The sequence below is a fragment of the Peribacillus butanolivorans genome, from assembly GCF_001273755.1.
Taxonomy (GTDB): Bacteria; Bacillota; Bacilli; order Bacillales; family DSM-1321; genus Peribacillus; species Peribacillus butanolivorans.
Genome location: NZ_LGYA01000001.1, coordinates 2,220,234 through 2,277,904 on the forward strand (window position 1 = coordinate 2,220,234; position 57,671 = coordinate 2,277,904).

The 57,671-nt window shown below is 37.2% G+C and carries 49 protein-coding genes and 8 pseudogenes (1 of these 57 only partly in view); 37 read left to right on the plus strand and 20 right to left on the minus strand.

The genetic code is table 11. The annotated features are described in order from the left end of the window. Window positions 1-128: 128 nt before the first annotated feature. The 3 genes and pseudogenes from AKG34_RS29815 to AKG34_RS10350 all read right to left on the minus strand — a co-directional run. Window positions 129-399, minus strand: a pseudogene (locus AKG34_RS29815) (alpha/beta fold hydrolase); the annotation flags it as partial. An 8-nt stretch (window positions 400-407) separates the two neighbouring features. Further along, window positions 408-906, minus strand: a pseudogene (locus tag AKG34_RS28760) (alpha/beta fold hydrolase); the annotation flags it as partial. A gap of 1,041 nt (window positions 907-1,947) precedes the next feature. Beyond that, complete coding sequence (locus tag AKG34_RS10350; RefSeq protein WP_236694922.1) at window positions 1,948-2,736, minus strand: alpha/beta fold hydrolase; 789 nt, start codon at window positions 2,734-2,736, stop codon at window positions 1,948-1,950. 534 nt (window positions 2,737-3,270) lie between these two features. Between AKG34_RS10350 and phaQ the strand changes: the two genes are divergently transcribed. The 10 genes from phaQ (at window position 3,271) to AKG34_RS10405 (ending at window position 13,845) form a co-directional block, all read left to right on the plus strand. Then, window positions 3,271-3,711, plus strand: coding sequence for a poly-beta-hydroxybutyrate-responsive repressor (gene phaQ / locus AKG34_RS10355; protein ID WP_053346010.1), 441 nt, complete (start codon window positions 3,271-3,273; stop codon window positions 3,709-3,711). Further along, the gene (locus AKG34_RS10360; RefSeq protein WP_053346011.1) at window positions 3,692-4,243 is read left to right on the plus strand and encodes a polyhydroxyalkanoic acid inclusion protein PhaP; all 552 of its coding nucleotides are present in this window, start codon (window positions 3,692-3,694) and stop codon (window positions 4,241-4,243) included. Before phaQ ends, AKG34_RS10360 begins: the two co-directional genes overlap by 20 nt. 364 nt (window positions 4,244-4,607) lie before the next feature. Beyond that, window positions 4,608-6,038, plus strand: coding sequence for a sigma-54 interaction domain-containing protein (locus tag AKG34_RS10370; RefSeq protein WP_053346013.1), 1,431 nt, complete (start codon window positions 4,608-4,610; stop codon window positions 6,036-6,038). A 303-nt stretch (window positions 6,039-6,341) separates the two neighbouring features. Then, complete coding sequence (locus AKG34_RS10375) at window positions 6,342-7,106, plus strand: SDR family NAD(P)-dependent oxidoreductase (protein ID WP_053346014.1); 765 nt, start codon at window positions 6,342-6,344, stop codon at window positions 7,104-7,106. Between the two features lie 24 nt (window positions 7,107-7,130). Beyond that, window positions 7,131-8,720 carry a class I adenylate-forming enzyme family protein gene (locus AKG34_RS10380; RefSeq protein ID WP_053346015.1) on the plus strand — a complete coding sequence of 530 codons (1,590 nt, stop codon included), beginning with the start codon at window positions 7,131-7,133 and terminating at the stop codon, window positions 8,718-8,720. An 85-nt stretch (window positions 8,721-8,805) separates the two neighbouring features. Beyond that, window positions 8,806-10,131 (plus strand): MFS transporter, encoded by a 1,326-nt coding sequence (locus tag AKG34_RS10385; protein WP_053346016.1) that lies wholly within the window; start codon window positions 8,806-8,808, stop codon window positions 10,129-10,131. 117 nt (window positions 10,132-10,248) lie between these two features. After that, window positions 10,249-10,878 (plus strand): hypothetical protein, encoded by a 630-nt coding sequence (locus AKG34_RS10390; protein ID WP_053346017.1) that lies wholly within the window; start codon window positions 10,249-10,251, stop codon window positions 10,876-10,878. Next, on the plus strand, window positions 10,856-11,428 hold the full coding sequence (locus AKG34_RS10395; RefSeq protein WP_053346018.1) for a polyhydroxyalkanoate biosynthesis repressor PhaR: 573 nt from the start codon (window positions 10,856-10,858) through the stop codon (window positions 11,426-11,428). The genes AKG34_RS10390 and AKG34_RS10395 overlap by 23 nt, the downstream gene beginning before the upstream one ends. Window positions 11,429-11,446: 18 nt before the next feature. Beyond that, window positions 11,447-12,511, plus strand: a complete 1,065-nt coding sequence (locus tag AKG34_RS10400) for an alpha/beta fold hydrolase (RefSeq protein WP_236694923.1) — start codon at window positions 11,447-11,449, stop codon at window positions 12,509-12,511. A gap of 152 nt (window positions 12,512-12,663) precedes the next feature. Beyond that, window positions 12,664-13,845, plus strand: coding sequence for a M20 family metallopeptidase (locus AKG34_RS10405; protein WP_053346019.1), 1,182 nt, complete (start codon window positions 12,664-12,666; stop codon window positions 13,843-13,845). 565 nt (window positions 13,846-14,410) lie between these two features. Here AKG34_RS10405 and AKG34_RS10410 read toward each other — a convergent pair. Then, entirely contained in the window at window positions 14,411-15,457 is a 1,047-nt protein-coding gene (locus AKG34_RS10410; RefSeq protein WP_083450747.1) for a phosphotransferase family protein, read from the minus strand. Further along, the gene (locus AKG34_RS10415; protein WP_053346020.1) at window positions 15,417-16,643 is read right to left on the minus strand and encodes an acyl-CoA dehydrogenase family protein; all 1,227 of its coding nucleotides are present in this window, start codon (window positions 16,641-16,643) and stop codon (window positions 15,417-15,419) included. The genes AKG34_RS10410 and AKG34_RS10415 overlap by 41 nt, the downstream gene beginning before the upstream one ends. A gap of 1,173 nt (window positions 16,644-17,816) precedes the next feature. Here AKG34_RS10415 and AKG34_RS28770 point away from each other — a divergent pair. The 4 genes and pseudogenes from AKG34_RS28770 to AKG34_RS10430 form a co-directional block, all read left to right on the plus strand. Further along, window positions 17,817-18,236, plus strand: a pseudogene (locus AKG34_RS28770) (GntP family permease); the annotation flags it as partial. 371 nt (window positions 18,237-18,607) lie between these two features. After that, entirely contained in the window at window positions 18,608-19,003 is a 396-nt protein-coding gene (locus AKG34_RS10420) for a class I adenylate-forming enzyme family protein (protein WP_236694924.1), read from the plus strand. 184 nt (window positions 19,004-19,187) lie between these two features. After that, window positions 19,188-19,931, plus strand: a complete 744-nt coding sequence (locus tag AKG34_RS10425) for a type II toxin-antitoxin system SpoIISA family toxin (RefSeq protein ID WP_053346022.1) — start codon at window positions 19,188-19,190, stop codon at window positions 19,929-19,931. After that, complete coding sequence (locus AKG34_RS10430; RefSeq protein ID WP_053346023.1) at window positions 19,932-20,111, plus strand: hypothetical protein; 180 nt, start codon at window positions 19,932-19,934, stop codon at window positions 20,109-20,111. A gap of 290 nt (window positions 20,112-20,401) precedes the next feature. Here the strand turns inward: AKG34_RS10430 and AKG34_RS10435 are convergent, their stop codons facing one another. Beyond that, a complete protein-coding gene (locus AKG34_RS10435) occupies window positions 20,402-21,358 on the minus strand; it encodes a sensor domain-containing diguanylate cyclase (RefSeq protein ID WP_053346024.1) in 957 nt (318 codons plus the stop codon). Window positions 21,359-21,979: 621 nt separating this feature from the next. On the opposite strand from AKG34_RS10435, the gene AKG34_RS10440 reads away from it, so the two are divergent. Then, window positions 21,980-24,550, plus strand: a complete 2,571-nt coding sequence (locus AKG34_RS10440; protein ID WP_053346025.1) for a helicase-related protein — start codon at window positions 21,980-21,982, stop codon at window positions 24,548-24,550. Window positions 24,551-24,951: 401 nt separating this feature from the next. Here the strand turns inward: AKG34_RS10440 and AKG34_RS29820 are convergent. Together AKG34_RS29820 and AKG34_RS10445 are read right to left on the minus strand one after the other, a co-directional pair. Beyond that, a pseudogene (locus AKG34_RS29820) lies at window positions 24,952-25,113 on the minus strand (IS110 family transposase); the annotation flags it as partial. 242 nt (window positions 25,114-25,355) lie between these two features. Further along, the gene (locus tag AKG34_RS10445) at window positions 25,356-26,396 is read right to left on the minus strand and encodes a YeiH family protein (RefSeq protein WP_083450748.1); all 1,041 of its coding nucleotides are present in this window, start codon (window positions 26,394-26,396) and stop codon (window positions 25,356-25,358) included. Window positions 26,397-26,515: 119 nt separating this feature from the next. Between AKG34_RS10445 and AKG34_RS10450 the strand changes: the two genes are divergently transcribed. From AKG34_RS10450 to AKG34_RS10475, 6 genes are all read left to right on the plus strand, one after another. After that, window positions 26,516-27,412, plus strand: coding sequence for a LysR family transcriptional regulator (locus AKG34_RS10450; protein WP_053346026.1), 897 nt, complete (start codon window positions 26,516-26,518; stop codon window positions 27,410-27,412). A gap of 274 nt (window positions 27,413-27,686) precedes the next feature. Continuing rightward, window positions 27,687-29,207, plus strand: a complete 1,521-nt coding sequence (locus AKG34_RS10455) for a long-chain-fatty-acid--CoA ligase (protein WP_053346027.1) — start codon at window positions 27,687-27,689, stop codon at window positions 29,205-29,207. 33 nt (window positions 29,208-29,240) lie between these two features. Continuing rightward, window positions 29,241-30,296, plus strand: coding sequence for a TauD/TfdA family dioxygenase (locus AKG34_RS10460; RefSeq protein WP_053346028.1), 1,056 nt, complete (start codon window positions 29,241-29,243; stop codon window positions 30,294-30,296). Window positions 30,297-30,390: 94 nt separating this feature from the next. Continuing rightward, complete coding sequence (locus tag AKG34_RS10465; protein WP_053346029.1) at window positions 30,391-31,683, plus strand: MFS transporter; 1,293 nt, start codon at window positions 30,391-30,393, stop codon at window positions 31,681-31,683. Window positions 31,684-31,852: 169 nt separating this feature from the next. Next, window positions 31,853-32,851 carry a TauD/TfdA family dioxygenase gene (locus tag AKG34_RS10470; protein WP_053346030.1) on the plus strand — a complete coding sequence of 333 codons (999 nt, stop codon included), beginning with the start codon at window positions 31,853-31,855 and terminating at the stop codon, window positions 32,849-32,851. 184 nt (window positions 32,852-33,035) lie between these two features. Then, window positions 33,036-33,983 carry a LipP1 family hormone-sensitive lipase gene (locus AKG34_RS10475; protein ID WP_053346031.1) on the plus strand — a complete coding sequence of 316 codons (948 nt, stop codon included), beginning with the start codon at window positions 33,036-33,038 and terminating at the stop codon, window positions 33,981-33,983. A 127-nt stretch (window positions 33,984-34,110) separates the two neighbouring features. Here AKG34_RS10475 and AKG34_RS10480 read toward each other — a convergent pair whose 3' ends face one another. Next, a complete protein-coding gene (locus AKG34_RS10480) occupies window positions 34,111-34,884 on the minus strand; it encodes an SDR family NAD(P)-dependent oxidoreductase (RefSeq protein ID WP_053346032.1) in 774 nt (257 codons plus the stop codon). A 470-nt stretch (window positions 34,885-35,354) separates the two neighbouring features. Between AKG34_RS10480 and AKG34_RS10485 the strand changes: the two genes are divergently transcribed. From AKG34_RS10485 to AKG34_RS10500, 4 genes and pseudogenes are all read left to right on the plus strand, one after another. Beyond that, window positions 35,355-36,410, plus strand: coding sequence for a TauD/TfdA family dioxygenase (locus AKG34_RS10485; RefSeq protein WP_053346033.1), 1,056 nt, complete (start codon window positions 35,355-35,357; stop codon window positions 36,408-36,410). A 115-nt stretch (window positions 36,411-36,525) separates the two neighbouring features. Further along, the gene (locus AKG34_RS10490; RefSeq protein ID WP_053346034.1) at window positions 36,526-37,815 is read left to right on the plus strand and encodes an MFS transporter; all 1,290 of its coding nucleotides are present in this window, start codon (window positions 36,526-36,528) and stop codon (window positions 37,813-37,815) included. 565 nt (window positions 37,816-38,380) lie between these two features. Next, window positions 38,381-38,542 (plus strand): hypothetical protein, encoded by a 162-nt coding sequence (locus tag AKG34_RS27945; protein ID WP_161804920.1) that lies wholly within the window; start codon window positions 38,381-38,383, stop codon window positions 38,540-38,542. A gap of 80 nt (window positions 38,543-38,622) precedes the next feature. Beyond that, window positions 38,623-39,169 (plus strand): annotated as a pseudogene (locus AKG34_RS10500) (CoA transferase subunit A); the annotation flags it as partial. Window positions 39,170-39,262: 93 nt separating this feature from the next. Here AKG34_RS10500 and AKG34_RS10505 read toward each other — a convergent pair. Next, window positions 39,263-40,168 (minus strand): LysR family transcriptional regulator, encoded by a 906-nt coding sequence (locus tag AKG34_RS10505; RefSeq protein WP_053346035.1) that lies wholly within the window; start codon window positions 40,166-40,168, stop codon window positions 39,263-39,265. 143 nt (window positions 40,169-40,311) lie between these two features. Here AKG34_RS10505 and AKG34_RS10510 point away from each other — a divergent pair, with 143 nt between their 5' ends. The 9 genes and pseudogenes from AKG34_RS10510 to AKG34_RS29615 all read left to right on the plus strand — a co-directional run. After that, complete coding sequence (locus AKG34_RS10510; protein WP_053346036.1) at window positions 40,312-41,100, plus strand: SDR family NAD(P)-dependent oxidoreductase; 789 nt, start codon at window positions 40,312-40,314, stop codon at window positions 41,098-41,100. A 187-nt stretch (window positions 41,101-41,287) separates the two neighbouring features. Further along, complete coding sequence (locus AKG34_RS10515; RefSeq protein ID WP_053346037.1) at window positions 41,288-41,764, plus strand: 2,4'-dihydroxyacetophenone dioxygenase family protein; 477 nt, start codon at window positions 41,288-41,290, stop codon at window positions 41,762-41,764. Between the two features lie 223 nt (window positions 41,765-41,987). Further along, window positions 41,988-42,770 carry an SDR family NAD(P)-dependent oxidoreductase gene (locus AKG34_RS10520; RefSeq protein WP_053346038.1) on the plus strand — a complete coding sequence of 261 codons (783 nt, stop codon included), beginning with the start codon at window positions 41,988-41,990 and terminating at the stop codon, window positions 42,768-42,770. 139 nt (window positions 42,771-42,909) lie between these two features. Then, window positions 42,910-44,053, plus strand: a pseudogene (locus tag AKG34_RS10525) (acyl-CoA dehydrogenase). 58 nt (window positions 44,054-44,111) lie between these two features. Further along, window positions 44,112-44,297 carry a hypothetical protein gene (locus tag AKG34_RS10530; protein WP_152952272.1) on the plus strand — a complete coding sequence of 62 codons (186 nt, stop codon included), beginning with the start codon at window positions 44,112-44,114 and terminating at the stop codon, window positions 44,295-44,297. A 3-nt stretch (window positions 44,298-44,300) separates the two neighbouring features. Next, the gene (locus tag AKG34_RS10535; RefSeq protein WP_053346040.1) at window positions 44,301-45,485 is read left to right on the plus strand and encodes an acetyl-CoA C-acetyltransferase; all 1,185 of its coding nucleotides are present in this window, start codon (window positions 44,301-44,303) and stop codon (window positions 45,483-45,485) included. Window positions 45,486-46,200: 715 nt separating this feature from the next. After that, window positions 46,201-46,452: a histidine kinase dimerization/phospho-acceptor domain-containing protein gene (locus tag AKG34_RS28780; protein WP_236694926.1), complete on the plus strand. Its 252-nt coding sequence runs from the start codon at window positions 46,201-46,203 to the stop codon at window positions 46,450-46,452. A 151-nt stretch (window positions 46,453-46,603) separates the two neighbouring features. Next, a complete protein-coding gene (locus AKG34_RS28785) occupies window positions 46,604-46,723 on the plus strand; it encodes a hypothetical protein (protein WP_236694927.1) in 120 nt (39 codons plus the stop codon). Between the two features lie 432 nt (window positions 46,724-47,155). Next, window positions 47,156-47,277, plus strand: a pseudogene (locus tag AKG34_RS29615) (hypothetical protein); the annotation flags it as partial. A 369-nt stretch (window positions 47,278-47,646) separates the two neighbouring features. On the opposite strand, the gene AKG34_RS29620 reads toward AKG34_RS29615, so the two are convergent. The 10 genes and pseudogenes from AKG34_RS29620 to AKG34_RS27950 form a co-directional block, all read right to left on the minus strand. Then, window positions 47,647-47,835 carry a sigma 54-interacting transcriptional regulator gene (locus tag AKG34_RS29620; RefSeq protein ID WP_082527356.1) on the minus strand — a complete coding sequence of 63 codons (189 nt, stop codon included), beginning with the start codon at window positions 47,833-47,835 and terminating at the stop codon, window positions 47,647-47,649. Then, the gene (locus AKG34_RS27485) at window positions 47,836-48,234 is read right to left on the minus strand and encodes a transcriptional regulator (protein WP_053346041.1); all 399 of its coding nucleotides are present in this window, start codon (window positions 48,232-48,234) and stop codon (window positions 47,836-47,838) included. A gap of 546 nt (window positions 48,235-48,780) precedes the next feature. Next, a complete protein-coding gene (locus tag AKG34_RS10545) occupies window positions 48,781-49,098 on the minus strand; it encodes a hypothetical protein (RefSeq protein ID WP_053346042.1) in 318 nt (105 codons plus the stop codon). A 794-nt stretch (window positions 49,099-49,892) separates the two neighbouring features. Further along, a complete protein-coding gene (locus AKG34_RS10550; RefSeq protein WP_053346043.1) occupies window positions 49,893-50,078 on the minus strand; it encodes a hypothetical protein in 186 nt (61 codons plus the stop codon). Window positions 50,079-50,197: 119 nt separating this feature from the next. Next, complete coding sequence (locus tag AKG34_RS10555; RefSeq protein WP_053346044.1) at window positions 50,198-51,079, minus strand: IS3 family transposase; 882 nt, start codon at window positions 51,077-51,079, stop codon at window positions 50,198-50,200. An 8-nt stretch (window positions 51,080-51,087) separates the two neighbouring features. After that, window positions 51,088-51,384: a transposase gene (locus tag AKG34_RS10560; protein WP_053346045.1), complete on the minus strand. Its 297-nt coding sequence runs from the start codon at window positions 51,382-51,384 to the stop codon at window positions 51,088-51,090. A 285-nt stretch (window positions 51,385-51,669) separates the two neighbouring features. Next, a complete protein-coding gene (locus tag AKG34_RS10565) occupies window positions 51,670-52,164 on the minus strand; it encodes a DinB family protein (protein WP_053346046.1) in 495 nt (164 codons plus the stop codon). 153 nt (window positions 52,165-52,317) lie between these two features. Continuing rightward, window positions 52,318-53,316: pseudogene (locus tag AKG34_RS10570) on the minus strand (IS1595 family transposase). Window positions 53,317-53,531: 215 nt separating this feature from the next. Further along, complete coding sequence (locus AKG34_RS10575; protein WP_053346047.1) at window positions 53,532-53,735, minus strand: hypothetical protein; 204 nt, start codon at window positions 53,733-53,735, stop codon at window positions 53,532-53,534. Between the two features lie 59 nt (window positions 53,736-53,794). Then, window positions 53,795-53,956 carry a hypothetical protein gene (locus tag AKG34_RS27950; protein ID WP_157444319.1) on the minus strand — a complete coding sequence of 54 codons (162 nt, stop codon included), beginning with the start codon at window positions 53,954-53,956 and terminating at the stop codon, window positions 53,795-53,797. A 387-nt stretch (window positions 53,957-54,343) separates the two neighbouring features. On the opposite strand from AKG34_RS27950, the gene AKG34_RS27955 reads away from it, so the two are divergent. From AKG34_RS27955 to AKG34_RS10585, 3 genes are all read left to right on the plus strand, one after another. Further along, complete coding sequence (locus AKG34_RS27955; RefSeq protein ID WP_161804921.1) at window positions 54,344-54,496, plus strand: hypothetical protein; 153 nt, start codon at window positions 54,344-54,346, stop codon at window positions 54,494-54,496. 88 nt (window positions 54,497-54,584) lie between these two features. Next, window positions 54,585-55,010, plus strand: coding sequence for a sugar phosphate isomerase/epimerase family protein (locus AKG34_RS28800; RefSeq protein WP_053346048.1), 426 nt, complete (start codon window positions 54,585-54,587; stop codon window positions 55,008-55,010). 668 nt (window positions 55,011-55,678) lie between these two features. Then, window positions 55,679-57,671 carry the 5' portion of an ATP-dependent Clp protease ATP-binding subunit gene (locus AKG34_RS10585; RefSeq protein ID WP_053346049.1) on the plus strand. Its footprint extends 137 nt past the window's final position, so only the first 1,993 of its 2,130 coding nucleotides appear in the window; its start codon is at window positions 55,679-55,681; the stop codon falls past the right edge of the window.

The window sequence follows — 57,671 nt, forward strand, 5'->3', positions numbered from 1 at the left end:
CAAAGGAAAGGAAACAATTAAAGAATGTAGAGGGAAGGATGAACTCCTTCCCATTTATCCAGCTTTTTCAGTCAGTCCGTTTTCATTTAAAAAGTGACGCAATGTATGATTGAATTTTTACTTCAAGNCAAGTAAGGACAAAATATCCTTCGCGAAATTTTTAATCGTTATTCCGTCCATTCTTGGATTATTGCCATGTCCTCTTAAATCAGGAACAATCAGGTCATACTGATCTGCTAATTCAAACTGTTTCTCCCAACCTTCCTTTATTTCACCAAGTCCATGAATGAGAACTAAAGGTTCGCCATTGCCAGTACGCAAATAGGGCATTTCGTCTTCACTAACAGCTGTCGTTTTCACATTCAAAACCTCCTTAACTTGTTTTAATAGAGTTTCCATAATTAGANATAAACAAGTTTTGGCAGCCATTAATTTTTGCTCCTCGGAAGACAACAAGAGTGCTCGTGCCTTTCGAACAGGGAAAAACATTGTTCTTAATTGAACTGGAGCATGATAAAACGTACTGACTAGAATTAAGGATAGGCATCTCTCTGATGCTTGCCGATAAATTTCCTGTACTACAATACCCCCCATTGACATTCCACAAATGTGTGCACTTTCTATTTTTAATTCATCAAGTAAGGACAAAATATCCTTCGCGAAATTTTTAATCGTTATTCCGTCCATTCTTGGATTATTGCCATGTCCTCTTAAATCAGGAACAATCAGGTCATACTGATCTGCTAATTCAAACTGTTTCTCCCAACCTTCCTTTATTTCACCAAGTCCATGAATGAGAACTAAAGGTTCGCCATTGCCAGTACGCAAATAGGGCATTTCGTCTTCACTAACAGCTGTCGTTTTCACATTCAAAACCTCCTTAACTTGTTTTAATAGAGTTTCCATAATTACGGATGGTTAATCACTTGTAATTGAGTGTTTAATAATTGTTTCTATAATCTTTTGCCTTCATTCTGGTAAGAGTTTTTATATTGTGCAGTTGTACGGTCTCTCGCTCAAAATGTGTGGCATCTAAAAGAACTAAACCCTTTTCATAGCATGAAGAGGAATGGAGTCCTGCACTTTTTCCAGCATATTATTTCTAAGATTTCTTGACTAAACGGGAATAGGAAGCAACGGAGGATGTATATCAGAAACGTGATTGTTACATCGCAGCGAAAGTTAAGGTCATGTTTTAATCTTTTTATCAAGTCCTTGATAGTAGGGAGGCGCTCGACAATCCTTTCGAACAAAGAATATATCTTCCAGCATAGTTCAAATCTAAAATAACTATTTTGAAATGTAAGGCGAAATAATATCCAGTCTTAAAAAGTAGGACTCCTGAATACCCTAAAGCTTCTTTGTCTTATATTACGTGTTGGGAGTCACTACTGTTCTAAATGGACGTGAATTATAAATTCATTCAATTTACCTAAAGATATGCTGAATTGCCTTAAAGTCATAAAGTGATGATTAGGGTTATTTTAATAAGTTTAATAAAGGCAAAAATGTCAACGAATAAACGTTAAAGTACGACTTGTCTCTTAATGAACCGATGATTTTGTCCCCCGATGTTGTTCAAATAATTTTATTTCCCCTCAAAGCCGTGAAAAGAATGATATTCTTTGCACATATTCAGCTATTTAATTTCTAATCATGCAAAAAAACTCACTCAATTCGAATGAGTTTTTGATTATGTAAAATAACTTCCGTGCTCCTTCTGTAACTGTTTCAAAGGAACGGAACGGATTGGATGGGAAAATAAAATCTAAGCATTAACAATCAATGTAGTGATCAATGTTCAATAAAATAAAGAAGAAATGCTTCCATTGAAAAAGGAATCATTTCTTCGTTTCTGAGACTGAATTATTGGTGTTGACCTAGAATTAATAATATACTTTGATTCCAATGGGTAGATAAAAGGGAAGAAAGTACTCCTTCGACAAGTTATCCAGCTTTTTCAGTCAGTCCGTTTTCATTTAAAAAGTGACGCAATGTGTGATTGAATTTTTCCGTAACTTCAAGTTTTGCAATATGTCCTGATTTTTGGAAAATAACTAAATCAGAGTTAGGGATTTGTTCGTGCATAAGAATCTGTATCCAAACTGGGGTTATTGAATCATATTGACAGCCAATAACAAGTGTAGGAACTTTAATTTTCGGCAATAAAGAGCGATTATCGATTTCTAGGCATGCCTCCATAGATTTAACGTAAGCTTCTTTGTTTGGTTTATAAAACTTGAAGAACGCTTCCATGTTCTCCTGGTTCCAAGAGTATAAACAAGTTTTGGCAGCCATTAATTTTTGCTCCTCGGAAGACAATAAGAGTGCCCTTGCCTTTCGAACAGGGAAAAAGATTGTTCTAAACTGTGCTGGGGCATGATAAAACGTACTGACTAAAATTAAGGATAGGCATCTTTCTGGTGCTTGCCGATAAATTTCCTGTACTACAATACCCCCCATTGACATTCCACAAATATGAGCGCTTTCTATTTTTAATTCATCAAGTAAGGACAAAATATCCTTTGCAAAATTTTTAATCGTTATTCCGTCCATTCTTAGATTATCACCATGTCCTCTTAAATCAGGAACAATCAGGTCATACTGATCTGCTAATTCAAACTGTTTCCCCCAACCCTCCTTTATTTCACCAAGTCCATGAATGAGAATTAAAGATTCGCCATAACCAACACGTAAATAAGGCATTTCGTTTTTACTGACAGCTGTCTTTTTCACAATCAAAACCCCCTTAACTTGTTTTGATTTAATTGCCATAAATACGAAGAATGAAACAATGGTAATTGCATCGATGTCCGCATGCTCTCTTTTAATGTAACGTCAAGCTGCTAGTAATAAAATTTTCGTACAATAGTGGATGAGCTCGCCATTCACTCCACTCGTACATATACCATCAGCATAGTTCAATTCTTAGGAGCACCCAACCATGGCTATTTTGAAATAAAACGCAAGACAGAATCCAAATTTTGTTTGAATCAAACGTTGTAGGTTCTAAGTCGTATAATTCCTGGATGCCATTTCTTTGTCTAACAAGCGTTTTGAGTCACCACCATTCTTAAATAGTTTGGTCCGTAATTGACTAATTCGAGATTTAGCAAGATATTCCTTTTTCTGTAAGATCAAAACCTTACCCCATGGTGGCTTATTTTTGAAATTTCAGTCAATTGCATTATATATATATGTGCCCGCTTGACTTGTAATTACTTATAGGTGTAAAATACATATATAGATTAATTATCGAGGTGAAATTGGATGGCAAAAGACAACAAAGAACAATCATTAGCCCCTTCGAAAAATTTTATTATGCCATTTATTTTGTTACTTCTCAGCGGATTTTCCTTACATGGCTACGAGCTTATCCAAAAGCTGCAAAACTTTGGGTTCCAAACCCTTGATCAAGGGAACTTATATCGGCTATTGCGAAAACTGGAACAAGATAATTTAGTGAGTTCTGAATGGGATACCACAGGCAGTGGTCCCGCTAAAAGGAAATATTCGATCACAGACGCTGGAGTTGCTTATTTAAGAACCCATGCAACCCATTTGGAGAACTACCAATCTATGTTGGATCAATTTTTCCGTATGTATTCAAGTTTTTTAGAGCTCTATATGCCTTCATTTCAGATGAGGGATTCAATAGAGAAATCTAGCAAGAATAAGGGGAGGAACAAAAATGAGTCAAAAGAAGAATGAACAAATTGAAAAGGCCTATATTTCTGAATCAATCGTTAATACAGTTTGGAATCAGTATGAAGGTGCTATTGAGCGGTCCCGTAAAGTGCTTGAAAATCAAGAGGAAGTATACATTAGGACACTTGAGGAAACCTCAAAGTTCAATGCTGAACTTCGTAAATCACTCACATCCTTTTACGAAGGAAATAAAAAAGTAAATGCGGATGTTATGAACTCATTCCAAAGTAATAAAGCGGAGGAAGTTTTGTCAGAGGGACTTCCTTCTTTCATTAATGAAGGACAGGAAGTCGTGAATCGATTCGAAAACATTATGTTAACTCCATTAAAATCATCCTTTGATATAATGGAGCGATTTGAAAGGAGGGCTGTTGAAAACAATAAAGCCTATGTAGAGAACTTACAAACACATAGAAAAGAACGTACAGCTAATTCAAACGAATACATTAATCTTGCTAGAACAGCACAGCTTAGATTATTACGTCGTGTGGAAGACGGTTTTAAAGTTATGGTAGGTTCAGGGGTAAATAAGTAGTAGATTGTAAGCTCGAGACCGTTAATTATTAAAAATGAAAAATCTCATTGAGAAATAACCATGAACAGGTACTTTCCATTAGTGCGTGTACGGGTTATTTTTTTTGCCATTTTCAAATTCATCCAACTAATTAGAAGTTTTGTAAAGAATTCGTTAACTATGTAGAGTATAGTGAAAATTCTGAAAAAGTAAAAGGTATTTCCAACAATTTGGAGAATTAAATAAATAAATGTAATTGAGTACATTTTGAATCACCTATGTTTTTTGATTCGAAAATTCATCATCCTATTTATCTAAAACAAAAAGTTTATTTAAAAACGCTTTACCTGTTATTCTTACAAAACACTCTTTAGGGGCGAATGAAATGCAAAATATGTATACAATTGGTGACTTCATCATATCTCAGGACACCAAGATAGAAAGTGTTGACAATACAGACATCCAAAACATCTTAGCTTCCATATTTCAGTCAAGTTACGATGGGATATACGTTGCCGACAAAAATGGTAATGGAATGATGGTAAATCATGCATATTCAAGAGTTACTGGTGTGAAAAGCCAGGAACTTCTTGGTAAAAATATGAAAACAGTGGTGAAAGAGGGCCTAGTTTCTGAATCCGTTACAATGAAAGTTTTAGATGGTAAAGCGCCAAAAACGATTATTCAGACTGTAAGAGGAAAGGAACTATTAGTCACTGGAAATCCTGTATATGACAAGAATGGGGAAATTGCTTACGTTGTAACGAATGTAAGGGATATAACGGATTTAAACCATATGAAGACCGAACTGCAAAATTCCATAAATTTAACCCAAAAATATTTAAATGAAATCGAGGAACTTAAAAAAAAGGAAATGCTGCATATGAACCTTGACGGATCCGTAGCCCAAAGCCAAGAGATTATAAAGGTTTTTCTTCTTGCTAAAAAACTGGCAAAAGTTGATTCAACTTTACTCATCTTAGGTGAGTCCGGCGTCGGGAAAGAGGTCATCGTTAAATACCTACACCAAGAAAGTGAACGCGCAAACCGACCTTTAATTAAAGTGAATTGTGCAGCCATACCAAAGCACCTTCTTGAATCTGAACTATTTGGATATGAAAAGGGCGCATTTACAGGTGCGGACAGTCGTGGAAAACCTGGTTTATTTGAACAAGCAAATGGGGGTACGATTTTTTTAGATGAGATTGGGGACATGCCAATCGATCTTCAAGTTAAATTATTAAGGGTTTTACAAGAATTTGAAATCACTCGTGTTGGCGGGAGAAGTAGCTTCAAAATAGATGTAAGGGTCGTTTCCGCGACACATAGGAATTTGGAGGAAATGGTCGAAAATGGTGAGTTTAGAAAGGATCTTTACTACCGATTAAATATTGTTCCCATTAAAATACCAGCATTACGAGAAAGGAAAGCAGATATCGTACCGCTAGCCTTCTATTTTTTAAATAAAATGAACAAAAAAAACCGATTAAATAAGCGTTTTCATCCGGAAATCATTCGTTTCTTCGAGGAATACCCATGGCCTGGTAATATTAGGGAGTTGGAAAACTTGATTGAGAGATTAGTTGTAACGGCCGATCTGGAACAAATAGGCTTGGAGGATTTGCCACCAAGTATGTTACAAGGATTAGAACTTAAACAAAATGTAAAAAGTACATTAAAAGAAATCATTGAAAATGTTGAACGAAAGATAATAAAAGAGAAAATTCAAGAATATAAAACAACACGTAGCACGGCTAAAGAATTAGGCATCAGTCAATCGGCACTTGTAAAGAAAATGAAGAGATTAGGTTTGTAAACACGGTAAATGATGAAGAAAGTAATCAAGGGCAATTTATATAATCCATTATGTCAGCGTATATTCGTTGGCTTTTTTTGTAATAAATAAAGTTTTACTACCCCGATTCATTGCTATATAAACATATTTCGGGTAAAAAAGGTGCCATGAAATAATTTTTTTAATCCAATTATAAAAGCTGGCACGGCAATTGCATTAACTAATTATTTGTGTAAGTCTAAAAAAAATATATAAATGGCGGTTTGATTATTCTTTTGCTGAAACAAAAGAACAGTCATTCAAAAAGGGAAGGGGAAAAAGAATTTGAATTTGCCTACTTTTAATCTAGCAGGAAAGATTGCACTAGTAACAGGAGGTAGTAAAGGTATTGGATTTGGAATGGCTCAGGCTTTAGGCCATCATGATGCAACAGTTGTCATTTCCAGCCGAGGAACTGAGGAAGGAGAACAGGCGGTTTTACAGTTAAGGGAAGAAAATATTGATGCACACTACATTTCTTGCGATGTTACTAAGAAGTGTCAAGTGGAAGATTTGGTTAGCCAAATTGTCGATAGATTTGGTTCACTTGATATTTTAGTGAACAATGCGGGACTCAATATTCGTAAGCCATTAATTGACATAGAAGAAAGCGACTGGGATACAGTTTTAGAAGTTAATTTAAAAGGAATCTTTCTAGTTGGTCAAACTTGTGCAAAACAAATGATCAAACAAAGCTATGGAAAAATAATCAATATCTCATCGATTTTAGGAACGATTGGAATGCCATACCAAACATCTTATGCTGCAAGTAAAGGTGGCATTAACCAAATGACAAAAGTTTGGGCGGAAGAATTAGCTGCATATAATATTACCGTTAATGCAATTGGACCAGGATATATAAAAACTCCGATGACTGGTGACTGGCTCTCTGACCCTGAAAGGCTTCAAAAGATAATAAATTCTGCAATGATCAAACGAATTGGAGAAATTTCAGACTTGGTAGGGCCAGTGGTTTTCTTGGCTTCTGATACATCTGCGTATGTTACGGGCCAAATATTGAATGTCGATGGGGGCTGGACTGCAAGATAAATAGCTAGTTAAGGAGGTATGAAAATGAACATCGTGGAAGAAATGCATTTTAATCGTAAAATGAAGGTTTTCGAAAAACGGCCTAAAAATGTCATGTCTATGTTGAAAGAAACGGTTGAACAATATCCCGAAAAAGAAGCACTGGTCATGAATGGAATTCGACTCACATATCAAGAGATGCTCGATAAAGTGGAAAATATTGCCGGTAATTTACAAAACTCTTTGCTTGTTGGGAAGGGAGACCGTGTGGCCCTTATATTGGGGAATAGTATCGAGTTCTCTTTACTAGTGTTTGCTTGTGCGAAAATTGGCGCCATAGTTGTGCCATTAAATACGAGATTAAAAGAAAAAGAACTTTCTTATATGGTAGAACATTCCGGCACCAAAATTTTGATTACGGATGATGAATTTTTACCTAAAGTAGAAAACTTGAGGGATGAAGATTCAATCATAAATGTTCAAAATTATTTCTTGATTGGAAATGGAACACCAAGGCGAAAAGACTATCTTCCTTTTGAAGTCCTAGAACAAAAATCTTCAGTTGTAAACATAAATGTCTCGGAAGATGATGAGTTATTCATTATGTATACTTCAGGTACAACGGGACTTCCAAAAGGAGCCATTGGTAGTCATTTAGGAGCCATTCACAGCTCAATGAATTATGAACAGGTATTAAAATTAAATCAAGAAACACGGACATTGATCGCTGTTCCTCTCTTTCACGTCACCGGCTTGATTGGCCAGTTATTGCACATGGTTAGAATAGGCGGGACATCCGTTATCATGAGTAGATATAGGACGGAAGAATATATTCGTTTAACAGCTGAAGAAAATGTTTCCTTTTTATTTAACGTCCCAACCATCTATGTCATGATGATGTCTCACCAAGATTTTCTAAATTATAGGTATCCAAAGGTAAATTGTATTGCCTTTGGTGGTGCACCTATGTCTTCCGAAACTATTAATAATTTAAAAAGGCATTTTCCGAATGCCTCTCTGCATAATGCTTACGGCGCAACCGAGAGTACTTCACCAGCAACAATAATGCCACAATCCTATAATCAAAACAAGATTGTTTCGGTTGGATTGCCGGTTCCTGTTGGAGTATTAAAAGTGGTTAATGATAAGGGTGAACCATGTTTACCTGAAGAAGTTGGAGAATTATTAATGAAGGGACCAATGGTGGTTGAGGGCTATTGGGACAATGAGGTAGCGAACCAAGCATCATTCATTGATGGGTTCTGGCGCTCAGGAGATTTAGCAAAAATAGACCAGGATGGTTTTGTATATATTATGGACCGTAAAAAAGACATGATAAACCGTGGTGGGGAAAAAATATTCTCGATTGAAGTAGAAAATGTTTTATATAATCATCCAAAAGTATTAGAAGCCGCTGTAGTAGGAATTCCAGATCCTCTCTGGGGCGAAGTCGTAAAAACCTTTATCATACCCAAGGCTGATGAAACCATTGAAAAGCAAGAAATAAAAGATTTTGTTTCCGAATATTTAGCCAATTATAAGGTCCCAACAGAAATTCAATTCGTAGAAGAATTTCCTCGTAATTCGGCAGGCAAAGTTTTAAAGGCCGAGTTGAAGAATCTTCTGCTTAATTAAAATTTCACACTATTTAGTAGTAAAGCATTTCTAATTATTTATTGCGGATTGATTTACCATAATCTATGTAGAGGAAGCGATCAAATTGAATAAAATTGTGAAAAAAGCATGGAACTACCGTTATGTCGTTCTTGTCGTTCTTTGGCTGGTCTATATTATTAATTATTTTGATAGGATGGCAGTCTTAACCTTCCTTCCATTTATTCAGGAAGATTTAAACTTAACCCCAGTCGAAGTAGGGCAACTTGCATCCGTGTTTTTCTTTGCTTATGCTGCTGCTCAAATAAGCGCTGGTTATCTTGCTGATAAAATTGGTCCTAAAAAGGTTATGTACATTGCAATATTTGTATTCACTGTTATTACAGCCTTAACAGGAGCTGTCAAAAACTTCACCCAGTTTTTATTATTACGTATTGGCTTAGGATTTGGAGAAGGACATCATTTTGCCCCAGCGATTCGGGCAATAAACAACTGGTTTCCTCAAAATGAAAAAGGAAGAGCCACTTCTTTTTTCGCAACTTCATGGGCGGTTGCTCCCGCAATTGTGCCAGTTATAGTCACTAGTATCTCTTTCTACTTTTTTGGGGGGGATTGGAGACCGGTATTCTATGTTCTTGCTATTCCGGGTGCGGTTGCAATTTTTTTACTGTGGTTTTTTGTATCGAATACCCCAAAAGAAATGATTGCTAAAGGGAGAATGAGTAAGGAACAGGATATTGATGGACAAGACGATTCTCCAATTGAAAAGATGTCGAAGGAAGAGAAAAGAAAAACCTACGGGCTTTTCTTAAAAGACTTTCATTTTTATGTCTATACTTTGCTTCTTTTTTGTCAATTGGCCGTTTATTGGGGAACTACTACCTGGTTAACTAGTTTTTTGGTTACGCAGCATGGGATGAATATTAAGGAAATGGGCTTCTTCGGTTCTGCCCCTTATATCATTGCTTTCTTCGCTATGTTATTAGGGGGATGGCTGATGGATAAAGTTCTTGGTCGTATGAAACCTGTTGCTTTAATTGGGGGGATAGGTAGTATTCCTGTATTGTGGATGCTTGGTGCGATAGACAGTGGGAAACCTGCCCTGTTGCTCACTCTGCTCTTGCTTGTCGGTTTCTTTGTTAACTTAAACTTCGGCTCAATTTATGCTTTTTTGCCTAAACGCTATCCAAAGGAAATAGTCGGAAGTGCTACTGGGTTATCTAATGGTATTGGTCAACTGGGTGCGTTTGTGTCTCCTCTTGTCGCGGGTTATTTAGTGACTGTAGGGGCGGATGGTTCACAAGACTTTGGTAACGTTTTTATATTTTTTGCCTCAGTAGCGGCCCTGTCTGTTGTTTGTGCAATCATACTTAAAGAAAAGCCGGTATCGGATTCAGTTATTCCAACGGTAAACCAAGAGAAGGTTATTTAAGGTTGTTTAGTAGTTTTTGTTATCTTTGATTATTTGTGGATAAGGGAAGTATATATGAATTTTTGACGAAGTCCTATAAATAATGACTTTGATCGTAAAGCGTGGAGGGAAAATATAATGGCAAAAATACACCAAATTGAAAAAAACACTTCAAGTTCAAGTTTAGACCTTTTATGGGATCAAGCGTTTGAACAATTAGATGCTTGGGTTGAAAGGACAGAATTTCGTGAGGAAGTACTCCTTCAATCTGCTCTTCAATTTGCAGAAAATGTTAAAAGGAATCATAAAAATAGTAAAGAACTCAGTGAACAATTTTCTAAAGAACTGCATCATTGGGAAAAAATATCTAGAGAGGAACTTCTCAACGCAACGACTGTCCTGCAATATTTTTTCCCAGTAAAGTCCTATGAGGAAATTAACAAACAATTAGATGATGTGCAAAACAATACAACAAAGTTAACATCAGGGGCTAATCTGCTAAATGGCGAACATGTTGACAACTTTATGTCCGTATTGAAAGACCATGTTGAATTTAGACAAAATAACCGCAATCTGTATGTGGACAATATGAAACAAACTGCTTCCATTATCCAGAATAAACAACGTGATTTCTTGAAAATAATGAATAACCAAATGAAAAATGTGTTTTTTCCTTTTCATACATATATGGAGGGATTAAACGAATCAATTAAATCAAATCAAAATACAGGGGGTACTTCAGAAAATGGTAGATCAAAAAACATTTGATCCTTATGATATGTTTAAAAAATTTAGTGACCAATGGGAAAAACAAGCAAATGATTTCATCAAAGGATCGTCAAATAATCCGGAATTTGTAAGCTATTCAAGATTAACCTCGGATACCCAAGCACGTTATCTGGAGTTTTTTAAAAAGAACCAGGAGTTTTTCGCCAATCAATGGAACGTACCTACTAAAGCAGATTTGTCTAACGTAGCGAAATTAGCTATCCAAACGGAAGAAAAATTGGACTCGCTGGAAGAACAGTTATGGAAATTACAAGATTCTGTTGATTCCTCCAATAAGGAAATGGAAAGCATTACTGAAGTTTCCCGTGACATTATTAAGCTAGTAAAACAGCTAAAAAAAGAGCAAACGATATCCAAAAAAGAGTTAGAAGAGGTAAAACAGTTGAAATCAAATCTCCAAGAAGTGAAAAGTGAATTGGCAGAAATCCATAGCTTAAAAGAGGAGATTCTGATTCTTAAAGAGCTAATGGGCAAAAACATTGATACAAAAGCAAAACAAGAACAAAACCTAGCTGTTACATCTAAATGATAATAAGGAGGAATAAATTTGGCTACTGAAACTCTAAATAATAATACAATTCCCTCTTTCGATTTTGAAAAAGAGATGACGCGTTGGAACGAATTTTCAAATGCCATCAATGGACCTGAACTAAGTGAAGGTCACACTCCCAGACATGCTATTTGGAAAAAAAATAAGGCGACTTTATGGCATTATCCTACCGTTGAAAAAAAATATGATGTTCCTGTCTTTATTGTTTACTCGCTAATCAACCGCCCTACTATCCTAGATTTTGCACCTGGAACCAGTGTAATAGGAGGCCTTGTAAACAGTGGCTATGATGTGTATTTATTAGACTGGGGGATTGCGGGATACGAAGATAAAGACATTACTTTGGGTGATTATGTAGTTGACTATATTAAAAAAGGTGTAGGGCGAGCATTAAGGCATTCGGGTGCAGATGAAGTGTCTGTAGTCGGGTACTGCCTGGGAGGGACACTTGCAGCCATGTATGCCGCAATTGCGGATGAGCCAATTAAGAACCTGGTATGTGCGGCAGTACCAATTGATTATAGTGTGCCTGCCATGCCTGAGAAATGGGCGGAGGGACTAAAAGAAGGTGCTTTTAATATAGACCGCTTCATTGATGTTTACGGATTAATTCCTCCTGTCTATATTGAAGCAATGTTTAGGTCCATAACTTCTCCAATCTACTACAGTCCTTATGTTACACTTTTGACCCGTGCCAATGATAAGCGTTTTGTGGAAAAGTGGCGACGGATGAACCAATGGACAAAAGGCCATGTACCCTTAACTGGAGAAGCTTTCCGACAAATAAGTAATGACCTCATGAAAGAAAATAAACTCGTTAAGGGTGAGTTCACTATTCGTGGTAATAAAGTCGATTTGGGTAAAATTAAGTCAAACCTATTAGTTGTTATCTCAAAAAATGATAACCTTATACCTCAAGGACAAAGCCTTCCATTGATGGATTTGGTTTCAAGTGAAGATAAAACCCATCAACTTGTGGAAGCCGGCCATGCTTCCTTGGCATTAACTGGGAAACTTGCAGGCATATTAAATAGTTGGTTATGTGATCGTTCAAATCATTGAGTATATCCAATAAAAGTTAGTGATAGAAACATAGTGCCAATTATTCACTTGTCTCCTAATATATAGAGAGAAAAGTTGATTTTTAGTATTTGTGAATAAAATTTCAGGCTAAAAAACCTAAAGAAGCATCATTCTAAAAAAGGTGGGATTGGATGACTGATTTACATTCTATTTTTGAACTTATTGATGAATCAAAATCTGTTCGATTTCTACAATCACTTATTCAAGTGAACAGCGTAAATCCACAAGGAAATGAAAAACGGGTGGCTGAGGTCATTCAAACTTATTTAAAATCATCCAAGCTTCAAGTCGAATTGGATGATCTCGGTAACGATCGTGCAAATCTATTTGTAACATATCCGAATGTGAAATCAGATGATAGATATTTAGTGTATAGTGGGCATTTTGATACGGTCCCTACGGGTAAGGTAGAATGGGAACACGACCCGTTTTCCGGCAAATTAATAGATAATAAAGTATTTGGTCGAGGGGCAACCGATATGAAAAGCGGTGTAGCTGCAATGGTCCTCGCTTTAGAATGTATCGAACGGGCTGGTGTTCAATTAAATGGGAAGTTGCAGTTTGTCGGCACTGCAGGAGAAGAGGTTGATGGATACGGTGCAAAAAAAGTCGTAGAAAAGGGACAAATAGATAAAGCTACTGCGTTAGTTGTATCGGAACCTAGTGAAAACGAACTGTATACATCTCATAAAGGATGTCTATGGCTAGAAATTATTACCTACGGAAAAACGGCCCATGGATCAATGCCTGACCAAGGGATAAATGCCATTACAGCGATGAACGAATTAATGAATCGTCTCCAAACCTATGAATTTGAATACTCTCCACATCCACTATTAGGCTACCCAACTATTAATATTGGAACAATTGAAGGTGGAGTAAAAACAAATGTTGTGCCTGATCAGTGTAATTTGACTCTAGATATACGAACTGTCCCTGGACAAGATAATGACAGCATTTTACATGATATTGAGAATATGATCAAGGAGATTTCAGAGAAGTCACAGTCAACATATCAAATAAAGGTTATTAATCGAATGGATTCCGTGTCCACAAATGAATTTGATGATTTCGTAAAACTTGCTGTTCAAACAGGGAAGAATCACGTTAATTTAGACCTACGGCCCTCAGGTGTTAATTATTATACTGACGCTTCAGTGTATTGGCCTCATTTACGAATTCCAACTATTATAATTGGTCCCGGAAACCCACGACTTGCTCACCAGCCGGATGAATATGTAGAAATTGATAAGTTTTTGGAATCTATTCGTTATTTTATTGCCCTTGCCATTGATTATTTAGATGGGGAATAGTATGGATTATAGAAACACAACATTAGTCTAGTCAATGGTTTTTCTTTTCGGATTATTATAGAAAAACAGTAAAGGTGAAGTCCAACAGATTTCACCTTTACTGTTTTACCATGTTGATGGTAATATTATTTTTCTTTTTTTCTAGATTGCTTTTCGTCATATCGCAGAAGGAATCGAACATGAAGAACAAGGGAATTTCCTCAACAGAATTCATGGGAAATTGGTCAAGATATCACTTGAATCCTTTTATTCGGAAACAGATCTCTGAATACTATGAAACACCTATAGAAGAAAAACTTCATGACCATTTGGAACAGAAATGGTCGTGAAGTTTTTCTGTCTTGGTCTTGGGCTGTTTTTTTTATGGAAATGTAACTAATACGAAATGTCCTAGTGTCTAGCACCAGACACCATCGGCTCGAGGGCATTTGCTAATCAATCTGTTGAGGAAGATGACTAATCTAGCTTACTGATGTCCGTCAGTCGCTGATAAGAGGGACTTTGTTCTTTTAAACTTTTATTTAAATTTTAACCCAAGGTGTGGATAGACATATCCAAATGTTTCTTATAACAATTCACGGTTTTTTGCTCGATTTGCTTGATGCATTAAATTTTTGATTCCAATGTGTAAATGTTCAAACCGGCTGTCCTGACTATCCCCATTTTTCCAACGATAATAAAGCTGCTGAAGGACAACGGCTATCTTATAGAAGGCAAAGGTTAGATAATAGTCAATATCACTGAGACTGTTGCCACTTTTTAATGCATAAAGGTTGGCCAATTCCCTACGTGTTAGGAATCCTGGCTTGCTAGTAACGGAGGTGAGTCCTGTTTCGGTTTCACCTGGCTCGGTCCAATAAGCCAAGCTGATGGCGAGATCCGTTAATGGATCACCGATTGTGCTCATTTCCCAGTCAAAAACAGCCACGGCTTCAGGGCTATTGTAGGAAAACATCATATTATTCAATTTGAAGTCATTATGCACAATACTGGAAAGTGACGAGGAGGGAAGCTTGCCGAGCAGCCACTGCTCGGTTTCACCTACCCCGTCTAATTCATCTGTTTTCGACCGTTCGTAGCGTTTAATCCAGCCTTTGACTTGACGTTCGAGATATCCATTCGGTTTGCCGATCATACTGAGCCCGGCTGCTTGATAATCAATGCCGTGTAAACGTGTAAGTGTTTCGACAACCGTTTCCGAGACTGCCCTAGCATATGCTTGATTTCCATCCAACTCAGGGGGAAGGGAATCATCAAGGACAAGCCCTACCTTCTTTTCCATTATATAAAATTGCTTATCCGTAATGGTTGGGTCATCACAATATAAAAACGGTTTTGGTGCCAAAGGAAAAACGGGATTAAGCTTGCCCAAAATCGTAAACTCTCGCTTCATGTCATGTGCATTTGGCGGGAGGTCTCCGAATGGTTGACGACGGAAAACACCCTCCCACTTTCCGATATTGATTTGGTACGTAATATTCGAGTAACCTGCAGAGAAAGCTTTAGCCTGCAGTGAATCATTCGGTAAAAAAGGAATATGTGAGCGGATGTAGTTTTCGATTACGTTCCAATCAATTTGACTGGCTTGTGTTTTGGACTGGTTTTTGGACATTGGATTTCCCCCCCATAAACTCCTTGAGTTCCAGCTTGGCTACTACGCTGCGATGGACTTCATCCGGACCGTCATAGATTCTGGCAGTCCGTGCTTCACGGTAAAAGCCTTCAAGTGGCGTATCCCCTGTAATTCCGAGAGCGCCATGCACTTGAATGGCTCGGTCGATGACATCATGCAGCACTTTTGCTCCAAAATATTTGATTCTTGAGATTTCCTTACGAGCTTGATCACCATTGTCCAATTTCCAGGCAGCATGGAGCGTCATTAGACGAGCAGCTTCAATATCAGCAGATGAATCAGCAATGAAGTTTTGGATCGATTGGAACTCGGTTAGTGTTTTTCCACGTGTCACACGTCGAGAAGCGTAGTCAAGCATTAAATCGAAGCTTCGTTTCGAAACGCCAATCCAGCGCATTGCATGGGTGATTCTTCCTGGTCCAAGCCTTAGTTGGGCAAGCCTAAACCCTTCACCACGCTGTCCAAGAAGGTTTTCTTTAGGAATGCGGCAGTTCGTATACCGCACTTCACAATGGCCACCAGTATAATGATCGCCGATAATAGGTACTTCACGAACGATTTCAAAACCAGGATTATCAGAATCGACGAGAAACAAGCTGAATCTTTGATGACGTGGAGCTTCCGGATCTGTCATTGCCATTACAATGGAAAACGATGCACCAATAGCGCCTGTTGTAAACCATTTATGGGCATTAATGACCCATTCATCGCCCTCCAGTTCAGCTCGGGCCTGAAGTGTCGTAGGGTCCGATCCGGAAACTTCTGGTTCTGTCATCGCAAAGCAGGAGCGGATATCACCGTTGGCAAGAGGCACCAAGTACTTCTCTTTCTGCATCGGGGTGGCTGCCTTCCATAGAATTTCCCCATTTCCAGCATCAGGTGCCATAGAGCCGAAAATGTATGGACCAATTGGACTTCTACCGATTACTTCAGACAGTAAACCGAGGGAAACGAAGCCCATCCCCATTCCATTAACTTCTTTTGGTAAATGACCGGCCCATAATCCAAGCTCTTTCACCCGTTCCTGTAATGGTTTTAAAATATCATCCGGCAGGCCGCGATGTGGAACCATATATTTTTCATTTGGGTAAACGAACTCGTTCATAAATGCAGTTGCTTTTTCAATCATGATTTGTTGTTCTTCAGAAGGGTTAAAATTAAACAAGAAAATCACTCCTTAAATTTTTTCATTGGTAATACATGCAAGAATAATGCCAGGTCAAGGGCCGTTTAGGTGCGGTCTAATTCTAAAATACATGATTACAATTCGAATCATGGTGCAAAGTTTTTTTGAAAATAATAATAGGATTGAGATGTATTAAAATAATTAGAAAACTTTGAAATTATATAACTATCTTTAATCAAGCTATGATGAATTTATGTTGCTATTGTGATCGGATATGGAATCATGGGAGGGAGGCATATAAAAAATAACAGGGTGACATAGAGAAGAATTGATTTTTAAAGAACTACGAGACATTAAACGGGAAGGTTTCATTTTAGAATCAATCACTTAAAAGCTAAAAGAGCAGCCAACTGATTACGATCATCCAGCTAGTAAGGGAAAGAAGTTCTGGAGACTGGTAACAAGAAGGTAACACTAAATTATGGAATAATGTCAATAATCTATTATTTATTTAAGGAATACACCGTAGTAGCTTTTTGGCAAAAAGCAAGGACGGCATCATTCAAGGTAGCGGGGGCGTTGCTCGATCTTGGGGAGTCGGATGTAGGTAAATTAGTGAATGCATTTATATTCTCTGGATCAAACCAGCTCTAGTTTAAATTAGATTTTGAAAGTGATTACATTCTTCATCAATGATTCCAAATAGAATCGGTCCATTTTATCGAGGATGCCTAGGACAGTGCTTTAAAAAGCTCTTAGAAAGACACCCTGTAAAAAAAATAAATAGTAAGCGTATTTGTTAGTAGCTGTCGTCCAAGTTGTTTCTGTTATTATGAATCGAGAGGCAAGTACAGGAAAGGCTGTTTCATTAACCCCAGAATCAGGAAAAAAGGAGCTAACATTGTCGTTTTTCCTGATCCCAGCTAACCGAGGGGATACAGCCTTGGAGTAACAGTAGGGAGTTGCTCTCATGAAGGAAAAAAAACTGGCTTTGTTATTGGGAAAATTCAGTTCCTGTTCCAAGTAAAACAACTGAAAGGTTGGGAGAAGCAGCATGGAAGGTTAGTGTCTATATCGTAATCGGCGTGATTGAAAGAGACAAACAATTCAGTATGAATACTATCTTGCTATGTTCTTCGTTATAAAAATATGAATTTTCTGAAAATAATCGAAATGGTATGACGGAATTTAAGATCAGATTAAATGTAAGTATTCGGTGCAGTAATCAAATCGCTACCTGGGTTAAACGCCGTTCGTGATGGTATTTCAATTATTTTCACACGTCCTCTAATAAATGGTTAGGTAACTACTACTATCCTTGCTGGAATCACAGGTTCTGCAGGTTCTGCATCAGGAGGAATGGAAATTTCTCTATGCGTTAATGGCAGATAAGTACATCCAATATACAGATCAGTATCCGTTTGAAGTAATGCATCGAGTAGTTTCTAGTAGTTTCAATGGCTGCCGGAGGGATGGATTCCCTTCCTCACAATGGTGGGGCTATTACTTTACTTGTCATTAGAGGACTAACACACCGTCAATCGTACCGAGATATATTTGGGGATAACTATCATTAAAACATTAGTGGTATTCTTCGTTATTGGATTGTATAGTCATACTGGAATCGTATAATAAACTGCTTTAAGGTTAGTCATAAAAAGAAATTTTAGTTATTAATAGAGAATTGACGCTTCATTAAAATGAAATAAGCGGTAAAAACAATGAAAGATCAGGTACCTGTAATATGTGAAGAGAATAATAGAATAGGGTGAACCACCCCGTAATATTAGTTCTCCGTTCTTTGAAATGTTAAATATAATCAATAGCCGCTGGAAAAAGGAAAGCAAACAGATATCTTAGTTTGATTGTCTGGAAAGGACAGAAGGATTTCTATGCGGGAGGAGGTGTTCTTTTACATTATTTACTAAGGAAACCAAAAGTAAAAATAAGATCCTCCCATTTTTAAAGGACCTATGGTCATAGAAGGATATTGGGAAAATGATATGGCTAATCAATCTGCATTTATCGATGGGTACTGGCGTTCAGGCGATCTGGCGAAAATAGATGAAGATGGTTTTATCTATATTATGGATCGTAAAAAAGATATGATTAACCGTGGTGGAGAAAAGGTCTATTCAGTGGAAGTGGAAAATGTGATATATACCCATCCGAAAGTTTTAGAAGTCGCAGTAGTAGGAATTCCGGATGAAATCTTTGGTGAAATGGTAAAAGTCTTCATAGTAACCAAAGAGAATATAGTTCTCGAAAAGGATGAAATTATAGAATTTACTTCGAAACAATTAGCAAGCTATAAAGTTCCAAAAGAAATCGAAATTGTTTCAGAGCTTCCTCGGAATCCAGGTGGAAAGGTTTTGAAGAATCGATTGAAAAATGCATGAATTAATAAATGGACACTGACTTTATGGTTAGTGTCTTATTTATATAGAGAAAAACTCTCCAGCGGCACATAAGTTTCACACTCCCTATGCAGGGAAAAGATGTATTTATACTGAATAATATATAGAGAGAGATATGAGAAAGGTAACAGCTGTATGAGGGGCAGGGTGATAAAAAGATGTGTTAATGTTTTTCAGAGTCTTTGTGTGGATTGTATTTATAGCTTTATTAGCATATGTTGTTCTTTCCTGGAAATTTAAAGACAAGGTAAGTAGGAAGATTGAAGCGATTAGGAAAACCTGGTATGTCATTTTTATATTGGGAGCATTGATTTATTGGAGTTTCTATCCGAAAAGTATATTCATTGAGTGGAAGAATTTTTTGATTATGGCGATTGTGTTTGTTCTGGTGGATATGTTTGTGTTTTTGAGTATGTATATATCCAAAATCGGCGATAATGAACTTTCCTATGCCACAAGGGCTGTTGCGGAAAGTGACAAACTTTTAACGGACAACCGCGAAAAGGTAAAAAATATGTTTCACCTTTTGAAAAAAGAGGGAATTCCGGAGTATTATCAAACGAATAAGGAATACCTAGCTTACTTGAGTATTCTGCTTCAGGCCTATGCCGCTAAAGAGGGGATGAACGTGAAGATTCTCCCTTTTAAAACGGAACAGGACAAGCAATTGGTGCTAAATGGGCATCCGAACTTGAATGGCAGTATCATCCGTGCTACATTGGAAAGAGAAGATACGTATTATAACGATGAAGAAAAAATGGCATTGCAGCCTGTAAGTATTTTAATGGAACCTTATATCCTAAACGTTAAATCAGAAAGCTTCGTTTCAGAAGTGGATTGTTTATTAATAGCATTATTGATCATGATGTTTGATATGGTCATAAAACAAAAGCAAGGTGGTGAAGGATGAATGAGCATTTATGATAAAGCAGGCAGCGAGATTTCAGTTGCCGTAATCAAACCGCAGGTCAAGATTCCCGATGTAGGCTTAAGCCCTCATACTAAAAAGGTGATGAAACAGAATGAACGCATTATCCTGAATCAAAAAGAAAAAACTGCACGATTCAGTCGATTAAGAGACGTACTATAAGAATAAGGGCAGAGGAAAATTCCTCTGCCCTTATGATATTTAGAGGAAATATGCATATACTATTCAAAACTAAAGAATAGGAAGGGTCTTTCAGTATATGAACAAAAAACCCGAGAGAGTGAACATCCCGACCCCCTCCGCTTCACCATCTGAGAAACGGATACATAAAGAAAATGCGAACTTGCTGAAGCTCCTGCAAAGGTTGAAAGCGAAACGTTGGATCTTTTTACGATAATGGAAGACCAGTGTGTAATAAACACTGGTTTTTTTATTTATTTAGAAGTGCAAAATCATTCTTGATAGTATTGGATTTTTTTTCGTCCAGACTCTTTAGCCTTATACATTGTCCAATCCGCTTTTTTCAAAAGTGACTCCATTTCGGTTCCATTGTCAGGATAAAAACTTATCCCGATGCTTGCGGAGACAAAATAAACATTTCCATTAATGTGAATGGGCATGGTGGATAATTGTTTTAAAATGAATTCAGCCTTTTGTTGGGTGCTTATTAAGAGATCCTCACACTGAGATGTAGGTAACAAAACGATAAATTCATCCCCGCCGATTCGTGCCACATAACTATCCTCTGGTACAAATTGCAATAGACATTCAGCCGTCCTTTTAATAACAGAGTCTCCGATATCATGACCAAAAGAGTCATTGAAATATTTAAAATGATCCAAATCAATATAAAGTATAGCCATTTCATTGTGTATTTTTTCCTTATTATAATTGAAATAATTATAAATGAAGTTCCGATTATAGAGACCCGTCAATGAGTCCCTGATAATCCCATTTTCAAGAACGATTGATTGACTGATTAAAGTTGCCAAAGACTTAATGAGTATCACATCATACTCTTTGAAATCAAAAGGTTTAATGTCAAAAGCACAAAGTGTCCCGAAGATATTATCCCCATTTGTTAGGGGATAGCCCATAAAACATCCGTTTCCAATAACCTTCGTTATAGGATGATCGCTTGTCAAGGGATGTTGCTTTAAGTTGGGGATAACAAGCGGTTCCAAATCATTTTCAACAACTAATTTGCAAAAAACCATATTATAAGGAAGGGTGTCTCCTTCAAATATTAGCTCTGCATTTCGGTTAAAAGATTTAATCATAAAACTTTGTAAAGGACTACGAATAGAAAGGAAGAATGTATTGACCTCTATCGTATGAGCTAATAATGCTAATACCTCTTTTGCGATAGAGTCGAAATTTTTATAGTAATTGATATCATGCTGAATCATTTTCAGGCTCCCCTTTTTCTATAGTCTTTTTAGCTTTTCTGGATGTTATTTTTCATAATCAACTAGAAAGACTCAAGAGCAATATATTGATTGCCGTGACAGTTTGAATTCATTTATAAAGGACACATATGTTATCGATTATGTAAGTAACACTCTCTATATTTCTAAGTTCAGAATGTTTTGTCAGTATACTCATGATCCTTATTATATTTCGGATAAATTGAAAAATCATTATTTTCCTTACCCTCATTTAAAATCTACCTTATATACCTTTTACATAAGCATTAGTCAATGTATTGTCATTCATACGTTTCCTCTGCAAAATCAATAAGACGTGATTTGTATCACTTCTCGATGAAATTCCATTATAATAAGTAACTAATCTAACTATCATGTATTATACTGTACATGAAATGGTAAGAGTACCATTTACCTAACACACCTGGTATGATTTATCATATTATCTGCAAGGTTGCGTTTGTACATTTCTTTAACGAACGGTTAAGTTCTTATGAATTTTGCAGATAAAACATGCGTGGAGATAATTTAAAAAATTGTTTTGGAGAGGATAAATAAGAAAAAGAGTAAACTTACATACAGGAAATTCAAAAGGGGATCATTATGGGAAAATTAGAAAATATATACCCAATTGCAATAGAGAATACAAAACAAAAAATCATCCAGGATATGGATTTTTATTTAGAGAATCAAGAGACATTACCTTCTTATTCGACGTACATATCTGACAGGATGTCTTATATAGAGCAGATATGGATCAATGTCTGGTTGAGTAAGGCTTCAAACGATGTGCCTAGAAAAGAAAAAAGGGGATTTCTAAACGAAAGGGGCTTTGTTACTGAAGGGTCAGATCACAAGCTAATCAACAGCTTGTTCCGCAATGAATTAAAGAGCTATCGTCCTTTTGATGTATTAACCTGGATCAAAATTACCTTCTCTGAAAATCAGGAAGAATGGGAGGAGAGATATAAAAAAGCAAGGGAAAACTTCTTTAAACGACAAGAAGAACAACGGCTGGCTAATGAGCGGTGGAAAGTACGTGAAAGGCTTCAAGACGAAGCTAATACTTTTTTTGAGAAGAGTTCGCTTCTTTTATATTTGCATGTTAGGTATTATATCGCTGAAATATTAGTAGCTGATCTTCAAAATAAACCGAAGTTTCAATATGTTACCCCATATATGCTAGAAGAACAATTGGTGGAAGCAGGTTTGTTTGAATCAACAGAATACTTAATGGTAACTGATTTTTTTGAAGAACTAACAGGTGATATACACTCCTTGTTTGATTGGGGGAAGAATCATTACGAATATGAAAATTATTTTTATAGGTATGAAAGGCTAATTTCAGAGTTTATTTTAGGGTTCGCTCCAAAAAAGTTCATTAACCATTTACCTGTAACACTGCACCATGATTTTTTGGAAGCATATGGGGAAAAATTGACTTCGGGAGCCCTTCAAGGAATGCTTCGAGATGAATTGGCTGATTTGTCACAGGCTTGTTTTGATGAACTTCAAGAAGAATACCTATCTGATTTACTGAAACTTGCGAAGACTCCTTTTAATGAATCATTGCACCAGAAAATATTTGAAGAAGATGAGGAGAACAGGGAAAGAAGAAAAGCTGAGGTATTGGCGGAACAAGCCAGAAGGCAAGCAGAAGAGGAACGGATTATTGAAGATATTTTTGGAAAGGCCTATACTCCTTCATTAGGAAAAAGGGTTAGGTATGTTTTGCATATCGGTGAGACCAATACTGGGAAGACACATCAGGCACTCAAAAAAATGAAAGCAGCCGAAAGTGGTTTATATCTTGCCCCGCTAAGACTTCTAGCATTAGAAGTGTTTGACAAGCTAAATGCAGAAGGGGTGCCTTGCTCATTAAAGACCGGAGAAGAAGAAAAGTCGGTGGAGGGTGCTAAACATTTCTCTTGTACAGTCGAAATGTTTCATGAAAAAGACTACCATGAGGTAATCGTCATTGATGAAGCCCAAATGATTGCAGATAAAGATCGTGGCTTTTCTTGGTTTCGAGCAATCACGCAAGCAAATGCTAAGGAAGTACACATTATTGGGAGCAGGAATATAAAAATGATGCTTCTCAACCTATTAAATGGAGCAAATTTAGAACTGCATGAATACACACGGGACATTCCCTTGGAGATAGAACCAAGAGAGTTTGGATTGAAGTACACCAAAAAAGGGGATGCGCTTATTTGTTTTTCAAGAAGGCAGGTTCTAGAAACTGCCTCCCGTCTCCAAGGGAGTGGACATAGTGTCAGCATGATATATGGGAGCATGCCCCCTGAGAATAGAAAACGACAAATTGAGCTTTTTAATCGTGGCGAAACATCTGTTGTTGTTGCCACAGATGCAATAGGAATGGGATTGAACTTGCCAATCCGTCGCATTGTCTTTCTTGAGAATGAAAAATTCGACGGGACACGCAGAAGAAGACTGACATCACAAGAAGTTAAACAAATCGCAGGACGGGCAGGGAGAAAAGGTATTTACGACACCGGAAAGGTTGCTTTTACAGCAGAGATAAAAATAATGAATAAACTGCTTGAACAGGTAGATGAGCCCGTTCAAACTTTTACTATAGCTCCTACTTCTGCAGTATTTGAACGTTTTCAGAAGTATTATCGGCATCTAGGAACATTTTTTGAATTGTGGGAGAAATTCGAGCCCCCAAACGGAACTAAAAAGGCATCCCTCACAGAAGAACGCGAGCTTTACGAGTTGATTCGAGATACTGAAATCGAAGCACGTTTTTCGTTAATGGATTTATATGGATTCCTACATCTACCCTTTTCAGCTAAAGAACCTAGACTTATCCGGCAGTGGCTAGAGACGGTCGAAGCCATAGCCGAGAGCAGCAATCTACCAGATCCAATCATCAAGACAAGGAATCTAGAGGAATTGGAACTTTCCTATAAAGCCATAGGTCTACATCTTTTATTTCTATACCGAATGGGAAGAAGAACTGAAGCCATTTATTGGGAACGTGTCCGTGAAGAGATCAGTGATGGTGTTCATGATCAGTTAAAAGATGAAATGATTAATTATCAGAAAAAATGCAAGCGATGTGGAAAAAAGTTGCCGGATAGCTTACGGTTTCAAATTTGTGACGCATGCTATCATAAGGGTCAAAGAAGAACACACAGACCCAAATAACTGAACTTGTTTAAGGAAATTGGCAACTGGTGAATTTTAGAGACAGATCAACCCGAATAAATGCACCTTTATATGGCGTCGTTATTCGGGTTGTTGTTCATAATCTGATTTTTTTCCTTCCTCAGTTGGTAAAGCCCCCTGACCTTGACCTGTTAAATATTTTGATCCCTAATTCCCCTTCAAATTGCTCAATATGCATGGATCTTTCCCTGTATCCATATATATATTTTATTATGAATCCTTCCATAAATAGATCCCGCTCAATCACTATTGATAACGCTCCTAATTTTAAATGGGACCAATTACTCATAATTAAATACTACAACCATGTGATATATTAGTCAATTATGATTTATAAAATTCAGATAATTCAAATAAATCAAACATAATAGAGGACGTCTCCCTGATACATCTTCGACTTCTCTAATAAAGTCTAGAAGACTTGTCAGACCTTCAAGTTTATGTGCTACTTTAAAGCTCTTTTTGTATGGCTTCTTTTTATCCAAGAATGATTGAACCTGACTTTCACCTTTTGCTACATCCAGACCAATGACTGGATCTATCGTTTATCTCCTCCTTGAAATACAATTAACCGGTAACCCCTATACCTCCATATGGTTTGATTTAGAATTAGTTAGCAAAATCCTACAGATATTATTCAGAATTTCAACAAGGAAAATTACGATTTTGCTATGATCTATACATCTATAATGAGTTAAAAAAAGAAAAAAATATTCGGTTTGAACATATTCATGATGGTCATATATGTATTGCAGTGGGTAAAAATTCTCCTTTTTATTCTTTGTTAAAGACTAATATACGTTAGCGATGATAAAAGAAATGATGTAATAATAATGGCAATAAGTGGACGTATTGCTTTGGTACGTAATTCTTTCAAGCTAATATTTAATCCTAATCCGGTCATTGACATTGTTAACATTAATGATGTGAAGTCTGCAATATCAGACATCACTTTTTGTGATACCAATACCTTATTACCAATGATATAGCTTCCTACAAAACTCATAACGATAAAGCCAATTAAAAACCATGGAAACTCGAATCTTGCCTCCCCTTCTATTTTTCCTTTCTTTTTCATCCAAAGCATGAGAATAAAGCAAACCGGAACTAATAGGAATACTCGTGTAAGTTTGGCAAGTAATGCGTGAGCAAGAGCATCCTGGCCTGCCGGGGCAGCAGCTAAAGCAACATGGCCTATCTCGTGTAGGCTGATTCCAACCCAATTTCCGTAGTTCATAGGACCAATTGATAAAAAAGGATATATTAACGTATAGATTATTGAAAACACTGTGCCGACTAATGCGATGATGCCTACTCCCATAGCCGTATCTTCATCTTTTGCTTTTATAATTGGCGATACGGCTGCGATGGCAGCTGCACCACAAATGCCTGTGCCGACACTTAATAATAAAGAAAGATTAAAATCTGCCTTTAGCCATTTTGCAATGATCATAAGAACAACAATTGAAAAAATGATCGTTATTGTCCCTCTTAGCAATAGAGGGAAACCCTGATGAAATATCACAATCATGTTAAGCTTTAATCCATAAAGTATGATGGCAAATCTCAATAGTTTTTTTGATGAAAATTGAATACCAGTACGTAATTTTTTTGGATATCCAAAAACCTGTCTATAAACCACAGCTAGTAAAATGGCACACGCAAGAGGTCCAATATGATTTAGACCTGGCAACGCTGCCAAAATAAAACCTAACACGGCTATGATCAATGTAAAACCAATTCCATAAATCAAAGAAACATTTAGCTTTTTTGCCGCTTTTTTTTGCTTATTTGGACTGGGAGTTATTAACGCTTTTTGTTCCAATGTTTTTCAACCCCTTATTTGGATTATTTATAATTTATCGTACCTAATGATTTACAATAAGGAAAATAAATGATTATTATAGTTATAATAAGTAAATGCGATAGTAAGAAGGAGAACATATGGATCAACTATTATCTGTATTTATATCTGTGGCTGATAAAAGAAACTTTTCCAGAGCAGCGGAAGTGCTTCATATGACTCAGCCTGCAGTCAGCCAGCAAATTCAACAATTGGAAAAACATGTAGGTGCAAAACTACTTCTGCGAACAAACAAATCTGTCCAGCTAACTAAAGCAGGAGAAATAGTCTATTTACATGCTAAAGAAATAACAGGTTTATATAAACGAATGTCAATGTTAGTGAATGAATTAAATAACGAGCCAACAGGACCATTAAAAATTGGTGCCAGCTATACCTTTGGAGAGTATGTATTACCACATATACTTGCAAGAATGAAAAACCTATTTCCTAATATCTTCCCTTCGGTACAGATTGGCAACACAAGGGATATTGCCAAAGCAATCACAAGTCATGAGATCGATGTAGGAATTGTAGAGGGGGAAATTTCTCTTCGAAATATATATATAAAATCCGTTTCCACCGACCAAATGTATATCGTGGCAGGGGGTAAATATCCAATTTATTTCAATAAGGAAGTTACACGAAGACAGGTAGAACAAGAGAATTGGATTGTCCGTGAAGAAGGTTCTGGTACAAGAGAGGCAACAGAAACATTATTTCAATCTTTACAAATACGTCCTACCAAGTTAATGGAGTTCGGCAGCACACAACTTATAAAAGAAGCAGTTGAAGCCGGGCTTGGCATTAGTTACTTATCTGAACTTACTGTAAAAAAAGAAAGAATGCTTGGTACAATTCAAGTATTAAATGTAAAAGGGACACCGATAAAAAGAAATTTTTCAGTTATAACAGAATCTGTGGAATTGCATACGAAATCTATGAACTTATTTATTGAGTTAATAGAAAAATATCTAAAGAACCAATTATTGCAATAGCTCTATTTTATAAATTAATAAAAATATAAAAAAGACAAAGCTCTTTACTGGGGTTTTGTCTTTTTTTTAGAGGTAGATGGAGAGATCATCGAAGTAGCCCTTCTGTTATCCTGAAGTTTCTTTTTAATATTATTAATACTTATATACAAATTAAAATCTTTAATTTTATTTAATTATAATTTATGAGTATACTTAAAATGTAATAATATTTTAAATATTCAAAATAGTGGGTATTCAAAGCCTCCTATGTGAGAAAAGGGGTGGAATTCATTTAATGAGTTATAACTTAAACGAAAATCTAAAAAGAAGCGCAAGTAATTTCCCAGAAAGTATCGCTTATATCTATGGAGATAAAAGTGTTACTTATCAAGAACTAAATCAGAAGGTGGATCGATTGGCTGCTGGTCTGTATGTACAAGGAATCAGGAAGGGAGATGGAGTGGCTCTTATTTTAGGAAATAGCCCTGAATTTCTCATTGCGTACTACGGTATTTTACGGCTTGGTGCATTTGTTGTTCCGATCAATCCTTTGTATACCCAAGGGGAAATTAACTACTTATTAGACAATAGTCAAGCCAAAGCGGTCATTACTCATGTATCTGTAAAACCGAAGTTATCAGAAGTAAAAAAGCAATTGGAAAATCTGAAGCTTGTGGTATATACCGAAGCCGAGGATCAGGAATCGACATGGGAGCATCTCATGGAAACAGGCACAAGCATTAATGTTAATGGAAGCCCTTACATTGATGAGGAAGATCTTGCAGTCATTCTATACACATCAGGAACAACCGGGAAACCAAAGGGTGCAATGTTAACGCATCGGAACTTGGTTTCAAATGCGGACTCCATTTCAAAATTATTAGAACTCGATGTTAAAGATCGTGTCGTAGCTGTTCTGCCAATGTTCCATGTATTCTGTATGACAATTTGTCTGAATGCGCCAATTGCTTGTGGGGCAACAGTCCTGATCCAGCCTAAATTCAGCCCTCATGACGTGGTCAGCACCATTCGAGAAAAAAAGGCAACCGTGTTTGCTGGAGTACCTACGATGTACAGTTTTATCTATCAATTGCCTGAAGCGATTGCGGAGGATTGCCAATCTATTCGCATGTGTATCTCTGGAGGTGCCTCGATTCCGGCAGAGCTGCTGCATAAATTTGAAAACAAGTTTAATGTTTCTATCTTGGAAGGATATGGGCTTTCGGAAACTGCTCCTCTCGTCGCTATTAATCCTTTAAAAGGGACTCGCAAGCCAGGTTCTATCGGCTTGAATATTCCAGCTGTCCAAAGCAAAGTTGTAGATGAGTTCGGAAAAGAATTGCCGAGAGGAGAAGTCGGAGAATTAGTTGTTCAAGGGCCAAATGTAATGAAGGGATATTTGGGGATGCCGGAAGCTACTTCAGCTGCTTTTAATGACGGGTGGTTTTACACTAGTGATCTCGCAACAATGGATGAAGAAGGATACATCTACATTGTTGACCGCAAGAAGGACATTATTATTGTTGGAGGCTACAATGTATATCCTCGTGAAGTGGAGGAAGTCCTGTATCAACATCCTGCTGTGGTAGAGGCGGCCGTAATCGGAGTTCCAGATGGGGAATACGGAGAAAGTGTTAAAGCTTTTGTTGTAGTTAAGGATGAGCAGATCACCATGAATGACATTATTCAATTCTGTCACGATAAGCTGGTGAAGTACAAGCTTCCTAAACGAGTAGAATTTTTTAAAGAGCTGCCTAAGAACTCAACAGGGAAGATTTTGCGCAGAGAGTTAAGAGAATTGACTGAAGTGAAGTAAGAGATGAACCAACTTATTAAAGGGGGATTAATTATGTCAACCATTTTAAAGGAAAAAGTTAAAGGGCAAGTAGCGTGGAAAGGCACTGACCTGGCTAAAGATGATTCATGGGTTTATTATTTGTCTGAAAAAACGATTGCCTCGCTTGAGAACGCTTTAGTTCATGTTAAACAAAAGGGTTTAAAAGCACCTGATTTTAACAAAGAGGATTTTCCGATTCCTGATATATATGAAGAAATCGTTTACTTTGTTGAAGAGCTGGAGAATGGGAGAGGGTTCCTATTAATTCGTGGATTACCTATTGAAAGGTATACAGATGAAGAAGCAAGCATCATTTACTGGGGTCTCGGACTTCACATGGGCATTCCGGTATCGCAAAACGCAAATGGTGACCTCTTAGGGCACGTCACAGATCAAGGTTTTAGCTTAGAAAATTCTAATGTACGTGGTTACCAAACGAAACTGCATCTTCCATTTCATGCTGATGGATCTGATGTTGTTGGATTATTAAGCCTGCGAAAAGGGAAATCTGGAGGTCACAGCAGTATCATCAGTTCGATGACTGTTTACAATGAAATTCTGGAGAAGAATCCGGAATATTTAGGAGTTCTCTGTCGTCCATTTTCCTTTGATCGTCGTGGAGAGGAAGCACCGGGAGAACCTCCAGTATTTACATCATCAATCTTTAATTATTATGAAGGTAAACTGAGCTGTAGATATGTCCGTTTATTTATCGAATCAGCACAAGCAAAAACAGGCATCCAATTGTCAAAAGTGGAAATTGAAGCATTAGACTTACTGGATTCCCTCCTTCATGATGAGAATTTACATTATAACATGATGTTGGAGCCAGGGGATATGCAGTTCGTCAATAATTATACGATTCTGCACTCACGTACTCAATACGAAGACTATGAAGAGCCGGAACGCAAACGTCATCTTTTAAGATTGTGGCTCACGATGCCAAATGGTCGGGAAATTTCCCCTGAATTCGCGATGTTTATTGATGAGAATACGGGTAAACCAGGTCGCGGCGGCGTACCGCAACGTAAAACAACATCTGGCGGTATTGTAGAAACCTTGAAGTGATTTTTAATAGAACGTTTCGTAAGAACGAGTGGGAACACCTTTTCAGAGCACAGAAAAAGGTGTTCCTTATATAGGGAAACGTGGGGAGATTTACATGACAAGCACTCCAAAATATTCTTGGATTATCTTATTATTTCTAGTTCTTAGCGGGATGATCAACCAAGTGGATAAAATAATTATTGGTTTGGTTTCCGTTCCTTTAATGAAAGAGTTACATTTAAGTCCATCGCAATGGGGAGTCGTAGGAAGTTCTTTCTTTTGGTTCTTTACCTTCTCCTCTATTATTCTTGGCGGCATGGCCGATTCAAAAAACACGAAAAAAATGTTAACTTGGATGTCGTTGATTTGGTTGATAGTTCAATTTTTCACCCCTTTCGTTAGCAGTTTGTCTATGCTTTTGTTAACCAGAATGATTTTGGGAGCTGGTGAAGGTCCTGCCCCCGCTCTATCCACGGCAATCATGGGAAAATGGTTCCCGAAACACAGGCACGGCATCGGCTTTGGTGCGGTTCTATTAGGAACGACAGGGGGATCTGCGATCGCTTCACCATTATTAATCTCCTTGATTGATCATTATGGATGGAGATCTGCATTTATAGCGATGGGTATTCTGGGACTGATTGTACTGGTTTTATGGATGATTTTCGGTAAAGATAGTCCTCAAGAAATCGGCTGGCCGTCGATACAGCAAAAGGAGCAGCAATCATCCAGCCTCTCTAAAGTTTCTTGGAGTCAGTTTCTTCCGCATCTATTATCTAAAAATTTTATTCTAATCGTTTTGTGCGGGGGGTGTGCCTATTGGTTATTGTCCGTACAAGCGGTATGGCTTCCAGCCTATTTCACCAAAATTCAACATTTTAATGGTCAAACATTAAAATTAGCAGTGTCTTTACCTTTTCTTTTCGCAGCCTTTTTCCAATTAGGATTTGCCATTCTATCAGATCGGCTCTATCGTAAAACCAGAGATATTCGTAAAGCACGAATAAATCTTGCCGGTATAACGATGATGTTATCCGCTCTATGTTTATACCTAGCAAATGCCGTGAATTCCACGGCGATATCCATATTGTTCTTCACACTTGCTCCGGGTTTTGCGTATGTCATTCTTTCACTCGCACCCGCAATATTGATAGAGTTTTTTTCTCCCCAGAATATTGGAAAGGCACAAGGGACGTTCATTGCACTTGCAAGTACTACAAGTATTATTGCTCCACTCGTATTTGGCTATCTTATTCAAAATGCAGCGACTGAAGCTATCGGATACGGATACGCATTTCAAGCCTCTTCTTTAGGGATGCTCATAGTCGGATTATTGTTTTGGATCGGTGTACGTCCCGCAAAGGAAAGCCAAACAATAATTGAAACAGATGAGCAAGTGAGCATTTAAGAGATATAAACGTAGATTGAAAGATTCTTAGTAAGATTATATTGATCTAACTTAATTATAAGTTACAAATGATAATTTCATTTAAATAATTAATAAGTGTACCATAAATAATAAATTCAAAATATTCGGTTAATTACAGTGATATAACAAATATAAAGGAGGAATATGTATGTCAGTTATTTTAAAGGAAAAAATTCAAGGGCGTTCAGCGTGGAAAGGTATCGAACTAGCAAAAGATGATTCATGGATTTATTATTTGTCAGAGAAAACCCTTGCAGCTCTTGAAAAGGCTGTATTACATGTTCAACAAAAACGGTTAAAGGCTCCCAATTTTAACAAGGAGGATTTCCCTATTCCTGATCTCGCTGATGAAATTGCTTATTTTGTTGGCGAGCTGGAGAATGGAAGAGGATTACTATTGATTCGTGGATTACCAATGGATCGATATACCGACGATGAAGCTAGTATCATTTACTGGGGTCTTGGACTTCACTTGGGCCTACCGATCATTCAAGGAAAAAAGGGTGACCTCTTAGGGCATATCAAAAATATGGGTAAAGACTTTAATGATAATACAACAGTAAGAGGTTACCAAACGAATGTACGTCTTGACTATCACACAGATCTCGCTGATGTTGTCGGATTACTATGTCTTCGTAAAGCGAAATCTGGCGGTTTAAGCAGTATCGCTAGTGCGATGTCTATCTATAATGAAATTCTGGATAATCACCCAGAGTACCTTGAAATTCTCTATCGTCCATTCGCCCATGATCTTCGTGGGGAAGAAGCACCAGGTCAATCTCCAGTAGTTCCATCACCGATCTTTAGCTATTACGATGGTAAATTAAGCTGCAGATATATGCGTCAATATGTCGAATCAGCACAAACGAAAACAGGTATCTCTTTGTCGAAAGAGGAAATCGAAGCATTTAATTTTATAGATTCCCTTACTGCTGATAAAAACTTTCATATTGATATGATGATGGAACCGGGTGATATGCAATTCGTTAATAATTATACCGTTTTTCATTCACGTACACTATTTGTAGATTATGAAGAAGAAGACCGCAAACGTCATTTATTAAGATTGTGGCTCATGATGCCAAATGGCCGAAAAATTGCTCCAGGTTTCGAGTTTTATATAGGAGGAGCACCTGTAATTAGATAAAAATCGGTGGTAATAATAATCACCAATATTTCTTGTATGGTGATTTTATTCAACGAAAATGATGAATAAAATCACCATTTTATGTTTTTAGTTTGAAGTTAATCTGAGAGTTTCGTGACAGGAATAATGGTTTCGGATATAGACTGGGTAATCTAAAAATAACCTGAAGTGAGGATGATGTTTTTTGGCAAATTTAGATCCACAAGCAGAAAAATATTTACAAGCATTTAATCAGCTGCCATCTATTCATACGATGGATCATAAGTCAGTAAGAGAGATGCTTTCTAAAGCACCGCGTCCTGCTGTAAAACTAGAACCGCTTTCAAAAGTTGAGGATTTCATGATTCCAGTAAGCCAGGATGAAACAATCAAATGCAGGGTATATATACCGGAGGGGCAAGGTCCTTTCCCTCTATTTATTTACTACCATGGTGGAGGATGGGTTCTAGGAGACATTGATTCAACGGATGCTAGCTGCCGAATGATAGCGAATCGAACGGAAAGTATTGTTGTATCCGTAAACTATCGTCTTTCTCCAGAGTATAAGTTTCCGACTCCAGTAGAAGACGCCTATTCCGCATTGCAATGGGCTTTTGAAAAAGGAACTTCATTTAACGGAGATGTTTCTCGATTGGTAGTTGGAGGGGATAGCGTAGGTGGAAATCTAGCGACTGTAGTTACGATGATGGCGAGAAACAAAAAAGGTCCAAACATCACTGCACAGGTCTTAATCTATCCTGCGACAAATCTTGAGTTCAATACGGAATCCCATCGAGCCTTTGCAAAAGGATTTGGTCTTGATCGCGAACAGTTGATTTGGTTCCGTGATCATTATTTAAGGAATAATGAGGACAGGTGTAATGAATATGCTTCCCCCTTGGTCGCTCAAGATTTAAGTGGTCTCCCGCCAGCAATTGTTATTACAGCGGAAAATGATGTGCTTCGGGATGAAGGAATGGCCTATGCTGAACGTCTGAAAGATTTTGGTGTTCAAGTTGAATATGAATGTGAACCCGGGATGGTCCACGGATTTTTTGTACAAATGGCCATTTTCTCAAAGAACATAGAATTAACTGTTTCTAGGATCGAGAAGTTCTTGAGTTCCTTAAAATATACAATAGAGATAGATTGAAAGAAAATGTTCTAAATGAAGCGAGCCTCAGAATTTAGTGAGGCTCGCTTTTTAAAATAACCTATTTAATTTTTAAATAGAAATTATTGATAATCTACGAAACAGTAACAATAGCAACCCTTGGCATTTAGTAATAAACGGTATTTCCAATTCCACCGGTTACCGAAATGACATCGCCAGTTATCGATGCCGCCAAAGGTGAGGCTAGGAAGGTAACGACATTAGCAATTTCCTCTGGTGTAATCAAGCGGCCGAGTGCATTCATTGATGCTGCCTGGCGTATAGCTTCCTCATTAGTGACACGGCCTCTAAACGTTTCCGTATCGACAATCCCTGGATAAACAGCATTGACAGTAATTCCGTGCTTTCCTAATTCTAATGATGCGGATTTTGTCATATGGACAACAGATGCATTACGAGGACCGGAACTAAAATAATTGCCGCCAATTCTAGCTGCCAGACCACTTATATTGATAATACGTCCCCAATTATTTTGGATCATATAAGGTGCAACAGCCCGGACACAACGAAAATAGCCCATATACTTTTCTTCAAAATCTTTCAAGATAAGCTCATCTTTAATGCTGTTAAATTCCTCTGGTTCATGGCCTCCTACACGGGCTCCACTGTTGATTAAAATATCAATGCTTCCCATTTCTGCTGCTGATTTTTCAACTAAATTTAGGATAGAGTCAGGATCAGTGGTATCTGCCACGATTGGATAAATACTTCTGTTGGTTTCTTTGGCCAATTCGTCTGCTGCATTCTTTAGTGAAGATTCGTTTCTTGAACAAATCGTACAATCTACACCTTCAAAAGCCAACTGACGGGCAATAGCTTTGCCAATACCCCTGCTTCCTCCAACGATAAGTGCTTTTTTTCCAGATAGTTTTAAGTCCATAGTTCAACCTCCTGTTTCGAATTAACTTGTATTAGACTCTGCTTGAAATTTATTTATTAGAATATTAAATCATTTCTATCTTTGATTCTACCTATAAATGATAATTATATAAAATTAAAAATTTTAAATTGCACTTAAGTTTTATTAATATAATGATATGTGTTGTAAGATTGCTCTGTACAAGAGTGTTGTATTTTCCATTTATTAGTAAAGGTTATTTACAGATTAAAAAATTTAATTTTATTTAACTGAAAATTATGAATATAATTAACAGAATAACAATTATAACAGTCAGAAGTTATTTAAAGCACTTCCATGGAAGTGAAGGGGGGAACAAGGAACATCATTTATTAAGCAATAATTGTTTGTATAAGGGTTTTAAAGATAGTGACAGTCGCTTTTAAAGTAGGAAAATAGCCCAAACTTTTTCATTAGTTAAAATTGCAATAGAAAACGAAGGAGGATTCTCGGTGCCGTCTATTTTAAAGGAAAAAATTCAAGGACCAGTAGCTTGGAAAGGTATTGATTTAGCTAAAGATGATTCATGGATTTATTATTTGTCAGAGAAAACGATTGCAGATCTTGAAAGCGCTTTATTCTATGTAAAACAAAAAGGGTTAAAGGCACCTGATTTTAACAAGGAGGACTTTCCAATTCCGGATCTTTCTGACGAAATAGCAAACTTTATAGACGAGCTGGAGAATGGGAGAGGTTTTCTATTAATTCGTGGCTTACCAATTGAAAAGTATACAGATGAAGAAGCAAGCATCATTTACTGGGGTCTCGGAGTCCACCTGGGCATCCCGGTAACGCAAAACGCAAAGGGTGATCTATTAGGACATGTTGTTGACCAAGGTCTCGACATTAATGATTCAAATGTACGTGGTTACCAAACGAATGCTCATCTTCCCTTTCACCCAGATGGATCTGACGTAGTCGGATTATTAAGTCTTCGAAAAGCTAAAACTGGCGGTTACAGTAGTATCGTAAGTTCCATCGCGGTTTACAATGAAATTCTGGATAGGTACCCAGAGTATCTTGGAATTCTCTATCTTCCATATTTCTTGGATCGTCGTGGTGAGGAAACACCAGGTGAATCTCCTGTTTATTCATCACCAGTCTTTAGTTATTACCAAGGTAAATTAAGCTGCAGATATAACCGCGGATATGTCGAATCGGCACAAGCGAAAACAGGTAGATATTTGTCAAAAGTTGAAACTGAAGCATATGACTTAATAGATTCCCTCCTATATGATGAAAACATGCATATTGATATGATGATGGAACCGGGTGATATGCAATTTGTTAATAATTATACTGTTCTTCATTCACGTACTGTATACGAAGACTATGAAGAACCCGAACGCAAACGTCATTTATTAAGATTGTGGCTCACGATGCCAAATGGTCGAGAAATTGCGCCAGACTTCGCGATGTTCATTGATGAGAAAACAGGTAAAGCGGGTCGCGGCGGTATTCCTGTACGTGAAAAAACAGCTGGAGGTATTACAGAAAAAATGAGGTAATGGGATTAATATATATAAAGAGTTTAGACGAGGTTAAACACGGAAGATATACCTTTAAAAACTTTTAAAATACCAATTGATTCATGTTAACGGAATAGAAGGGGAGATTATTAATTTGAAAACACCTAAATATTCTTGGATCATATTATTAATTCTTGTAACTTCAGGTATGATCAACCAGGTAGATAAAATTATCATTGGTTTGGTTTCAGTTCCTCTAATGAAAGAGTTACATTTAAGTCCTTCACAATGGGGAATTGTCGGCAGTTCGTTCTTTTGGTTCTTTACCTTCTCCTCTTTCATTATAGGGGGAATGGCCGATTCAAGAAATACGAAAAAAATGTTTACTTGGATCTCGTTTGTCTGGTTGATTGTTCAATTTACCACACCTTTTGTTTCCAGTCTGTCTCTGCTAGTAATAACAAGAATGGTCTTGGGAGCAGGAGAAGGTCCTGCTGTTGCTATATCAACTTCAATAATAGGAAAATGGTTCCCTAAACATAGACATGGTATAGGCTTTGGCGCTGTTCTCTTTGGAGCAACAATCGGGCCCGCGATTGCTTCGCCATTATTAATCTCCTTGATCAATGGATATGGATGGAGATCTGCTTTTATAGCAATGGGGATTGTTGGACTAATGGTGCTAGTTTTATGGTTGATTCTTGGAAAAGAAAGCCCTAAAGAAATCGGTTCGTATGCTTTTGATCAAGAAGATAAGCACTCAATAATTTCTTCTAATGTTTCTTGGCGTCAGTTTCTTCCGTATCTTTTATCTAAAAATTTTATTTTTATCGTTTTGTGTGCAGGTTGTGCCTATTGGTTATTGTCCGTTCAAGCGGTATGGTTTCCTGCATATTTTACCGAAATTCAACATTTTGATGGAAAAATGTTGAAACTTGCAGTGTCTTTACCTTTTCTTTTTGCTGCCATTTGCCAAATTGTATTTGCCTTGTTATCGGATCGGCTTTATCGAAAAACAGGAGATATTCGTAAAGCACGAATAAATGTTGCAGGGATTACGATGGTGCTATCCGCTATTTGTTTATTTCTTGCAAATGCCTTTAATTCTAGTGCTATTTCCATTCTATTCTTCATCCTTGCTCCGGGTTTTGCGATTGTTATTCTTTCACTCGCACCCGCCATATTAATGGAATTCTTTTCTCCCAAAAACATTGGAAAGGCTCAAGGGACCTATGTGGCTCTATCAAGTTCAACAAGCATTATTGCTCCACTCCTATTCGGGTATCTTATCCAGTTTGCTGGAACTAAGGCAATTGGATATAGTTATGGCTTCCAAGTAACTTCTTTGGTTATGTTCGTAATCGGATTATTGTTTTGGACCATTGTCCGTCCCGCGAACCAAAGTCAAACAACGATAAAACCTGAGGAACAAGTTATTGTATAAAAATCATTAATAGGTGAATCAAGGAGGGAAATAAACTATGTGTAAAAATGAAAAGGCCGTTTCTGAGATGGACTGTTGTGTATTGTGTCATGAAGAATTAGCTATTATGGAGCGAAATCGTAGTAAGTGCTGGAGTTGTCAGGATAAGATATCCGAGACTTACGCTGATGATCATATTGAAGTGGAGGATTAAGTAAATTAGTTAGTTTCGTAACATGATTTGAACAGTAAAAGGGCCTTCTTTATTTGAACTATACCCCGGATAGCGGACACACATAAAAAAGTGTCCCTTATCCGTTTTTTTTGTTTCAAAAGGTGTAATGAGTATGGACGGAGGGTTTCTATATATATGCTCAATTTGAGATTAAAGAACTTGAAAAGAATCCAACTATCATAAGTGCTTCAGAGCGTTCTATCTCCTATAATCCTGAATATAAAACAAAAGCTGTTAAGAAATATAAAAAGGGGAAATCCCCCTCTCAAATTTTCATAGAACATGGATTTAATCTCGAAATAATGGGTAAGGATCAGCCTAAGCTTTGTCTACAGCGCTGGCGTGATACTTTTGAATACGGAACGCCGTGGAAAAGGAAGTACAGGACGCCCTTCTTCCAAGCCACAAGTAGAGTTTAGGAAGGCCGAAGCGAGAATCAAATTCCTTGAAGCAGAAAATGAGTTTCTAAAAAAGCTGGAAGAGTTCGAAAGGCGGGCGTTGAAAAAGAAATAATTCTAACTGCAACTGAGAAGTTCTATCTGATTGAAAGAACGATCAGTACATACCAGTTTAAAGAAGGCTGTTTCCTATCTATGCAAATTGGCTGGGCAAGGATTTATGAAGAGATTCAAGATATTCAAGATGGTTCAACCATCATTGTTGGTGGGTTTTGTCTGTCGGGAATTCCCGAGAATCTAATTCTAGCATTGCGTGAAAAGGGAACAAAAGACCTAACGATTGTCAGTAACAATTGCGGGGTGGATGATTGGGAATGGGTTTACTGCTTACCAATAAAAAGATTAAGAAAATGGTAGGTGAGAACAAGATCTTTGATAAGCAATTTTTAAGTGGAGAATTGGAAGTAGAGCTTGTTCCCCATACGCTGGCGGAAAGAATTCGGACAGGAGCTGGCATCCAGGGATTCTATACGCCGACTGGCGTGGGTACACCGATTGAAGAGAGCAAAGAGCACCGATTATTTAATGGCAGAACGCATATTCTTGAAGAAGGAATTGTTGGGATTTTGCCTTCGTCAAGGCATAGCAAGGTGAACCGTTAGGAAACCTTGTTTACCGGAAGACAGCGCGGAACTTTAATCCACTCGCAGCAACGACAGGCAGGATTACAATTGCCGAAGTACACTGCTATTTCCTGTTTGGGTAGAGATAGATTTGTAATAAGAGAAGCTTTTTCGCCCACCTTGAGACGAAGAACCTTCTCTTTTTTTCTGTTTTAATTCTTAATAATCTCTGATTTTAAATAATGAATATATTTGTTGGCAAAAGTGGATAAATGTTTATTCTCTGAACGAACTAATCCTAAAGAAATATTTACAGTCGGATGATACACCAAATCAATTGGAACGATATCGCCATTAATGATAAGGGGATAGTTTTTCATTACGAAATCAGGAGCAAATGTAATTGCCAAATTTTCATTGACGGCTTGGAGAACTCCATCCATATTATTTGATGTAAATAAGATTTTCAAGGGCTTATATGTATGAAAGAATTCTTGTACAAAATACTGCATAAATTCACCCTTATATGTCACGAGAGTTTGATCAAGTATATCATGCGGAGTTATAGTACCAAGGATGGCTAAGGGAGAATGCTTAGAAACATAAACTTTCTGCTTCCCTTCGATTAATGCTTCAAAAGCTATTCCTTCCATGTTTATGTTCAAATCACTTGAATACGTAATCAGTCCAATGTCAGTCTTGTGCTGTCGAACATCTTCAATTACAGCAGATCCACTTTTATCGGAAACCTCCAAATTTACGTGCGGATAATCATGTCTAAACGATGCTATCGCTTTTACCAGGAACGTCATCAATCCAGGTAATGACGAAATTTTTAGTTCCCCCACTTCCGTGGAATTCAATAAGTTAGCAGTCTCTTTTATTTCCTCAAGTTTTTTTTGTACTTCATAGGCGAGTTTCAGAATGATTCTTCCTTCATCGGTTGGGACAGCGCCGTGTCCCCGTGACCGCTTAAGAACTTTAATCCCCAACTCCTTTTCCAAGTTGGTTATGGACTGGCTGATGTTGGATTGAGTCACATGTAGATTCTGTGCTGCGATAGACAGAGAACTGTATTTTGCGACTTCTACGATATATAGTAATTGTTCAATATTCATGACTGTTCTCCTTTTTTAAATATTAGTAATACTTACTTACAGATTAAAATCTTTAATTTTATTTAATTATAATTTATTAGTATAATCAATATCAACAATATTTAAAAATCTTTGAATATTCTAAAAACAGGAGGAGAACTAGAATGTCATTGAACCAATTGTTTGATTTAAATGGTAAGACAGCAATCGTTACCGGAGGCGGCAGCGGGTTAGGGCGTGTAATGGCACTGGCGTTGGCAGAAGCCGGAGCAAACGTTGTTGTATGTTCACGGCGTTTAGAAGTTTGCGAAGCAGTTGTAAAAGAAATCGAGGCGTTAGGAAGACAGGCACTTGCTCTATCATTGGATGTCACAGATCGGGAATCTGTCGTTCAAGGTGTTGAGAAAGCGGTTTCTCATTTTGGGGAAATCAAAATTTTAGTCAACGGCAGCGGAACAGTTTTTGAGTCTCCTGCTACGGATATGCCTTTAGAACAATGGCAAGCTATGCTGGATACAAATGTGACAGGAACATTCTTGATGTGTCAGGCAGTTGGTAAACATATGATTAATAACGAATACGGTAAAATCATTAACATTTCTTCTAGTATCGGTTTTAAAGGTGTTGACCCGGAAGCTGTAGATTCTGTCGGATATACAACTAGTAAGGGTGCAGTCATGACTTTAACGAAGGATCTGGCAGTTAAGTGGGGACGACATGGAGTGTATGTAAATTCAATTGCTCCTGGAGTTTTCACTACAGGAATGAATAACCCAGAAATACCGGGAACACTTGTACACAAAGCAGGCCCTTTCATTGCCTCACAAGTTCCAGTTAGAAGATTAGGCAGTGACAATGATTTGGTAGGTGCACTCCTTTACTTTGCTACAGCAGCATCTGATTATTGTACTGGACAAATTTTGACTCTTGATGGTGGACTTGGGGCTAAGTAAATTTCATCCAAATAACGTGGTTGCGTAAATTAATCATACTTAATTGCAATTAAAAAATATCAATTTTACTTAACTGATAATTACGAATATACTGAAATTATAAATTCGAACTAGGTAATTTGCTTGCTGATGAAAGCGATAACAATATGCGAATTTAATAAATATTTATGGGAAGAGGGGATATTAAGTGAGTGATTTAAAAGATGTAAAAGAAGTAGAAGTATTTCATGCAGGTAATGTTAGTGTAGATGAATTGCCTTGGATTCCATATTTTGGAGATGCGAAATTTAAATTGCTTAAAGCCAACCCTGTGACAGGACAAACGGTTACTTTATTATCTGTTCCTGCGAAAATGCAGCTTCCGGCCCATTTCCATCCTGGAACAGTCATTGTATATACCGTCCAAGGGACTTGGAGATATCTCGAGGAGCCTTGGATCTCCAAACCTGGTGACATGGTTTATGAGCCTGCAGGCTCCAAACATACGCCGACAGCTGTAGGGGATGAAGATGTTATCACCTTCAATATTGTAGAAGGAACATTAGACTATATAGGTGAAGAAGGAGAAATTCTTGCCAGAGACAATTGGGAAACATTCCTGAAAAGATACTATGAACATTGCGCGGCTGAAGGAATTGAACCTATTGATGTGACTAAATTTTGATAATTTGATTAATAAAAAAAAGAGAAGTCCGGCGTCCACTTGACGAAGAGGCTTCTCTTTTTTCTTGGCTTTTTCTTTTAATATTAGTACTAATAATTTATTTATTAATATTTTTAATTTTATTTAATTAAAACTTATAAGTATAATCATTAACATAATAATATTTTTAAAATTTTCAATATTCTAACTTAACAGATAATAACACTAGGAGGAATAATGATAAATGACAGCAGAGACGGTTTTGATTACTGGTGCTACAAAAGGGATCGGATATGAATTCACAAAAGTTTTTGCAGGGCATTGTTATAACTTGGTATTAGTTGCCAGAGATTCGGCGTTGTTGGAACAACAAGCCGAGAGTTTAAAAAAGGAATATGGCGTGCAAGTGAATACTTTTGCAGGCGATCTGAGCAGTCATACAACGGTAGAGAGCTTGCATCGATACTTGAAAAGCGAAGGTATCGACATCGATATTTTGATTAATAATGCTGGAGCTGGCGGATTAGGGTTGATGACGGAATTGGATATTCAAAAAGAAATGGAATACCTGCAGCTCAACATGATCTCGCTCACGTATTTAACTAGACTTATTGCGGATGACATGGTGAAACGAAAGCAAGGTAAAATTTTAAACGTGGCTTCAACAGCAGCCTTTCAGCCAACTCCACGGATGTCGATGTATGGGGCCAGCAAATCTTACGTCTTATTCTTTACGGAAGCAATTGCGGAAGAACTTAAAGGAACCGGAGTTCAAGCTTCTGTATTATGTCCCCCTTCTACCAAAACGCCGCTCACGCAAGGGTTGGCTTCAACAAGAACAAAAATTTTCATTAAGAACTTAATAGAACCGCAAGCTGTTGCCAAGTGCGGATTTGAAGGGTTAATGAAGAATAAAACTGTGATCATTCCAGGCTTTAAAAATAAACTCATGGCTAAATCTGTGGGATTGCTGCCAAGGAAATGGGTAACCATCTATACCCGAAAGCTTATCGAACAAAAAGTGTAAATAGCATTAAAGTCCTATCCTTGAAAGGGTTGGAGTTTTTTAAAGTATTATCTTTATAGATTTACGATGGCAAATAGCTTGCATAGTTTTTCAGAAGATATCATGTTTGGAATAACAAAATCAAAAAAGGGGACTAATGATGAATTTTTTATTATCTAAGGAACATCAAATGATGCAAAAAATGGTGCGAGAGTTTGCTCTAAACGAATGTGAACCTACTGCTGCTCAACGTGATGAAGAGGAATACTTTGATATCAAGATTTGGCACAAGATGGCGGAACTTGGTTTATGCGGCATTCCTTGGCCAGAAGAGTACGGAGGTGCAGGTGCCGATTACTTGAGTTATGTGATCGCGGTGGAGGAATTGTCTCGAGTGGACGCTTCAATTGGGGCCGCACTTTCTGCACATACATCGTTAGCCGGATGGCCGGTTTACAAGTTTGGAACGGAACATCAAAAGCGAAAATATTTGCGGGCCATGGCGGAAGGAAAAAACATGGGTGCGTATTGCTTGACGGAATCTGGATCCGGATCTGATGCCAGTGGAATGAGAACAACAGCCGTTCTAGACGGAGATGAATGGGTCTTGAACGGATCGAAGATTTTTATCACCAACGGAGGCTATGCAGACACTTATATCGTTTTCGCACAGACCAACTCGGCACTAAAGCATAAAGGCATTTCTACGTTTATTGTGGAAAAGGGCTTCCCAGGTTTCTCTGTAGGAAAGAAGGAAAAAAAGCTGGGCATTCGCTCTTCCGCCACGACGGAGGTCATTTTTGAGGACTGCCGCGTTCCAAAGGACAATCTTTTGGGCCAAGTGGGTGAAGGGTTCCAGATTGCCATGATGACTCTCGACGGCGGTCGGAATGGAATCGCTTCCCAAGCTGTTGGAATCGCTCAAGGAGCATTTGATAATGCTGTCGCATTTGCAAAGGATCGCGTCCAATTTGGCAAACCGATTAGCTCACTTCAAGCTATTTCAATTCAAATTAGCCGATATGGCCACAAAAATCGAAGCTGCCCGTTTATTGACGTATCAGGCAGCATGGCGTGAGGATCAAGGAATTCATTATGGACTTCAATCGGCAATGTCCAAACTATTTGCTGGAGACACCGCCATGGAAGTAGCGGTGGAGGCTGTTCAAGTATTTGGCGGATATGGATACACAAGGGAATACCCGGTAGAACGATATATGAGAGATGCTAAAATCACCCAAATCTATGAAGGGACGCAAGAGATTCAGCGTCTTGTTATTGCCGGAAATCTGCTTAAAGCATAGAAAAAATTAAAAATTAACCAAAACAGGAATGTAATCTATTAAAAAGAGGTGAATGGGCTTGTCAAACGATTTACTTGGGCATGAGTTAGAGCCTTACAGCATGGCAAAAGACGAATTAGTAGTAATTGCGAAAATTCCGTTAATTCACCGGCATTATATAGTGTTTGATGAGAGTAGATATAAACCATGTATTATGAAGATTTACAAGCGGGAGAATCAAACAACCTTCAATAAAGGAGAATGAATTATGAGTCATGTTTATATTTTAGGTGGAGCTAGGACGCCATTCGGGAGTTTTGGAGGGGTATTAAAGGATATTTCTGCCATAGATCTTGGAGTGATCGCAAGTAAAGGAGCTATTAAAAAAAGTAATATTTCAGTTGAAGAGGTTGAGCATGTTTTTGCAGGGAATGTGATACATACTTCGAAAAATGCCTCTTACCTATCCAGGCATATTGCTTTGAAAGCTGGGATTCCAATCGAGAGCCCCGCCTTAACTCTCAATCGTTTATGCGGTTCTGGATTGCAAGCGGTCGTATCGGCAGCTCAGTCGATTATTTTAAAGGATGCTGAAGTCGCCCTAGCCTTGGGAACCGAAAATATGAGCCAATCTCCTCACGTATTACGAGATGTCCGCTTTGGTACGGGTCTACAGTCTCCACAAATGGACGACATGCTTTGGGCGACTTTGAGCGATGAATATATAGGGTGTGGGATGGGAGTAACAGCGGAAACTCTTGCTGAAAAATATGAACTAACCCGAGACGATCAAGATAGTTTGGCTGTCCAATCACACCAAAGATCAGCAAAGGCCCAACTGACAGGGCGATTTCAACAAGAGATTTCCCCTGTCACGATATTCACCAAAAAAGGAAAAGAAATAACCATTTTAGAAGATGAACATATTCGGCATAATACTTCAATTGAAGGATTAGCGAAACTGAAACCAACCTTTAAAAAGGATGGGACCGTAACGGCAGGTAATGCCAGTGGTATTAATGATGGGGCAGCTGCATTAATACTTGGAAGTGAATCCTTCCTTCAAACCAATCACAATGTGAAGCCATTGGCAAGAATCATATCCTGGGGGATTGCGGGGGTAGACCCAAATATTATGGGTATTGGACCAGTTCCTGCTAGTCAATTAGCTTTACGGAAAGCCGGACTCAATATTGAAGATATCGATTTGTTCGAAATCAATGAAGCATTCTCTGCCCAGTATCTTGCAGTAGAGAGAGAGCTTGGATTGAAACGGGAAAAAGTTAACGTCAATGGTGGAGCAATCGCATTAGGTCATCCAGTTGGTGCTAGTGGAGCTAGAATTATATATTCATTGGCCCTAGAGTTACGGAATCGAGAAAAGAAGTATGGACTAGCTTCCCTCTGTATTGGAGGAGGACAAGGAATCTCAGTAATCATTGAGGCTCTATGAACATGTTTGATTGGGGTACACCAGGCATGGAAGATAATAATATGAAATTAGATGATTATATTATGGACTACATCCCACGAGCAGTGCGAAAGCCTTTCGGAAATCGAATGCGGAGGAAGTGTCCATTCTGGGATACTGCATAGGTGGTACAATAACATCAATATTTGCAACTCTGCACCCTGAGCTACCAATTCGTGGCCGTCAGGTTAATCTTGAGACAATCACTGCGAATGTGCTCAACTTATCAGGTGAAATTGACATCATAGCTCAACCACATTAAGTAGAAGCATTGATGAATCACATTTCCAGTAAAGATCCAAAATTACCAGTAGGGCATAAGTCTATTGCTTTTGGAAGTAAAGCTTCAAAAATAACGTATCCAACGATTGTTGATTGGTTAGAAGAAAGACCTAAATAAAGGTAAATAATGTTAATGAAAAGAAGCCAATTCTATTAGTTTAGTATTTATAATGAAAACACTCACAGATTCCCAGCATTAATTTTAGTGCTGCAAAATTTAACAGGAGTTTTGTAAGTGTTTTCAATATCACTTTTTATAAGTTGTCAACCATGTAAAAAAATTCGTGAACCGTTTAAGTATAGTGGGAATTAGGTTGATTTTTTTAACTAAATTGTTAATCTTTCAATATTTTGCCTTTTTGTTATTATGCCTCTAGTTATACGTTCGTTTATCAATCATAAGCCAAGTAATAAAATGACTTTTGGTCGGTTTTTATGCTGGAATTTTTACAATCTTCCTAGTTTTGCTATTTATAAAGTAGTGGCGCACGAAATAAGAAATCCTCTGATAACCATAAAAGGTTTTTTTCAACTTTATAAGAAGGAAAATAAATCTGCTGAGGATATTGAATTGCTCCTAAGTAAACTGGAAAGAATTGAAACGATTACGAGCGAACTTCGTTCTTTGGGAAACCTCAGGCTGTCCAACTACTCCGTATGGATATAAAGAAAATACTCTTGATATACTTTCACCTCAGTTCATTATGAATGATATACAATCTAAACTGTTTGTAGAATAATCTCCTATTTTTATAACTTGTGAGAAGAATCAATTAAAGCAGGTATTCATTAATGTTATAAAGAACGCTATAGAAGCCATGAATGGAGGAGGTGAAATTCATATCCAAATTATAAAAGGTCAAGATGGCTCGTGTATTATTTCACTTCAAGATCAGGGATGTGGCATACCCATAGAGCTACTCCCTGGTTTAGGCTAGCCATTTTACACATTAAAAGAAAAGGGCACCGGACTAAAATTACTTAACAACACAATGGCAGTATTTCCTCCTTAGTAAAGTGAACGAAGGAACTTTAATTGAGCTTACGGGTTACCATTGGAGAGTTAAATGTGTCATATAGGAGAAATTGAAAAGGCTGCAGTGAAAGAAATCAATAATAATGGATAAAAATATGGAATTGGTAAGTGTAGTATTGAAATCTTAATGAAGGAGTGAAACTATGTGGATCTGTAGCACACACATGAAAGAATCATTGCCATTGTTAGATACTCCACATGTCAGCAAGGCTACGTACCAAATTAAATGTTCGCTCTGTGATAATTTTGCTATTGCAAAAATTTATTATTCCCACCAAACTTACTATTTTTCTAAAAATCAATCTAAAAATTATTCATCTAAAAATTCCCTCAAAATGTTTTAGCAGGAGTTACGGGCTTGGCTTCGGGAGGGATGGGTATTGCATTAAGTACCATATCTGAAAAATATCTATAAGCTGCAATATATACAATATTCCACCCGAAGTTATGTTTAAGAAGCGGCTTTTTTACGGATATTAATTCTTTATTTATATCTTTTCATTTTCGGTTATACTTTACAGTTCAGATCCTTTCAACTACATGGGCTGAGTGAGTAATCCTCATAGGGTCTTTTTTCTCTTAAAGGGGTCCTGCCGTTAGTTATATTATCTAAGAACAACTTGTAAGATTCGGACTATATATAATAGAGTAGGGGCTTTAAGGCTCATATATTTATTGGCCATTTGTAATGAGCTATTTTTAGCAATTATTACATGTATTTAGCTACCATTATTTAGCCTTACCAAGTGAGAGAAGCATAGATGGTATCTTATGTTTTAATTTCTACACACAAAAAAGAAGACTAGAAAGTCTTCTCCTTTTCATTTAATCCTTTTCACGATAATTGGTTCTTCTTTCTCCTAGCTGTTTCACAGCCTTTTTAGCCTTCTCCTGCTCCTGGTAATGATCAGGTATCGCTCCGCAGTTAATTTTAATTAATGGACCTTTTCGTTTTCTTTGCTCGTGAATGAAATTAGCCAGGACATCTTTCCCGACTCCAGATTCTCCTAACAGTTATATCGGTAAGTCATTCTCAGCAAACCTTTCTGCAAGCGACATTACCTGCTTCATGTTCATACTCTGATAAATAATATGCTGTTGATTGCATATTTCATTCCGCAACCTCTCTAAGTTCTTTTGATACATGTCTTTGATTTGTTGTGTTTCTTCAAGTTCTTTTTGCAGCCGGTTCATTTCTGTTATATCTCGTAGGTTGGAAACAACGAACAGTATTTCATTATCTGCATCTATATAAGGAGTGGCTGTGACGATACACTTTTTCCCGTGTTCATATTCAATAATTATCGTACAAGCTTGTTTCGTTTCAAGGACAATCCCAGCACTAGTTTTTGGAACCGCCATCATTTCTACAGCATCGTAAAAAACATAGGAATTAATAAATGCATGAGACAAATTAAGGCTTCATTAGTGAGAATCGGATAACCTTCGTACAATCAGAAAAATACACTGTCTAAGTAGAGGATGGAGAAAAGGCACTAACCATTGTGTTGGTGTCTTTTTTTATCTTTTAAAACTGATTCTGGTTCATTATCTATAAGTTTTTTTGAAGAATAGCTTACAAGCCACTGATTCTAATATAGTAGGAAGCATGACCGCGTATGACTATAATTAATCCATTGAATGTATGAACAGATTCCGTGATTGATCAATTAGATCTTCGGAAGAAACCATCAATGAAAGATGGTAGAAGTTAAAGTGTTTTGAAAAAAATTAATTGGATTTATAAAATTTTTAAAAAAATAAAGACTTCCTCTGAAAAATCCACAATTTAGAGTATTGGATAAAAGAACATTAATACTGCCCCAAATTAAGGGCGATTCCACTGTCTGATGAAACTAAAGGGTCCTTAGTATATATGCTAATGTGAATTTTGCGTTTTACTAAGAATCGCATCAGAATTGGGGAAATACATAAGCAGAAAGATTTTTCTTAGTTTTCTTAGTTTTCTTTATTTCGTATTTGTTCACGGATTGTTTCAAGTTCTTCTAAGGATAGATCACCTAGAGATTTTTTTATTTCTTCTTCAATCCTTTTTCGATCAAGCTCCCTATATTTATTCCACCAGTCTCGTAATCCTTCCGTGTTTTCTAGTAGATATTCAATGTCAATTTCTTCTTGTTCATCATCGGATAAATACTTCATGACGGCACCTAACAATCGGTTGAGTTGAACTATTTCATTTTCCTTAACTAATGGTGAGACCTTATTTTCATTCTCTTCATTATCTTTGTTTGACGGTACATTTCGAGGTGTCATATATATTATCCTCCTGTTTTTAATAGTAGTGTTCCTAAAAGAATGGAATTCAATTTATTTCTAATTAATTTTCTATAGTCGTTACTATTCCCTGAAAAATCGTGTTGCAGAGAAAAGATATTAACATTTATGCTAATTACTAATTTCAACAAATACCTCGTTAGAATATAAAATATTACCGTCAACCTGTAAATTAGTGATAAAAGTAAGGTAGAATGGTAAGAAAGATATCTTAAAAGGATATAAGTGGAAATAGAGAAGAGGAGCTCTAAGTTATTCCTACGAAAATTGTTAAGTATGGAGATTATTTAAAATACATACATATAGCAGATACAGTCCGTCATCGGGAACTGGCGTATATCCATCCTCAGATTTCTCTCAATGTACGAGTTAAGTAACTGGGGACAACCGAGGTATAATTGACACATAAAATCCGAGGAGTGTTGTTGTACCAATGATTACAAACGAAAACATAAAGTATGTGGCAATTTATTTGCGACTATCAAGAGATGAAGAAAACCGAGGGATTGAAAAAATCCTCGCTTGCCACAGAAATTCATTAACGGAACTTTCCTATGAAAACGAATAGAAACTCACTAAGGTATAACTAATAGTTCAATAATGAAAACAAAAAAAGACGCCCCGTTGTGGGACGCCCGATTCATTCACGTGCAAGTTGTTGACGAATGGGTCTTAGACGGCGATTACACGCAATTTTCATTATCTAGTGAAGCACGTCAACCAGGGCGGTTTAGTGAACAAAAAAACATCCCCGAAAGGATGTCTGTTTTCATTTATTCATTATCTTTTTCAATTTTCATTTCGTTCACTATATTTCTGAGTTTTTCGGTATACTCTTCACCTGTAAGAATACCCCTTTTTTTCAATAAATTCACTAAAGTTAAAACAGTGGCCATTTGTATGTCTTGCGGGCTTAATTTTCCAACATCCAAATTTTTTAATTCATCTTGAGCATTCATATTATCACTTCCTTCCATTTACTTCATTTCAACAAATGGAACGGTTTTACTTGCTTAAAAAAAGGACTCCGCTTATTTGGAGTGACCCCTGTCAAATAGACAGAAATAAAAAAGACCAATTAAGCAGCCTGAGTTCTATATTGATATGGACTCAGGTTGTTTAATTTTTTCTGGAAGCGATGATGGTTATAGAATCGAATATACATACTTACAGCACCTCTAACCTCTTCAGAGGTTCGGAAGGAGTTCATATAGAAACACTCCGATTTAAAGTGGCTGAAGAAATTCTCCATACAAGCGTTATCCCAGCAGTTTCCCTTTCTTGACATACTGGATTGCATCTTATATTTTTTCAATAGGTTATTATATTGGTGGGAAGTATATTGGTACCCCTGGTCGCTATGCAGAAGAATTCCTTTAACATTCCGTTTTTTCTTTGCTTTTTTTATTGTATCTATTACAAGTTTTAAGTCGTTTCTCCGGCTGACTTGATAAGAAACGATTTCATTGTTATAGAGGTCTTTTATGGCGGATAGGTAAAGTCTCTGTCCATTAAAAATCAAATATGTAATGTCAGTTACCCATTTCTCATTAGGTCCGGATGCATGAAAATCCCTATTAAGAAGGTTTTTAGAAATGACATATGCTTCTTTCTTCCCGTAATAAGGTTTCCTCTTCCGAATCAGGGACTTTAACCCTAGCTCCCGCATAAGACGCTGGACACGCTTGTGGTTCAGGTTTAAACCGTAGGTTTTATCCAGCCATACCTTTACTCTTCGATACCCATAGATTCCTTTGAGTTTATTGTAGCATCCTATAATTTTTTTCTGAATCTCTTCATCCTCCAGTTGCTTTTCAGAAGGGGATATTTTACGTTTTAACCATTTGTAGTATCCACTTCTTGATACATGTGCAATTTCGCATAATAATTGAATAGGGTAGTGTTCCTTGGACATTTCCCTAATTACCTCATACTTTTTCCTTGTCGTTACTGCCTCCATTCCCCCTTTTACATCTTTAAGAGCTTTTTTAGCATTTCGTTCTCCGCCTCTAAACGTCTGATTTTTTCTTCAGGATCCTCCGGAGCTGTTCTTGGTCTGCCCTTACCAAGACCCTTCGCTTTCCCTCGTTTCTCTTCCAAACCCAGTATGCCTTCATCTTCAAAGTACTTAACCCAGCGGCGGACTTGATTTTTATCAATTTCTAATTTATCAGCGACCGATTGATAACTCATATCTCCATTAAGGTATAAATCAACGGCCTGCTTTTTGAATGCTTTATCAAACATTCTTTTAATATTACCCATAGAAAAATAACCTCCATATATAGACAGATTAGTGTGCTTTCTTTTTTCTGTCTACTAAAAGGGGATCATATCAATTAATCGGGGGTCCTTTTAATATTCATCTTCAATTGGTTTATACCATTCATAATCATATTTTTGTTCCTCCGCAATTTTAATTTTTGGCTTTGTTAAGTAGTATTGTTGTTTTTTAGGTATAAAATACGGGAACGTCCGATTTGTACGTTCCCGTTCTTATTCCATTAAAGCCCCCTATAATGGAATAACTGTAAAGCTAATGAAGCTTTTTTAAAAGCTGCGTTTCCCTGCCCAAGCTCCTTGCATTTTACTAAGGAATACAATTTGCCCAATATGATATGCGTCGTGCATTGCTAAACTCTTCAGTTCAAGCACTAATGAATTATCTTCTCCTGGGATCTGTCTATACAAATCTTCATGTTCTGATTTTGCTAGTATTTTTCCAAGTTCACGATGAACATAAAAGTATTCTTGTTTTGTTTCCTTCCAATTTTCTAACGTCTCAGTTGGTAATCGAAATGTAGATTCATTATTTTCTGCCTGTGGTTCATTCGCTGTTTCACCAAGAAATCGCATCAGAAATCTCTTTTCATAGAAAAGTAAATGACAAACTAATTCCCAAATGGAATTCATTGCCCCATCAGCTGGTTTCCAAATTGCCTGTTCAAAAGTGATATCCTCTAGCACTTTTTCAAGTGGTGGAAACCAGTCTTCTTCATCTAAGCAGCTTGCCCATTGTTGTAACAAAAGTGTCTTTACATCCATTTTCTATTCCCTCCAATTTAATCCCTTTAATAGATAATCCCTTTGGTCAAAACTCATTTGCGGCGTGTTGTTGTAGATAGCTCACTAATTAAGGTGTCATGCCAATTCCTTGTTCAATTAAACTGGCCCTTTAACGAAACAATGAACGTTCCGTTATTTGTAAAATTCTGATAACTTCAGTTTATCATAAGTTGTGTTAACTGAGAAAGAACAACTGTCTAAAACCATTTTGGTTATCGTAAAGTTATCTTTTATATGTTTGATGGTGTCTAAAAATTGGAACCAGCTCAAATAATGGTCTAGATATTTAGTCGCTACACCATTAAAACGCTCCATCCAGCTCTTTAAATGGCTGTGATAACTTTTACATTCTGGATGTGATAAATCCCTTTAACTCGCTCCCTACCATTTGCTTTAAAGCGATGATGCTCAATTCCTTTTTCTTTGGCATAAGTCATAAACGTCCGCCAAGCATCCGTACATAGAACATTTTGTATTGATAGCTTGGAACCTAAGGCTTCGTCCAAACTCTTTTTTATAATACGCCCTTTTCCTATTGTTTTGGAAAACGTTCTCTTTTGGCGGTCTCTGGCTACAAGAACGCATACTTGGTCCTTACTTATTCCTCTAAACTCCGAACTACCACCGCGTAACCTTGGTTTTCTGGATATTCCGTTTTCCTTTCTCGGAATAGAGGAAATAGGTTTCATCCATTTCTACTATGCCTTCGAAAAGTTCAAAATCCATCTGTTTCAATGCAGTTAGAATTTTATGCCTCCAATAAAAAAGCGTCACATAATGAGCACCAATGAGTTCATCGATGAACTGAAGCCATTTACTAGGCATATGAGTTCTGTGAAGAGGAGTGTTCGTCATATCTGTGAATGTTTTAGCGCACTCTTTGCAGCGGTATCTTTGACGTTCAATGGTATTGATTGTAGTTTTTACCTGATATTTACCGAAGCGAATGGCATTAGTGGATTGACAATGGGTGCAGGTATAGCCGTCTTTGTGTTTCTGTTCTGATACATCAGTGAATACAGACTCTGTTTCTCCCGCACTCCCTAATGAGTTTGTGAAGAACTCCTTCAATCGCTGCTGGTTTCTTTGGCTAAGATTTCTGATTTGGTTAATAATGTCCACTAACGCCATTAAAACTCATTCGCTCTCGGTAAATTTAGTTCGTCATAGAACGAACGTTCGAGAAAATCAAATAACAACATTATTCTTTAACAAAGCCTAATTTTTTGATATTCATCTTTTGGCATACCTTCCTAAACTTTTGAAGCGCCATGGTCAACTTCAGTTGATTTAGGATTCGTATGCGGGGTTGTGTGTCCAAGGTCATTTCAAATGACCTTAGGATTTCAACTATATAAAATCCGACTTTCAACATTACGCAGCTCTCCAGATGAAACACTGTCAGCCACAATATATTGTAAAGTTCTCGTGGCCGTCATTCGTTTGTCTGGATGTTTCATTTGAAGATGCTGTTGTATCGCTCGAAAAAGTTCATTATTCTCAGGTCGGTTAGCGTTATATATTTCTTGTAAACTATTTGGCTTTTCCATGGCTTCTCCTACTTTCCAATGAATAATATTCGTACACACGGTACTTGATACGTAGTTCCTCAAGCTCCGCCTTTTTCTTCATAATGTACAAACAACATCAAGTAGATTGCCAATAGAAGGTGCAAATAAAGTGGAATATTCTTATCGTTTTGAATGACAACAAATATGAAAATTCCATATAGCAAAATTGGAATGGTTAAAAGGATTCTGAGCTTAGTCAAATGTCATCCCCCATTTATCCTCAATTATTAATACATCGAGCATTTGAGCAACCTGAAAATCCTTTTCGGCAATCGACTAATTAAACTTGTACAATTATTCTCCCTAAGAACATTTGCTAACAATTGTAAGTCCATAGTTATTATTGGTTTCATAGTAACTCCTCCTAACACACTAAATATTCTGATATTTTAATACTAATTCACCAAATTGTAGCTAGCAACCTTTATAAAAAATAAATTTATTCATATATGGTTAATCGTCCTTACTTTTTAATTTTTTTCAATATAATGACGGAGTGAAATTATTTAAAAAAAGTGTGTAACTTCTACTGACTTTTACACTCAGTATGTATAGATACTATATAAGCACAAAAAGGAGAATATCAGATGAAGAAAATTAAACAAAACAGAAGTGAACGTGTAGGGACGCAATTTACCAAAAGCGACATGCAAAAGATTATTGAATTCGCAGAGGATTACGGTAATAATTCCATTTTTAAAGCTGTGGAATTATTAACCATTAAAGGATTATCCAAATAACAAAAAGGGAGTCGTTCTAATGAATTACGTAGATATTTTGATAATTTGGTAGCAGAATCGAATTTGGAACACTTAGTGCGCCAAGTTGATGACATTTGTTCTCTATATTATCAAAATTCCTCCTTCGATACAGGAAGAAGGACAGCAATTTCCAACGCCTTATCTTGTACTAATTGATTGGGGACATGAAAGGGATTACACAGCTGGTCACCCAGATGATGCAAAACGCTTATCCCCAGAGGGATGGAACAGGATGACACATATCCGGATATGGGCAGAGCATTCTTGGACAAGATATGGAGTACGATTGGTAGTCCATCCTCATGCTGGTGGCTATATTGAATTTAAAGATGAAATAAAGAAACTTATGAAGGATATTCCACATGAAATTGCAGGACTTTGCCTTGACACAGCACATCTTTATTATTCAAAAATGGACCCCGTACAGTGGCTTATGGACTGTGCAAATAGACTGGATTATATACATTTTAAAGATATTAATCTAGATAAATAATTATCAAAAAGTAATGACTGAGTGTATCCGCTTTTTTGATGCATGTGGTAAGGGAGTTATCTGCTCTGTCGGACAAGGCATCATTGACAGGTTACTGAAAGAAATCGATTATCATGGGTACATTACTGTAGAGCAAGAGCGTGATCCTAGAAATTGTGATAGTAGTCTACGAGATGTTAGCCAGAGCTTCGCTTATTTGAAGAATATTGGTTTTTAATCATAAACACAATATGAGAACAATAGTATGATTAATGGGGAAAAAATTATAAGAAAATCGGTTCTGATGCAAAAACTCAAGATAATCTCAATGGATGCTAAATCTTGATGTTTTACATCAAAATCAAAATATCGTTGTTTAAATTTTTTATTTTCACTATTAACTAATATACTTGTTCTCCGATATATTTATCATTATCTTTATAAGGAAAGTGCAACCAATTTCTGAAGATGAAATACAGATAATTTGGATGAAGCCCTATTTCTATAGAAATAGGGCTATTATGGATTACCGATATGGCTGTATCAATAGAAGAAATTTGAGAAAACAATCCAAAAGAATTTCCAGTCAAAATTATTGAATGTCAAAGAAGGTCAATGTATAATAAAGTCAGAAAGTCAAAGAAGGTCAAAGTTGATTCATAAAAACAAACTTTAAGGAGGAGTACTACATGCTTTGTGAAAAATGCCATGTAAACCAAGCTAATATTCAAGTACATCTAAATATGAATGGTCAGGAGCATGATGTTATGCTGTGCTCCACTTGTTATAAAGAAGAAAGAAATAAACTTGGTGCAGCTATGGGAGGAAAAGATTTAGGGAACTTCCAATTTAATGGATCCCACAATTTATTCAATCCCTTTAATAATAGTAATATCCCTCAACCGGAACCTGCTCAACAAAGCGGCGGAAGAGGATTATTAGAAGAGTACGGGCAGAATCTGACAGATGCTGCTAAAGCAGGCCTAATTGATCCGGTTATCGGCAGGAATGAAGAAATAAAAAGAGTGATTGAAGTTCTAAATAGACGTAATAAAAATAATCCAGTATTAATAGGTGAACCTGGCGTAGGTAAAACAGCGATTGCTGAAGGACTTGCTCTAGCCATTGTTGAAGGTGCAGTTCCTGTTAAATTGCGTAATAAGCTGGTGTATATGCTTGATATCGCTTCACTTGTTACAAACACTGGAATCCGGGGACAATTCGAAGAACGAATGAAGCAATTAATCAGTGAATTGCAGGAAAGAAAGAATGTCATTTTATTCATTGATGAAATTCACCAAATTGTCGGTGCTGGTTCAGCCGAAGGATCGATGGATGCTGGGAATATCTTAAAACCCGCACTTGCACGAGGTGAACTTCAGCTGGTGGGAGCGACCACTTTGTCTGAATATCGGAAAATTGAAAAAGACGGAGCACTTGAACGCCGCTTTCAACCCGTTCAGGTTAATGAGCCTACAACAGATGAAGCATTGGTTATTTTGCAAGGTTTAAAAGACAGTTATGAAGCGTATCATGGGGTCACATATAGCGTGGAAGCGCTGAGAGCAGCTGTTGAACTTTCAAACCGCTACATTCAAGACCGTTTTCTACCTGACAAAGCAATCGACTTAATGGACGAGGCAGGTTCTAAATTAAACTTGACCATTGAAGATGGACAGGAAGAGGTTATGAAAGAACGTCTTGCAAATATCTATAAGGAAAAAGAGCAGGCCCTAAATGAAGAAGACTATGAAAAAGCAGCTGTACTTCGGGATGAAGAAGAAAAACTGGAAAAATCTTTGCAAGCTGGAGTAAATTCAGTTAAACCAAACGTCACTGTCGAAGATATCCAAAAGATTATCGAACAAAAAACTGGAATCCCTGTAGGCAAGCTGCAAGAAGATGAGCAGGAAAGAATGCTTCATCTTCAAGAGGAGCTTATGAAAAAAGTAATTGGGCAGGAAGAAGCAGTCAGAAAGGTTGCGAAGGCCGTCCGAAGGAGTCGTGCCGGTTTGAAGTCCAAAAACCGTCCCACTGGTTCTTTCCTATTCGTTGGTCCGACAGGAGTTGGGAAAACTGAATTAGCGAAAACCCTTGCTTTGGAATTGTTTGGTGATAAAGAAGCCATGATTCGCCTTGATATGAGTGAATTCATGGAGAAACATAGCGTTTCCAAATTAATTGGTTCTCCTCCTGGATACGTAGGACATGAGGAAGCAGGCCAATTAACTGAAAAAGTTCGTCGTAAGCCTTACAGTATTATCTTATTGGATGAGATTGAAAAAGCACATCCAGATGTGATGCACATGTTCTTACAAATTCTAGAAGATGGTCGGTTAACTGATAGTCAGGGACGTACTGTTACCTTTAAAGATACCGTCATTATCATGACATCTAATGCTGGAGTCGGGGAAAAACAAAAAGTAATGGGATTCGGAACAAGTACAGCCGTAGATGAAGCTTCTATATTACAATCATTAGGCAGTTTCTTCAAACCGGAATTCCTGAACCGATTTGACAGCATCATTGAATTCTCAGCACTGAAGAAGGAAGACCTTTTGCAAATTGTTGATATTATGATTCAGGATCTTGACAAAACACTTACTTCTCAAGACATATCATTGGTCGTAACAGATGAAGCAAAACAAAAACTGATCGAGTTAGGTTATCATCCATCATTCG

Coding starts and splice junctions, on each gene's coding strand:
- AKG34_RS10560 (WP_053346045.1), bottom strand. CDS start 51,384: ATGGGTAATATTAAAAGAATGTTTGATAAAGCATTCAAAAAGCAGGCC.
- AKG34_RS10390 (WP_053346017.1), top strand. CDS start 10,249: ATGGCAAAAATACACCAAATTGAAAAAAACACTTCAAGTTCAAGTTTA.
- AKG34_RS28800 (WP_053346048.1), top strand. CDS start 54,585: ATGACATTTGTTCTCTATATTATCAAAATTCCTCCTTCGATACAGGAA.
- AKG34_RS10440 (WP_053346025.1), top strand. CDS start 21,980: ATGGGAAAATTAGAAAATATATACCCAATTGCAATAGAGAATACAAAA.
- AKG34_RS10545 (WP_053346042.1), bottom strand. CDS start 49,098: ATGACACCTCGAAATGTACCGTCAAACAAAGATAATGAAGAGAATGAA.
- AKG34_RS10395 (WP_053346018.1), top strand. CDS start 10,856: ATGGTAGATCAAAAAACATTTGATCCTTATGATATGTTTAAAAAATTT.
- phaQ (WP_053346010.1), top strand. CDS start 3,271: ATGGCAAAAGACAACAAAGAACAATCATTAGCCCCTTCGAAAAATTTT.
- AKG34_RS10465 (WP_053346029.1), top strand. CDS start 30,391: ATGACAAGCACTCCAAAATATTCTTGGATTATCTTATTATTTCTAGTT.
- AKG34_RS10420 (WP_236694924.1), top strand. CDS start 18,608: ATGGCTAATCAATCTGCATTTATCGATGGGTACTGGCGTTCAGGCGAT.
- AKG34_RS10510 (WP_053346036.1), top strand. CDS start 40,312: ATGTCATTGAACCAATTGTTTGATTTAAATGGTAAGACAGCAATCGTT.
- AKG34_RS10410 (WP_083450747.1), bottom strand. CDS start 15,457: ATGTCCAAAAACCAGTCCAAAACACAAGCCAGTCAAATTGATTGGAAC.
- AKG34_RS27955 (WP_161804921.1), top strand. CDS start 54,344: ATGAAGAAAATTAAACAAAACAGAAGTGAACGTGTAGGGACGCAATTT.
- AKG34_RS10535 (WP_053346040.1), top strand. CDS start 44,301: ATGAGTCATGTTTATATTTTAGGTGGAGCTAGGACGCCATTCGGGAGT.
- AKG34_RS10425 (WP_053346022.1), top strand. CDS start 19,188: ATGTTTTTCAGAGTCTTTGTGTGGATTGTATTTATAGCTTTATTAGCA.
- AKG34_RS10460 (WP_053346028.1), top strand. CDS start 29,241: ATGTCAACCATTTTAAAGGAAAAAGTTAAAGGGCAAGTAGCGTGGAAA.
- AKG34_RS10360 (WP_053346011.1), top strand. CDS start 3,692: ATGAGTCAAAAGAAGAATGAACAAATTGAAAAGGCCTATATTTCTGAA.
- AKG34_RS10430 (WP_053346023.1), top strand. CDS start 19,932: ATGAGCATTTATGATAAAGCAGGCAGCGAGATTTCAGTTGCCGTAATC.
- AKG34_RS10555 (WP_053346044.1), bottom strand. CDS start 51,079: ATGGAGGCAGTAACGACAAGGAAAAAGTATGAGGTAATTAGGGAAATG.
- AKG34_RS10435 (WP_053346024.1), bottom strand. CDS start 21,358: ATGATTCAGCATGATATCAATTACTATAAAAATTTCGACTCTATCGCA.
- AKG34_RS10520 (WP_053346038.1), top strand. CDS start 41,988: ATGACAGCAGAGACGGTTTTGATTACTGGTGCTACAAAAGGGATCGGA.
- AKG34_RS10455 (WP_053346027.1), top strand. CDS start 27,687: ATGAGTTATAACTTAAACGAAAATCTAAAAAGAAGCGCAAGTAATTTC.
- AKG34_RS10565 (WP_053346046.1), bottom strand. CDS start 52,164: ATGGATGTAAAGACACTTTTGTTACAACAATGGGCAAGCTGCTTAGAT.
- AKG34_RS10380 (WP_053346015.1), top strand. CDS start 7,131: ATGAACATCGTGGAAGAAATGCATTTTAATCGTAAAATGAAGGTTTTC.
- AKG34_RS10550 (WP_053346043.1), bottom strand. CDS start 50,078: ATGAATGCTCAAGATGAATTAAAAAATTTGGATGTTGGAAAATTAAGC.
- AKG34_RS10370 (WP_053346013.1), top strand. CDS start 4,608: ATGCAAAATATGTATACAATTGGTGACTTCATCATATCTCAGGACACC.
- AKG34_RS28785 (WP_236694927.1), top strand. CDS start 46,604: ATGAATGGAGGAGGTGAAATTCATATCCAAATTATAAAAGGTCAAGAT.
- AKG34_RS10470 (WP_053346030.1), top strand. CDS start 31,853: ATGTCAGTTATTTTAAAGGAAAAAATTCAAGGGCGTTCAGCGTGGAAA.
- AKG34_RS10480 (WP_053346032.1), bottom strand. CDS start 34,884: ATGGACTTAAAACTATCTGGAAAAAAAGCACTTATCGTTGGAGGAAGC.
- AKG34_RS10405 (WP_053346019.1), top strand. CDS start 12,664: ATGACTGATTTACATTCTATTTTTGAACTTATTGATGAATCAAAATCT.
- AKG34_RS10450 (WP_053346026.1), top strand. CDS start 26,516: ATGGATCAACTATTATCTGTATTTATATCTGTGGCTGATAAAAGAAAC.
- AKG34_RS10505 (WP_053346035.1), bottom strand. CDS start 40,168: ATGAATATTGAACAATTACTATATATCGTAGAAGTCGCAAAATACAGT.
- AKG34_RS10575 (WP_053346047.1), bottom strand. CDS start 53,735: ATGGAAAAGCCAAATAGTTTACAAGAAATATATAACGCTAACCGACCT.
- AKG34_RS28780 (WP_236694926.1), top strand. CDS start 46,201: ATGACTTTTGGTCGGTTTTTATGCTGGAATTTTTACAATCTTCCTAGT.